This window comes from Pseudarthrobacter sp. KH_020_B (genome assembly GCF_057840185.1).
Map to the genome: position 1 here is coordinate 679734 of NZ_CM174506.1, position 54957 is coordinate 734690.

56 protein-coding genes (2 of these 56 running past the window's edge) are annotated in these 54957 nt (G+C 66.2%); 18 read left to right on the top strand and 38 right to left on the bottom strand.

The window, feature by feature from the left end; genetic code table 11:
* Positions 1-160 carry the start of a malate synthase A gene (aceB, locus tag AC3IT0_RS03295; RefSeq protein WP_489322374.1) on the bottom strand. It extends 1493 nt beyond the left edge of the window, so 160 of the gene's 1653 nt are visible here — the first part of the coding sequence; it begins with the start codon at positions 158-160; its stop codon lies off the left edge, out of view.
* Positions 161-254: 94 nt separating this feature from the next.
* Complete coding sequence (gene aceA, locus AC3IT0_RS03300; RefSeq protein WP_489322375.1) at positions 255-1571, bottom strand: isocitrate lyase; 1317 nt, start codon at positions 1569-1571, stop codon at positions 255-257.
* Positions 1572-1724: 153 nt separating this feature from the next.
* Here aceA and AC3IT0_RS03305 point away from each other — a divergent pair, with 153 nt between their 5' ends.
* Positions 1725-3239, top strand: coding sequence for a helix-turn-helix domain-containing protein (locus AC3IT0_RS03305; RefSeq protein ID WP_489322376.1), 1515 nt, complete (start codon positions 1725-1727; stop codon positions 3237-3239).
* Positions 3240-3383: 144 nt separating this feature from the next.
* The gene (locus AC3IT0_RS03310) at positions 3384-4673 is read left to right on the top strand and encodes a serpin family protein (protein ID WP_489322377.1); all 1290 of its coding nucleotides are present in this window, start codon (positions 3384-3386) and stop codon (positions 4671-4673) included.
* A gap of 3 nt (positions 4674-4676) precedes the next feature.
* Here the strand turns inward: AC3IT0_RS03310 and AC3IT0_RS03315 are convergent, their stop codons facing one another.
* Genes AC3IT0_RS03315 through AC3IT0_RS03335 form a run of 5 tightly spaced genes read right to left on the bottom strand, consistent with a single transcriptional unit; the run spans position 4677 to position 8912 of the window.
* Positions 4677-5234 carry a DUF6036 family nucleotidyltransferase gene (locus AC3IT0_RS03315; protein WP_489322378.1) on the bottom strand — a complete coding sequence of 186 codons (558 nt, stop codon included), beginning with the start codon at positions 5232-5234 and terminating at the stop codon, positions 4677-4679.
* The gene (locus tag AC3IT0_RS03320) at positions 5224-5769 is read right to left on the bottom strand and encodes a hypothetical protein (RefSeq protein ID WP_489322379.1); all 546 of its coding nucleotides are present in this window, start codon (positions 5767-5769) and stop codon (positions 5224-5226) included. The genes AC3IT0_RS03315 and AC3IT0_RS03320 overlap by 11 nt, the downstream gene beginning before the upstream one ends.
* A gap of 56 nt (positions 5770-5825) precedes the next feature.
* On the bottom strand, positions 5826-6824 hold the full coding sequence (locus AC3IT0_RS03325) for a TAXI family TRAP transporter solute-binding subunit (RefSeq protein ID WP_489322380.1): 999 nt from the start codon (positions 6822-6824) through the stop codon (positions 5826-5828).
* Positions 6817-8247, bottom strand: a complete 1431-nt coding sequence (locus AC3IT0_RS03330; protein WP_489322381.1) for a sensor histidine kinase — start codon at positions 8245-8247, stop codon at positions 6817-6819. Before AC3IT0_RS03330 ends, AC3IT0_RS03325 begins: the two co-directional genes overlap by 8 nt.
* A complete protein-coding gene (locus tag AC3IT0_RS03335) occupies positions 8244-8912 on the bottom strand; it encodes a response regulator transcription factor (RefSeq protein ID WP_489322382.1) in 669 nt (222 codons plus the stop codon). Before AC3IT0_RS03335 ends, AC3IT0_RS03330 begins: the two co-directional genes overlap by 4 nt.
* Before the next feature lie 248 nt (positions 8913-9160).
* On the opposite strand from AC3IT0_RS03335, the gene AC3IT0_RS03340 reads away from it, so the two are divergent.
* Both AC3IT0_RS03340 and AC3IT0_RS03345 read left to right on the top strand, forming a co-directional pair.
* Complete coding sequence (locus AC3IT0_RS03340; protein WP_489322383.1) at positions 9161-10555, top strand: MFS transporter; 1395 nt, start codon at positions 9161-9163, stop codon at positions 10553-10555.
* Between the two features lie 303 nt (positions 10556-10858).
* Positions 10859-12157: a serpin family protein gene (locus AC3IT0_RS03345; RefSeq protein ID WP_489322384.1), complete on the top strand. Its 1299-nt coding sequence runs from the start codon at positions 10859-10861 to the stop codon at positions 12155-12157.
* A 132-nt stretch (positions 12158-12289) separates the two neighbouring features.
* On the opposite strand, the gene AC3IT0_RS03350 is transcribed toward AC3IT0_RS03345, so the two are convergent.
* Positions 12290-13177: a hydroxymethylpyrimidine/phosphomethylpyrimidine kinase gene (locus AC3IT0_RS03350; RefSeq protein ID WP_489322385.1), complete on the bottom strand. Its 888-nt coding sequence runs from the start codon at positions 13175-13177 to the stop codon at positions 12290-12292.
* 138 nt (positions 13178-13315) lie between these two features.
* Here AC3IT0_RS03350 and AC3IT0_RS03355 point away from each other — a divergent pair, with 138 nt between their 5' ends.
* Positions 13316-14032, top strand: a complete 717-nt coding sequence (locus AC3IT0_RS03355; protein ID WP_489322386.1) for a queuosine precursor transporter — start codon at positions 13316-13318, stop codon at positions 14030-14032.
* Positions 14033-14127: 95 nt separating this feature from the next.
* On the opposite strand, the gene AC3IT0_RS03360 is transcribed toward AC3IT0_RS03355, so the two are convergent.
* The 6 genes from AC3IT0_RS03360 to AC3IT0_RS03385 all read right to left on the bottom strand — a co-directional run bounded on the left by AC3IT0_RS03360 (position 14128) and on the right by AC3IT0_RS03385 (position 19881).
* A complete protein-coding gene (locus AC3IT0_RS03360; protein WP_489322387.1) occupies positions 14128-15027 on the bottom strand; it encodes a type IV toxin-antitoxin system AbiEi family antitoxin domain-containing protein in 900 nt (299 codons plus the stop codon).
* 147 nt (positions 15028-15174) lie between these two features.
* Entirely contained in the window at positions 15175-16521 is a 1347-nt protein-coding gene (gene tgt, locus AC3IT0_RS03365; RefSeq protein ID WP_489322388.1) for a tRNA guanosine(34) transglycosylase Tgt, read from the bottom strand.
* A gap of 33 nt (positions 16522-16554) precedes the next feature.
* Positions 16555-17280 carry an SRPBCC family protein gene (locus AC3IT0_RS03370; protein WP_489322389.1) on the bottom strand — a complete coding sequence of 242 codons (726 nt, stop codon included), beginning with the start codon at positions 17278-17280 and terminating at the stop codon, positions 16555-16557.
* A gap of 62 nt (positions 17281-17342) precedes the next feature.
* Positions 17343-18380: a DUF6707 family protein gene (locus AC3IT0_RS03375; RefSeq protein WP_489322390.1), complete on the bottom strand. Its 1038-nt coding sequence runs from the start codon at positions 18378-18380 to the stop codon at positions 17343-17345.
* Positions 18381-18466: 86 nt separating this feature from the next.
* Positions 18467-19006, bottom strand: coding sequence for an NUDIX hydrolase family protein (locus AC3IT0_RS03380; protein WP_489322391.1), 540 nt, complete (start codon positions 19004-19006; stop codon positions 18467-18469).
* 134 nt (positions 19007-19140) lie between these two features.
* Positions 19141-19881 (bottom strand): VOC family protein, encoded by a 741-nt coding sequence (locus tag AC3IT0_RS03385; RefSeq protein WP_489322392.1) that lies wholly within the window; start codon positions 19879-19881, stop codon positions 19141-19143.
* A 76-nt stretch (positions 19882-19957) separates the two neighbouring features.
* Between AC3IT0_RS03385 and AC3IT0_RS03390 the strand changes: the two genes are divergently transcribed.
* Positions 19958-20557 carry a YdeI/OmpD-associated family protein gene (locus AC3IT0_RS03390; RefSeq protein WP_489322393.1) on the top strand — a complete coding sequence of 200 codons (600 nt, stop codon included), beginning with the start codon at positions 19958-19960 and terminating at the stop codon, positions 20555-20557.
* 81 nt (positions 20558-20638) lie between these two features.
* Here the strand turns inward: AC3IT0_RS03390 and AC3IT0_RS03395 are convergent, their stop codons facing one another.
* The 3 genes from AC3IT0_RS03395 to AC3IT0_RS03405 are packed head-to-tail and all read right to left on the bottom strand — an operon-like array spanning position 20639 to position 24426.
* Positions 20639-21796: an ABC transporter ATP-binding protein gene (locus tag AC3IT0_RS03395; protein ID WP_489322394.1), complete on the bottom strand. Its 1158-nt coding sequence runs from the start codon at positions 21794-21796 to the stop codon at positions 20639-20641.
* A complete protein-coding gene (locus AC3IT0_RS03400; RefSeq protein ID WP_489323708.1) occupies positions 21793-23331 on the bottom strand; it encodes an ABC transporter permease in 1539 nt (512 codons plus the stop codon). The genes AC3IT0_RS03395 and AC3IT0_RS03400 overlap by 4 nt, the downstream gene beginning before the upstream one ends.
* A gap of 39 nt (positions 23332-23370) precedes the next feature.
* Positions 23371-24426 (bottom strand): iron ABC transporter substrate-binding protein, encoded by a 1056-nt coding sequence (locus AC3IT0_RS03405; RefSeq protein ID WP_489322395.1) that lies wholly within the window; start codon positions 24424-24426, stop codon positions 23371-23373.
* A gap of 231 nt (positions 24427-24657) precedes the next feature.
* Here AC3IT0_RS03405 and AC3IT0_RS03410 point away from each other — a divergent pair, with 231 nt between their 5' ends.
* On the top strand, positions 24658-25407 hold the full coding sequence (locus tag AC3IT0_RS03410) for an ABC transporter permease (protein ID WP_489322396.1): 750 nt from the start codon (positions 24658-24660) through the stop codon (positions 25405-25407).
* Positions 25408-25414: 7 nt separating this feature from the next.
* Here the strand turns inward: AC3IT0_RS03410 and AC3IT0_RS03415 are convergent, their stop codons facing one another.
* A complete protein-coding gene (locus tag AC3IT0_RS03415; RefSeq protein WP_489322397.1) occupies positions 25415-26566 on the bottom strand; it encodes a glycoside hydrolase family 76 protein in 1152 nt (383 codons plus the stop codon).
* Positions 26567-26669: 103 nt separating this feature from the next.
* Between AC3IT0_RS03415 and AC3IT0_RS03420 the strand changes: the two genes are divergently transcribed.
* Positions 26670-27467 carry an SDR family NAD(P)-dependent oxidoreductase gene (locus tag AC3IT0_RS03420; protein WP_489322398.1) on the top strand — a complete coding sequence of 266 codons (798 nt, stop codon included), beginning with the start codon at positions 26670-26672 and terminating at the stop codon, positions 27465-27467.
* 56 nt (positions 27468-27523) lie between these two features.
* Positions 27524-28729 carry an acyl-CoA dehydrogenase family protein gene (locus AC3IT0_RS03425; protein ID WP_489323709.1) on the top strand — a complete coding sequence of 402 codons (1206 nt, stop codon included), beginning with the start codon at positions 27524-27526 and terminating at the stop codon, positions 28727-28729.
* Between the two features lie 69 nt (positions 28730-28798).
* Here AC3IT0_RS03425 and AC3IT0_RS03430 read toward each other — a convergent pair whose 3' ends face one another.
* Positions 28799-29629 carry a DUF1684 domain-containing protein gene (locus AC3IT0_RS03430; RefSeq protein ID WP_489322399.1) on the bottom strand — a complete coding sequence of 277 codons (831 nt, stop codon included), beginning with the start codon at positions 29627-29629 and terminating at the stop codon, positions 28799-28801.
* A gap of 122 nt (positions 29630-29751) precedes the next feature.
* Here AC3IT0_RS03430 and AC3IT0_RS03435 point away from each other — a divergent pair, with 122 nt between their 5' ends.
* The gene (locus AC3IT0_RS03435; RefSeq protein WP_489322400.1) at positions 29752-30432 is read left to right on the top strand and encodes an NADPH-dependent F420 reductase; all 681 of its coding nucleotides are present in this window, start codon (positions 29752-29754) and stop codon (positions 30430-30432) included.
* Positions 30433-30606: 174 nt separating this feature from the next.
* Entirely contained in the window at positions 30607-33429 is a 2823-nt protein-coding gene (gene ppc / locus AC3IT0_RS03440; protein ID WP_489322401.1) for a phosphoenolpyruvate carboxylase, read from the top strand.
* 138 nt (positions 33430-33567) lie between these two features.
* Here ppc and AC3IT0_RS03445 read toward each other — a convergent pair whose 3' ends face one another.
* Genes AC3IT0_RS03445 through AC3IT0_RS03455 form a run of 3 tightly spaced genes read right to left on the bottom strand, consistent with a single transcriptional unit; the run spans position 33568 to position 36647 of the window.
* Positions 33568-34311: an ABC transporter ATP-binding protein gene (locus tag AC3IT0_RS03445; protein ID WP_489322402.1), complete on the bottom strand. Its 744-nt coding sequence runs from the start codon at positions 34309-34311 to the stop codon at positions 33568-33570.
* A complete protein-coding gene (locus AC3IT0_RS03450; RefSeq protein ID WP_489322403.1) occupies positions 34304-35503 on the bottom strand; it encodes a FecCD family ABC transporter permease in 1200 nt (399 codons plus the stop codon). The genes AC3IT0_RS03445 and AC3IT0_RS03450 overlap by 8 nt, the downstream gene beginning before the upstream one ends.
* Complete coding sequence (locus tag AC3IT0_RS03455; RefSeq protein ID WP_489322404.1) at positions 35493-36647, bottom strand: ABC transporter substrate-binding protein; 1155 nt, start codon at positions 36645-36647, stop codon at positions 35493-35495. Before AC3IT0_RS03455 ends, AC3IT0_RS03450 begins: the two co-directional genes overlap by 11 nt.
* A gap of 152 nt (positions 36648-36799) precedes the next feature.
* Between AC3IT0_RS03455 and AC3IT0_RS03460 the strand changes: the two genes are divergently transcribed.
* On the top strand, positions 36800-37573 hold the full coding sequence (locus tag AC3IT0_RS03460) for a DUF6390 family protein (protein ID WP_489322405.1): 774 nt from the start codon (positions 36800-36802) through the stop codon (positions 37571-37573).
* Positions 37574-37604: 31 nt separating this feature from the next.
* Here the strand turns inward: AC3IT0_RS03460 and AC3IT0_RS03465 are convergent, their stop codons facing one another.
* From AC3IT0_RS03465 to AC3IT0_RS03515, 11 genes are read right to left on the bottom strand one after another with little or no spacing between them, the layout of a single operon-like run.
* Positions 37605-37868 (bottom strand): HypC/HybG/HupF family hydrogenase formation chaperone, encoded by a 264-nt coding sequence (locus AC3IT0_RS03465; RefSeq protein WP_489322406.1) that lies wholly within the window; start codon positions 37866-37868, stop codon positions 37605-37607.
* Positions 37869-37881: 13 nt separating this feature from the next.
* Complete coding sequence (locus AC3IT0_RS03470; protein WP_489322407.1) at positions 37882-38373, bottom strand: hydrogenase maturation protease; 492 nt, start codon at positions 38371-38373, stop codon at positions 37882-37884.
* 7 nt (positions 38374-38380) lie between these two features.
* Positions 38381-38500 carry a DUF6893 family small protein gene (locus AC3IT0_RS03475; RefSeq protein ID WP_371875982.1) on the bottom strand — a complete coding sequence of 40 codons (120 nt, stop codon included), beginning with the start codon at positions 38498-38500 and terminating at the stop codon, positions 38381-38383.
* Positions 38497-39939, bottom strand: a complete 1443-nt coding sequence (locus tag AC3IT0_RS03480) for a hypothetical protein (RefSeq protein ID WP_489322408.1) — start codon at positions 39937-39939, stop codon at positions 38497-38499. Before AC3IT0_RS03480 ends, AC3IT0_RS03475 begins: the two co-directional genes overlap by 4 nt.
* Positions 39936-40631, bottom strand: coding sequence for a DUF6084 family protein (locus AC3IT0_RS03485; protein WP_489322409.1), 696 nt, complete (start codon positions 40629-40631; stop codon positions 39936-39938). Before AC3IT0_RS03485 ends, AC3IT0_RS03480 begins: the two co-directional genes overlap by 4 nt.
* Positions 40628-41296: a DUF5947 family protein gene (locus AC3IT0_RS03490; protein ID WP_489322410.1), complete on the bottom strand. Its 669-nt coding sequence runs from the start codon at positions 41294-41296 to the stop codon at positions 40628-40630. The genes AC3IT0_RS03485 and AC3IT0_RS03490 overlap by 4 nt, the downstream gene beginning before the upstream one ends.
* A 1-nt stretch (position 41297) precedes the next feature.
* A complete protein-coding gene (locus tag AC3IT0_RS03495) occupies positions 41298-42248 on the bottom strand; it encodes a NifU family protein (RefSeq protein WP_489322411.1) in 951 nt (316 codons plus the stop codon).
* A gap of 6 nt (positions 42249-42254) precedes the next feature.
* Positions 42255-44048 (bottom strand): nickel-dependent hydrogenase large subunit, encoded by a 1794-nt coding sequence (locus tag AC3IT0_RS03500; protein WP_489322412.1) that lies wholly within the window; start codon positions 44046-44048, stop codon positions 42255-42257.
* A gap of 27 nt (positions 44049-44075) precedes the next feature.
* Complete coding sequence (locus tag AC3IT0_RS03505) at positions 44076-45134, bottom strand: NADH-quinone oxidoreductase subunit B family protein (RefSeq protein WP_489322413.1); 1059 nt, start codon at positions 45132-45134, stop codon at positions 44076-44078.
* 30 nt (positions 45135-45164) lie between these two features.
* Positions 45165-46097 (bottom strand): hydrogenase nickel incorporation protein HypB, encoded by a 933-nt coding sequence (hypB, locus tag AC3IT0_RS03510; protein ID WP_489322414.1) that lies wholly within the window; start codon positions 46095-46097, stop codon positions 45165-45167.
* Positions 46098-46101: 4 nt separating this feature from the next.
* Positions 46102-46431, bottom strand: a complete 330-nt coding sequence (locus tag AC3IT0_RS03515) for a hydrogenase maturation nickel metallochaperone HypA/HybF (RefSeq protein ID WP_489322415.1) — start codon at positions 46429-46431, stop codon at positions 46102-46104.
* A gap of 139 nt (positions 46432-46570) precedes the next feature.
* Here AC3IT0_RS03515 and AC3IT0_RS03520 point away from each other — a divergent pair, with 139 nt between their 5' ends.
* A complete protein-coding gene (locus AC3IT0_RS03520; protein ID WP_489322416.1) occupies positions 46571-47743 on the top strand; it encodes a HoxN/HupN/NixA family nickel/cobalt transporter in 1173 nt (390 codons plus the stop codon).
* 170 nt (positions 47744-47913) lie between these two features.
* Positions 47914-48219, top strand: coding sequence for a hypothetical protein (locus AC3IT0_RS03525; protein ID WP_489322417.1), 306 nt, complete (start codon positions 47914-47916; stop codon positions 48217-48219).
* Between the two features lie 20 nt (positions 48220-48239).
* Here the strand turns inward: AC3IT0_RS03525 and AC3IT0_RS03530 are convergent, their stop codons facing one another.
* The 4 genes from AC3IT0_RS03530 to AC3IT0_RS03545 all read right to left on the bottom strand — a co-directional run bounded on the left by AC3IT0_RS03530 (position 48240) and on the right by AC3IT0_RS03545 (position 50782).
* The gene (locus AC3IT0_RS03530; RefSeq protein WP_489322418.1) at positions 48240-48857 is read right to left on the bottom strand and encodes a DedA family protein; all 618 of its coding nucleotides are present in this window, start codon (positions 48855-48857) and stop codon (positions 48240-48242) included.
* 87 nt (positions 48858-48944) lie between these two features.
* Positions 48945-49622, bottom strand: a complete 678-nt coding sequence (locus tag AC3IT0_RS03535) for a hypothetical protein (RefSeq protein WP_489322419.1) — start codon at positions 49620-49622, stop codon at positions 48945-48947.
* Positions 49623-49652: 30 nt separating this feature from the next.
* Complete coding sequence (locus AC3IT0_RS03540; RefSeq protein ID WP_489322420.1) at positions 49653-50369, bottom strand: AfsR/SARP family transcriptional regulator; 717 nt, start codon at positions 50367-50369, stop codon at positions 49653-49655.
* Between the two features lie 209 nt (positions 50370-50578).
* Positions 50579-50782, bottom strand: a complete 204-nt coding sequence (locus AC3IT0_RS03545) for a hypothetical protein (RefSeq protein ID WP_489322421.1) — start codon at positions 50780-50782, stop codon at positions 50579-50581.
* Positions 50783-50994: 212 nt separating this feature from the next.
* Between AC3IT0_RS03545 and AC3IT0_RS03550 the strand changes: the two genes are divergently transcribed.
* The 4 genes from AC3IT0_RS03550 to AC3IT0_RS03565 all read left to right on the top strand — a co-directional run bounded on the left by AC3IT0_RS03550 (position 50995) and on the right by AC3IT0_RS03565 (position 54574).
* A complete protein-coding gene (locus AC3IT0_RS03550) occupies positions 50995-51189 on the top strand; it encodes a hypothetical protein (RefSeq protein WP_489322422.1) in 195 nt (64 codons plus the stop codon).
* A 60-nt stretch (positions 51190-51249) separates the two neighbouring features.
* Complete coding sequence (locus AC3IT0_RS03555; RefSeq protein WP_489322423.1) at positions 51250-51450, top strand: hypothetical protein; 201 nt, start codon at positions 51250-51252, stop codon at positions 51448-51450.
* An 88-nt stretch (positions 51451-51538) separates the two neighbouring features.
* Complete coding sequence (locus AC3IT0_RS03560; protein WP_489322424.1) at positions 51539-54010, top strand: MinD/ParA family ATP-binding protein; 2472 nt, start codon at positions 51539-51541, stop codon at positions 54008-54010.
* Between the two features lie 30 nt (positions 54011-54040).
* The gene (locus tag AC3IT0_RS03565) at positions 54041-54574 is read left to right on the top strand and encodes an O-acetyl-ADP-ribose deacetylase (protein WP_489322425.1); all 534 of its coding nucleotides are present in this window, start codon (positions 54041-54043) and stop codon (positions 54572-54574) included.
* Here AC3IT0_RS03565 and AC3IT0_RS03570 read toward each other — a convergent pair.
* Positions 54559-54957, bottom strand: partial view of an RluA family pseudouridine synthase gene (locus tag AC3IT0_RS03570; RefSeq protein ID WP_489323710.1) — the 3' portion only. The gene runs 585 nt beyond the window's last position; 399 of the gene's 984 nt are visible here — the last part of the coding sequence; its start codon lies beyond the right edge, outside the window — the gene reads right to left on this strand; it ends in the stop codon at positions 54559-54561. The two genes, AC3IT0_RS03565 and AC3IT0_RS03570, sit on opposite strands and share 16 nt — an antisense overlap.

Below are 54957 nucleotides of genomic sequence, written 5' to 3' on the forward strand. Positions count from 1 at the left end.
GGCGTGCCTGCAGCAGTTCCTGCCTACGCTCGGCAGTGGCCCGGTGCAGCTTGGCGACAAACTCCAGTGCATCCGGAGTAAGAACCTCGTCCTGCCGGCAAATGGGCTGCGCGGTCAAAGTGATCCCGTTGATGGTGAAGCTGTCAGTGAAGGTGTTCATTTCTGTCTCCTGGTGCAGTGCCCAACTGGGTAGCAGTAAGTGTCGTTTTGAGCCTCCAAAACGACACTTAGTGCTACTTACTTGGGGAAAGTTTCTAGTGGAACTGGCCTTCTTCGGTGGATCCCACCAGTGCCAGGGTTGACGCGTTCGGGTTGAGCGCAGTTGCAATGTCGTCGAAGTAGCCGGTGCCGACTTCGCGCTGGTGCTTGGTCGCGGTGTAGCCGCGGGACTCGGAGGCGAATTCCTTCTCCTGCAACTCGACGTAGGCGCTCATGCCTTCACGGGCGTAGCCGTGGGCGAGGTCGAACATCGAGTAGTTCAGGGCGTGGAAGCCGGCCAGGGTGATGAACTGGAACGTGAAGCCCATGGCGCCGAGTTCACGCTGGAACTTCGCGATGGTGGCGTCGTCCAGGTGCTTGCGCCAGTTGAACGACGGCGAGCAGTTGTAGGAGAGCATCTGGTCCGGGAAGTCGGCCTTTACGGCCTCGGCGAACTTGCGTGCCAGCTCCAGGTCCGGGGTGCCCGTTTCCATCCAGATGAGGTCGGAGTACGGAGCGTAGGCCTTGGCGCGGGCGATGCAGGGTTCGATGCCGTTGCGGACCTTGTAGAAGCCTTCCGGAGTGCGCTCGCCGGTGACGAATTCCTGGTCGCGGGGATCGACGTCGGAGGTGATCAGGGTGGCTGCCTCGGCGTCGGTGCGGGCAATGACCACCGAGGGGGTGCCGGCGACGTCGGCCGCGAGGCGGGCGGCGTTCAGGGTGCGGACGTGCTGCTGCGTGGGGATGAGCACCTTGCCGCCGAGGTGGCCGCACTTCTTCTCCGAGGCGAGCTGGTCTTCCCAGTGCACACCCGCCGCGCCGGCCTGGATCATGGATTTCATGAGTTCGTAGGCGTTCAGCGGGCCACCGAAGCCGGCCTCGGCGTCGGCGACGATCGGCACCATCCAGTCCTCAACGGTCTGGACGCCTTCGGAGAATTCAATCTGGTCCGCGCGGAGCAGTGCGTTGTTGATGCGGCGGACCACGGTGGGGACCGAGTTGGCCGGGTAGAGGGACTGGTCCGGGTAGGTGTGGCCGGAGTTGTTGGCGTCCGCGGCAACCTGCCAGCCGGAAAGGTAGATGGCACGCAGGCCGGCCTTGACCTGCTGCACTGCCTGGTTGCCGGTCAGGGCGCCCAGGGCGTTGGTGTACCCGCCGGTCTTGTGCTCTTCCGTGAGCTGCTTCCACAGCTTCTCGGAACCGCGGCGTGCCAGCGTGTGCTCTTCGGAGACCCGGCCGCGGAGCTTGACGACGTCCGAGGCCTTGTAGTCACGGGTCACACCCTCCCAGCGGGGATTGGCAGCCCACTCGAGCTCCAGGGCTGCGGCCTGCTCTTCGGGCGTCTGCTGGGTGGGCTCAAATGCTGCAGTCATCGTTGTCTCCTTGATTGAGCTCCGGGTGGTTATCTGCCGGCCGGAGCTGCTTCCTTGCAGCTCCGGCCGGCTACCCCGGTGCGGTGTTTCTTTCCGTGATCACTACTTTTCAGCACTTCACAACACTTCTCTAGGGGAAAACTATGGAAAGAAATGCACTTCTTCGCGTATTCTCAAGAAATGTCTCCTGCAAGCTGGAATCGCGAAGTCGCACCCCCGCCGTCATCCGCCGCCTCCCCGGAACTGGATGTCATCAGCCTGGGCCGCCGCGTGCGGCATCTGCGCAAGCAGGCCGGGTACACGCTCGATGACCTGAGCGCCGCCGTCGGGACCGCCCCCAGCCAGTTGAGCCTGATCGAAAACGGCAAGCGGGAACCAAAACTTTCCCTGCTGCAGGGGCTGGCCGCCGCGCTCAATGTGAGCATCGACCAGCTGCTGGGCGCCGAGCCGCCGAGCCGCCGCGCGGCCCTGGAAATTGAGCTGGAACGCTACCAGCGCGGGCCCCTGTACGAGTCCCTTAACCTGCCCAAAATCCGCATCAGCTCGCGGCTTCCGCTCGATGTGCTGGAGGCGCAGGTGGGGCTGCTGCACGAGCTCGAACGCAAGCTCAACGAGCAGGTGGCGACGCCGGAGGAGGCCCGCCGCGCGAACGGTGAACTGCGCGCCATGATGCGCGAGCGCGGCAACTACTTCCCGGAGTACGAGGCCGAGGCGCAGAAGGTGCTCGGGCTGGTAGGTTACACGGCCGGGCCGCTGAGCCAGCACGTCATCGCCGACATCGCCGAGAAGCTCGGATTCACCCTCCACCACGTGGGCGACCTGCCGCATTCCACCCGTTCAGTGACGGATTTGAAGAACCACAGAATTTACCTGACGCAGAGCCAGCGGCAGGACCACGACCCCCGCTCCGTGCTGCTGCAGGCGCTGGGGCACTACGTGCTGGGGCACGAGACGCCGAAAAACTACGGCGATTTCCTGGCGCAGCGGGTGGCCACGAACTACTTTGCGGCCGCTTTGCTGCTGCCGGAGCAGGCCACCGTGGATTTCCTGCAGAAGGCCAAGGCTGCCAAGGAAATCGCGGTTGAGGACATCCGTGACGCGTTCGCCGTGTCCTATGAGACCGCCGCGCACCGCTTCACTAACCTGGCCACGAAGCACCTGGGCATCACCACGCACTTCCAGAAGACCCACCAGAGCGGCATCATCTACAAGGCATACGAGAACGACGGCGTGACGTTCCCGATGGACCATACCGGCGCCATTGAGGGCCAGCCGTCGTGCAAGGCGTGGACGTCTCGCGCCGTGTTCGATGTGCCGGACAAGTTCAGCGCGTACAGCCAGTACACCGATACTCCGTCCGGGACATATTGGTGCACGGCCCGGACGGAGCGTTCGGCCAGCGGTGAGTTCTCGTTGTCGATCGGCGTGCCGTATCAGCACGTGAAGTGGTTCCGCGGCCGGGAAACCACCGCCCGCGAAAAGTCCACGTGCCCGGATCCGAACTGCTGCAAGCGTCCACCGGCCGCGCTGGCCTCCGAGTGGGCGGGCAACGCCTGGCCCTCTGCCCGCGCCCACTCGCACCTGCTGGCCGCGATGCCGCCCGGCGCGTTCCCCGGCGTCGACGAGACCGAGGTCTACGCATTCCTGGCCGCGCACTCGGAGCGGTAACGCTCCATCACATTTGGGCCGCTTTCGCCCAACGCTCTCTCACATTTCGGCTACTTTTCGCCATCCCTCTCTCAGGTCGCGTGAATTCTTCGCGCGACCGGAGCACCATGTGAAGACACCAGCGGGCAAAAAAGGGGATGCGCCATGAATCGAATCCGGAAAGCGGCGGCGGTAGTCGCGGCAGCCGCGTTGGTGGGCGGCACGGTGCTGGTCAGCGCCTGCGCACCCCGGCCAGCCGACGTCGGACTTTTGAAGGCCGACGGCGTTGAACGGGTTTCCGTCCGTGTTGCGGACTATCAGGCCCAGCGCGAGGCGTTCAACGCCTCTGCGCTGAAACTCGGCCAGGCGCTGCTGGAGGACGGCGGCGAGGGCGGCAACGGGAACACCGTCTCCTCGCCGGGAAGCCTGCTGATTGCCCTGGCTATGCTCCGCGCTGGGGCATCGGGGGAGACCGCCACGGAAATGGACTCAGTGCTGGGGCTCCCGGTCACTGGCCGGGATGAGGCCATGAATGCCCTGCTCGCCTCCCTGGAGAAATACGACGGCGACCCCGCCTCCGTGGACGAGAAAAACCCGCCGCGCAAGCCGCTGGTCCACGCAGCCAACGGCCTGTTCATCGACAAGAATGAGCCCACGGGCGCCGACTATCTGGCCACGCTCGCCAGGCACTACGGCACCGGCGTGTACCCCGTGGACTTCCGGGACCAGGCCACAACGGAGCCCGCCATCGATGCCTGGGTCGACAAGAACACCGGCGGCAGGATCAAGAAGGCGCCGGCCAAATACGATCCGGACAACACGTTCAGCCTGCTCAACGCCCTGTACTTCGCTGCTGCCTGGCAGGAGCCCTTTGACGCGCTGGGCACCTCGAACTTGCCCTTCACGCTGGGCAACGGCGAGCGGATCGACGTGGACACCATGAACAACATGTCCACGATGGCCTACGCGGAGGCGCCCGGCTGGCAGGCAGTGGATCTGCCCTACGCAGACGGTTTCGCAATGCGGCTGGTGCTGCCGGCGACTGGGGCGCCGACGCCTGACATGTCCGCCTTGGAAGGCATCGCCGAGGCGTTGGAGGCTGCCCCGGACATTCCCGTGATAATCCAACTGCCCAAATGGGACCACAAATCGACACTGGACCTGATGCCGATTCTGCGAGGCCTCGGGTTGACGAAAACACTGGGGCCGGACGCCGGGTTCGGTGACATTCAGCCCGGGCTCCTGATTGCCGATGCAGCGCAGGCCGCCAACATCACCGTCGCGGAAATGGGCACGGTGGCGGCCGCAGTGACGCAATTCAACGGCGCGGTGTCCGGAAGAGTGGTCCCGCAGGATCCGCAGAAGATCTCCTTCGACCGCCCGTTCCACTATCAGATCGTGCACACCGAAACAGGGCTGCCGCTGTTCATGGGGAAGGTCGCGGATCCGCGGTAGGAGCTACGCGGTGGGTGCTTGTTTGGCAGCAACGGATTTGGCCCATGACACGGCGCTGTCGCGGCGGGGCTCGCCGGGGTCGATCAGCTTGATTTGCTCCGCTAACTGTGAGGGATCGATCAGGCCGGAGTCGATGAGCGCCAGGACAAACGCATGGTCTTTGAAACGTGCGGCGATGAGCTTGGCGGCACACAAGTCATAGGGATCCAGGCAGAGACCGGTGCTGTTCCGCGTGTTCTCATTCCTGATGCTGACCAGCCGATACTCCCAGTCGCGGGGGAGCACGGCTGTTTTTCTGCTGGCGCCCTGTACATAGACCCCGTACTCGGTGTGGAAGGGCGACCATTCGCCGAGTGCTGCATCCAGGTTGTCCGCGAGGGTTCCTGATTCGTCGTCGGACATGGGGGCAATGTTGACTCCGTCCGACATCGTTGCGGCAGCAGGCAGCTGATCGTCAGTGAACGAGCCAAGGATTGATTGGCTGCCGAATACGATGACGCGGTCGCTGTGGATGATCTCCGTGGCGGCGCGGATGGCATGCTCAAGTTCTTCACGTCGCAAGAGCCGCCGCCTTCTTGATTGCAATGATCCGTTCGTCCTGTGTCAGGGCACCTGCGAAGGGACTCATCTGTCGCAGTTCTTTTGCGATGGGGCTGTCTTCAAGCATTGCCACCTCGAATTCGTTCACAGGAAGGTCCAACAGTTCGGTCCAGCGGTCCAGCCACTTTTCGGCGATAGGGTTCCGCGGCCGTTGGCGCATCCTTTCGATTCCAGCCCGCCCGATTTCACGAATCGACTGCTCGTTTTCGTGCAGCTTGAGGCCCAGCCGCACATGTAATTCAAACGGAATCCGCTCTTCTCGCCGGGGCATGCGGGGACGGCGATCGCGGGCCGCCTTGATGGCCGACTGAATTACGGCTGGGCTGCATCCGAGGCGTCCAGCCAGGTCCCGGATGGATAGGCCTGCAACATGGAGGGACCAGATAGTTTCCTGGCGATGGCGCGCAGCCCCCAGCTGCTGCTGGCGCAGGCTTTCGCTTTGCTGGCCTAGAGCTCTGGCCTCTTCGACCATGCCTGCCAGATCGATGACGGTCACGTGTGTATGGTACTCCCGTACGGAGTGCTGGCGGAAGGGGTTGCCATTCGCCCCACCTACCCGTGGAGCTCCCGGTACGCGGCCGCAGCACCGGGGTGCAGAGGCAAACCCGCGGTGTTGATCAAGGACTCGGGGCTCAAGAACTGGACGCCCAGGCTGGAACGCGGGATGAGTTCCTCGGCATGGCCCACCAGCAGTTCGACGGTCCGTTTGACGGTTTGGTCATCGAGGTCGCTCCGGCACAGCAGCAGGTTCGCCACGCCCACGGTCCAAACAGCCGGAATGCCCTCGTAGGCGCCCGCCGGGATCAGCACCCGGTCGTAGAAGACGCCGTATTTGGCCCGCAGTGCCGGCAGCAGCGGCGACAGATCGAGGAAACCCAGCCCGACGTCGTCGTTCGCGGCGGCAATGGCCGCGGTAGGCACGCCGCCTGACCAGAACAACGCGTCCACCGTTCCGTCCCGCAGGGCCGCGAGGCCCTGGTTGAGGCCAAGGCTCAGCACCGTGACACCGCCGGCGGTGCCGGCAGTGGTGTTCAGGCCGGCAGCCTCGAGCAGCCGCGGAGTGGTCAGCGACGTCCCTGAGCCGGGCTCCCCGACAGCCACGGTCCGGCCGGCAAGCCCGCCAATGTCCCGGATTTCGCTGTTGCGCCGGATGACGCAGTGGACGTAGTTCTCGTACACCTTTCCGACGGCGGAAAGTCCGGCGGCGGGCGTCCCACCCACCGCTGTGCGTTCGGCCGCGGAGTCCGCAAGCGCGACGGCGAACGTGGCTTTGCCGGTCAGCAGATGTTCGAGGTTGTCCAGGCTGCCCCCGGTAGTCAGCGCCGTGGCTTGGCGGGCAACGCCGTGACGCTGCAGCGATGCCGCCAGCAGTTCGGCGAACTCCAGGTAGAACCCTCCGGGCTCGCCGCCGGCCACGGTGACGGTGCCCGGGCGGTCCTCGGGCGTGCAGGCACTCAGTGCCGGCAGCAGCAGCCCGGACAGCGCGGCCGCCAAACCGGCCTTGAGGACGGTCCGCCGGGGGAGGGCTCCGGGTCCGATGCGGTCAGTCATTGCGGGGTTCCGGCGCATCCCCGGCACGTGGAAACTCGAGGCGCACGATCAGGCCATGCGGCGAGGCGTCCGCAAGCACCAGCCGGCCACCGTTGGCCGCTGCCAGCTTGTCCACAATGGTCATGCCCAGCCCGGTGCCGCGGATCGTCCGGTGCGCCGGCGACCGCCAGAACCGGCTGGTGGCCGCTGTCCGTTCGTCGGCGGAAAGCCCGGGGCCGTCGTCGGACACCTCGATGGCCACCCTGCCTTGGCGCTCGCGGGCAGCAACCGAGATGTGGGCGCCGGGAGCATACTTGGTGGCGTTGTTCAGAAGTTCGCCCACCATCTGGGCCAGTTCCGCGGCGTTGCAGGAGATGCGGATGGCGGGGGCAGGCGGATCTGACAGGAGGATGGCTGCTCCGCTGCGCTGGGCGGCAGGCCCAGCCCGTTCGGCTTCTTCCTGCAAAATCGGGTACGGATCAACGGGAGCCTGAACGTCACGCGACGGGGTTCCCAGCGGGCCCCGGGCGGAGTCCTCAGAGGCCCTGTGCTCGGCGGCCGCCAGCCGAAGGACCCCGTCCAGGATCTCCTCCACACGTTCGAGTTCGGCCAGAACGCCTGCCGCGGCGTCGTGTTCCCGGGAGGTCTTCAATTCCAGCTGCAGCAGATCGATCCTGAGCCGCAACGCGCCCACGGGATTGCGCAGTTCGTGCGATGTGTCCGCTATCAGTTGCCGCTGCGAATCGAGGCTGCGGCTGACGGTCTGCGCCATGGTGGTGAAGGAACGGCTCAGTTCCCGGAGTTCCGGCGGCCCGGCCTCGGGAAGCTGGCCGGTCCGGCCGGTGGCCTCAAGTTCGGTGACGGCTGCATTCAGCCGATGCACGGGCCGGAGGACCCACCCGGTCACGCGGGCCGCGCCCAGCAGGAGCACCGCGGCCAGGGCCGCCGCCGCCAAACAGACGACGAGCCACCGCTCCCGCAGTTTCTGCCGGGCCGCGTCCAGGTTGACCTCAAGGACGGCCTCACCCAGGACCTGGCTCGCGCTGCCGAAGGAGCGGGAGATCACCTCGGAGGCGGCCCCGAACGGCTGCAGCGGGGTCAGCGTGGTGTCGCTGAGGTTCAGGTTTGCCCTGGCCACCGCGTCCCCGACGTCCGGCCTGTCCTCGCTTAGGCCGCCGGAGCGCAGCGTGCCCTGTTGGAGGCGGATCAGGACTCCCTCGCCGTAGAGCTCGGAATACCGGTCCATCTCCGTCTGTAATTGAGCGGTTTCGCCGGCGGAAGCTGCGTCGAACGCCACCTGTGCCAGGCGGTTGAGCGACGCGGCCCGGTTGATCTGGAGCTCCTGGGTTAGTTCCCGGCTGGCCGAGGTCAGGATGGCGTTGGAGGTGATGATCACGATGAGCACCGCCAGCACACTCAGGATGCCCAGGACGCGCAGTTTCACGCCGGGTCCGCCTCGATCCGGTAGCCGACGCCGCGGACGTTGATGATGAAGCCCGGCAACTGGAGCTTCGCCCGCAGCCCCGTCAGGTGCACGTCAAGTGACCGGGACGAGGCCACGAAGGCGTCGCCCCACAGCGCGTCCAGGATCTGTTCGCGGGTGACCACCGAGCCGGCATGGCCGGCCAGCAGGGCCAGCAGGTCAAACTCGGTGGCCGTCAACGGCAGCACCTCGGAACGGAGTGCCGCCACGCGCCGCTCGAGGTCGATCTCAAGATCACCCAGCACCACACGCTGCTGCCGCTTACCGCCATGGCGGCCGGCACGCCGCGTGACGGCTTCGATGCGGGCAAGGAGTTCCACGAGCTTCACTGGCTTGACGAGGTAGTCGTCCGCTCCGGACCGCAGGCCGAGCACCACGCTGCGTTCGTCGTCGCGCGCGGTGAGAATCAGGATGGGCACCAGCGTGACTTGGCGCAACTTGCGCAGCACGTCGAGGCCATCCATGTCGGGAAGGCCCAGGTCCAGGAGGATGACTTCGAATTTTCGGTGGACCAGCAGGGCGTCGGCTCCGCGGGCCACCCGGGTGGGGTTGTGCCCCGCGGTCACCACGGCCGCGGCCAGCGCCGAGGCCATGGCGTCGTCGTCCTCGACGATCAGCAATTCCATGGCACGGTCCCTTTTCGATGACTGGCAGCTGCAATCTGCCCGCTTTGGAGATTACCCCGAGCCTCCGGCGAAACCTAAGGAAGTGTTAGGAAATGCCTTCCCACGTTGGATGTGCCTTGGATCACGCATAACTTGGATGAGGCCCTCGGCGTTTGAGGGGGACGTCAACGTCGAGGAGGAACCATGGGCAACGTAGCCATGGATAGTACGAAAGTAAGAAACGCGCCGCAGCCAAGGAAGGTTCAGCGATGAGCACCCAACAATTTGCGCCCACAACCGAGGCCGCCCAGACCCGCCGGGCCGTGAGTAACATCCTCAAGGGGTCCGCGGGCAACCTCGTGGAGTGGTACGACCTCTACGTCTACACCGTCTTCGCCGCCTACTTCCAGTCCCACTTCTTCAACTCCACGGACGACCTCCAGGCCGGCCTGGAGGCGATGGCAGTCTTCTCGACGTCGTTCCTCATGCGCCCCATCGGCGCCTGGTTCTTCGGCCGCTACGCCGACCGCAAGGGACGCAAGGCCGCGCTGACGCTCAGTGTCACGCTGATGTCCGCAGGCTCCTTCGCCATCGCAATCCTGCCCACCACGCAACAGGTGGGCGTCTGGGCTCTGGTGATGCTGATTCTGATCCGCCTGGTCCAGGGCTTCTCCGTGGGCGGGGAATACGGCACCAGCGCCACGTACATGTCCGAAGCCGCCACGTCCAAGCGCCGCGGATTCTTCTCCAGCTTCCAGTACGTCACCCTGATCGGCGGCCAGATGCTCGCCCTGCTGGTGCTGGTCATACTGCAGAACGTGATGCCCAAGGGCGATCTGACCGAGTGGGGCTGGCGGATCCCGTTCGCCCTCGGCGGCGTTGCCGCGCTCGTGGTCCTGTGGCTGCGTCGATCCATGGAGGAAACCGTCTCCGCGGAGCAGGTTGAGGCCGCCAAGAAGCCCGTTGCGGCCGGCGAAGCCCAGCCGGGCACCATGAAGCTGCTGTTCACCCAGTACTGGAAGCCCCTGCTGATCTGCATCGGCGTCACCCTCGGCGGCACCGTGGCGTTCTACACCTACACCAACTTCATCCTGAAGTTCATGAACGATACGTCCGGCATCGCCAAGACCGATACCTCGGTCATCAACTTTTGGGCGCTGTTCATCTTCATGATCCTCCAGCCCGTCTACGGCATCATCTCGGACAAGGTGGGCCGCAAGCCGCTGCTCCTGTGGTTCGGCATTACGGGCGTCCTCTTCACCTGGCCGCTGCTCTCCACCCTGTCCAACACCAAGGACCCGTTCACCGCGTTCCTGCTCATGATGGGCGGCCTGCTGATCGTTGGCGGCTACACCTCCATCAACGCCCTGGTGAAGGCTGAGCTGTTCCCCGCCTCCATCCGAGCCCTCGGCGTCGGCCTGGGTTACGCGATCGCCAACTCGCTCTTCGGCGGCACGGTCCCGCTGCTTGGTGCGGCCTTCCAGAAGGCCGAGCGCGTGGATCTGTTCTTCACCTACGTCACCGTGGCCATTGCCATCTCGCTGGTGGTCTACATCTTCGCCCTGAAGAACAAGAAGGCCACCCACCTTGACCGCGAACAGGGCGATGCCTGGAACCGCCCGGCCAAGGACGACGACAAGGACAAGGACCTCATCAACGCCTAGTTTTGGGGGGCAGAGACTCCGGAGAGCGTACGACGTCGGGTGGCCGCCCGCCGTCGTACGTTCACCGCCCCATCGCTTACGCACCCCGGACGCTCTCTCAGATAATGTGGCAAATCCCGGGACGCTCTCTCACTCTCTTTAAGAAAGTGAGAGAGCGTCCGGGGTTTTCTTGCGTTAAGTGAGAGAGCGTTTGGGCGAGACCAAAATGAGTGCGAAGCGTGACCGTACAGGCATCGTCTCGCGCCGCCGTCGCTGGTTCACTGGAAGCAGGCGGGTTCCCGCCCTTGTGCCGGGGAGGCGACAGTGGTGTTTCGTTTTCAGCGGGCGGTGGCGTTGGGTGCGGTGCTGGGGCTGGCGGCATGTGCGGCCCCGGCCCCCGCGCCTCCGGAATTGATCACGGCCGACGGCGTGGAGCGGGTTTCGGTGGACCGCGCGGCTTTCCCGGACGAACTGGCCACGTTCCGGCAGTCCGCCATTGTCCTCGGCGATGCCCTGCTGGCCGACGGCGGCGACGGCTCCGGCGGGAACGTGGTGTCCTCGCCCGGGAGCCTCCTGATTGCCCTCGCGATGCTTCGCGCCGGTGCGTCGGGAGAAAGCGCAGCGGAGATGGACAGCGTCCTGGGACTCCCTGCAGAGAACCGGGATGAGGCCATGAACGCGGTCCTCACCTCGCTGGCGACGTTCGACGGCGACCCCGGCGCCGTGGATGAGGACAACCCGCCGCGGAAACCGGTCATGCACGCCGCTAACGGGCTGTTTGTGGACAAAGGCGTGCCTACCGGTGAGGCGTTCCTGGACACGCTGGCCCGGCACTACGGAACCGGGGTGTATCCCGTGGACTTCAGCGATAAGGGTGCAACCAAGCCCGCCATCGATGCCTGGGTCAACAAGAACACGGGAGGCCGGATCAAGGAAGCGCCGGCGGAGTACGATCCCAGGAACACCTTCAGCCTGCTCAATTCCCTGTACTTTGCCTCCGCCTGGAGCGCGCCGTTTGACCCGAATGACACCTCGGACCTGCCGTTCACCACCGCCGCCGGCGAGGAAATCGACGCGCCTGCCATGCACAACGAGCTCGAGATGAAGTACGCGGAAGGCGTGGGTTGGCAGGGCGTGGACCTGCCCTACGCCGACGGTTTTGTTATGCGGTTGGTCCTGCCGGCGGCCGGAGCCGGCGCGGGTTCGGGGCCAGCCTCCGCGGCCTTCGGTGCGGAAAAGCTCAGGGAAGTCGCGGACGCCTTTGATGCTGCAACGCTGGAGACGGTGCAGATCCAGCTGCCCCGCTGGGACCACAAGTCCAGTTTCGACCTGCGGAAGGTGTTTGCGTCATTGGGTCTCCAGAAGATGCTCGACACCACGGAGGACTTCAACAACATCCAGCGGGGGATGATGATCACGCAGGCCGCGCAGGCTGCCAACATCACGGTCGCCGAAAAGGGCACCGTGGCCGCAGCCGTGACCCAGATCAATGCAAGGGAGACCAGCGCTCCGCCGCCGCCCGAGCGGTCCATCAGCTTCGACCGGCCGTTCCACTACCAGATCGTGCATGTGGAAACGGGCCTGCCGCTGTTTATGGGAACGGTGGCCGACCCCCGTTCCTGACCGAACGCTCTCTCAGATCCTGCAGCTTTTCCGGGGACCCCCTCTCTCACTGTCTTGTGGAAGTGAGAGAGCGTCCCGGGTTTTCCTGCGTTAAGTGAGAGAGCGTCTGGGGGTGGGAGTTGGGCTCCCTGGTTAGCGCGCGCCACCCTGCCAGAGCGCGTCGAACGGCGCTCCGGACGCCACCCGGTTGCGGATCCCGGCGGTGACAAAGTCCTTGGCGGCCCGGGCAGCTTCCAGCGGCGTGGCGCCCTTGGCCAGCTCGGCCGTCACCGCCGCGGCGAGCGAACAGCCGGCGCCGGACACCGCCACCTCGCCCACTTTCGGAGCGCTGAGGACTTCGAGGGTCTCGCCGTCGTAGTAAACGTCGACGGCGTCCGGACCTGCCAGCCGCACCCCGCCCTTGGCGAGGACCGCGGCGCCGCTGAGCTCATGGATGCGGACTGCCGCTGCTTTCAGGGATTCGACGTCGGTGATCGCCAGGCCGGACAGTGATTCGGCCTCGAAGTGGTTGGGTGTGACGAACGTGGCCAGCGGCAGGATCTGCGCCTTCAGGGCCTGGTCCGTGTCCAACGCGTGGCCCGGCTCCTGGCCCTTGCAGATCAGCACCGGATCCAGCACCACGTTGCGGAACCGGCCCGCTTCAAGCGCCGCGGCGACCGTGCTGATAGTGGCCGGGCTGCCCAGCATGCCGATCTTCACGGTGTCCAGAACCGGCCGGCCCGCCGCACCCGACGCACCGCCAGCGGTGATGCCCGACGCCGGACCGTAGGCCGCCGTCGTGGCCTCCAGTTGGTCGGCGATCACCTGCTGGTCCACCGGCACAAATCGGTGGTTCCAGTTGTCGCTCGGATCGAAGGACACGATGCAGGTCAGGTTGGCGATGCCAAACACGCCCAGCTCCTGGAACGTCTTCAGGTCGGCCTGCGCTCCGGCGCCGCCCGTCACTTCGGACCCCGCGATGGTCAGGACGACGGCGGGAGCGGATACGGGGGACTGGAGGGCAGCTGAAGCTAAAGTCATGGCACTATCCTGCCACCCGGCGTCGGGCCTTATTGTTCGGTGGGAGAATGTCGTGACAGTGCTAATACAGCCGGCGTCCCCCGCAACTTTCGTTGCGGGAACGGTATGCCGAGCGAACCACTACGAATGGAATCCCCCATGCCTTCCCCCTCAGGCGCTGACGCCCTGCCCATCGCCGACTCCGCCCGGACGGCGCCGAAATTCGCATCCATCGGCTCGCCGTACTTTGGCATCATGCTGGCGTTTATGGCCGTGGTGCTGATCCTGTCCAACATCGGGGCGTCCAAGGGCGTCGCGATCGGCCCGATCATCACCGACGGCGGCTTCTTCCTATTCCCGCTCGCCTACATCCTGGGCGACGTCATCAGCGAGGTCTACGGCTTCAAGGTGGCGCGCAAAGCCATTTTCACCACCTTCGCCCTGTCCGTCTTCGCCTCTGTTTGCTACTGGGTGATCATCGCCCTGCCCGGCTTTGATGACGAGTTCGGCGCGTCCAAGCAGGCCGCCCTTGAGGGGGCCCTTGGTCCGGTGCCGCAGATTGTGCTCGCCTCGCTGCTGGCATTCCTGGCCGGCCAGACCATCAACTCGTGGATCTTGGTCAAGATGAAGGCCCGCTCCGGGGAGAAATCCCTCTGGGCGCGGCTGATGGGTTCCTCCGGCGCAGGTGAATTCGTGGACACCCTGATCTTCTGCAGCATCGCCGCGTCCGTCATCGGCATCACCGACTTCGGCACGTTCCTGAACTACGTCGTGGTGGGCTTTGTCTACAAGACCCTCGTGGAGTTCCTGTTCGTCCCGGTGACGTCCCTGGTAATCGGGTGGATCAAGAAGCGCGAACCGAGCTACGGGGTCTAGGGCAAGCCTGCGGCGGGGCCGTTTCGACGGTTCCCTGCGCACACGATCTTCACAATCATCGAGTGGGCAGGGAACCGTCGAAGTGGCGCCGGGCCCTACGCCGCTGATTGGCTCAGGAGCGCCCGGAGGACTGTCATCTTGAACTCCTGCTCGCGGAAGAGGTGTTTCCACTCGACCCGGATGAATGTCCAGCCAAGGGCCATCAACGCCTTTTCGCGTTGCCGTTCGGCGAAGATGGCCTCATCCGTGGGCTGGAAGTCGAAGTACTTCACCCGTCCGTCGAATTCCAAAGCCACTTTCTTGTCCCGCCAAGCAAAGTCGAGGCGGTGCTGGCCTTCCGCGGACCAGACGACCACCTGCAGCTCAGGTGGCTCGATGCAGAGCCGGTGGAGCAGTTCGCGGGTGAGCGTTTCGCCCGGAGACTCGGAACGGGAATCGCTGTCTTCGATGGCCCTCCGAAGCGCCAGGACTCCGTTTCTTCCAGTCAGTGCAGAGCACATCTTCCGGAGCTTCTCCACGTCCGCACCTTTCCGCAGAGCATGATCCATCAAAACCAGGGACTGCCTGTAGTTGAGCATGAGGCAGCAATCCACCACCGTCCGCTCCAGCGCAGTGCAGGGCAGACCGTCCACGAACGTGACGTCGTCGGCCCCCAAGGTGCGCGTGTGTGCCACGACGTCCTTGCCGTGGGATATGCGCGAGGGACACGTCTGCTGGGTGACATGAACCAGATCGTCCACGTCCCACAGGAACAGCCCATGGAGCCGGGCGCCCGAGGTGTGGCTGTAGACGAAGCCGCCGCCCGACGTCGTCAGCGTTCCATGAGCATGGGCCGCGATCAGCTGCCGACTGCGCACCCACGCCTTCTGCCTCGCCCAGATACTGCCTCGGATGTAGCAGCCGCGTCTGAGCCGGACCAGGTCTCCGGAGCGTACCGACGCGGCTATGGCGCGGGCCTTCAGGCCGGCTTCCAGGAGCTCTTCTGTTCGCCACAAGTCCACTCCAACCGGAAGACCAAGGCGCGATATGTGGACAACCCCGGTTCGACGGTTCCCTGCGCCCTAGACGGTTCCAAACATCGAGTGCGCAGGGAACCGTCGAAACGGCGCGGACGACGACGGGACGAACAGAGCGTGGTGGGCTCAGGAGTAGTACTGCGCCAGGGTCTCGGCCTTGAACTCGAAGAAACGGCCAGACTCGATGGCCAGCCGGGCGTCGTCCACCATCTTCACCACAAAGCGCTCGTTGTGGATGGAGATCAGCGTGGCGGAGAGCATTTCCTTGGCCTTGAACAGGTGGTGGATGTAGGCCCGCGAGTAGTTGGCGCAGGCGTAGCAGTCACAGCCGTCCTGCAGCGGGCCGAAGTCGCGCTTGTATTTGGCTCCGGAGAGGTTGAAGCGGCCGGCAGGTGTGTAGAACGCGGAGTTGCGGGCCACACGCGTGGGGGAGACGCAGTCGAAGGTGTCCGCGCCGTTCTCGATCGCGGTGAAGATATCGTCCGGCTCGGAAATGCCCAGCAGGTGCTTCGGCTTGTCCTCCGGCAGCTCCTCGTTGCACCAGCGCACAATCGTGCCGAGGTTCTCCTTCTCCAACGCCCCGCCGATGCCGTAGCCGTCGAAGTCCATGGCGCCAAGGTCCCGGCAGGCCTTCCGCCGCAGGTCCTCATACTGGGCACCCTGGATCACGCCGAACAGGGCCTGGTAGGGCTTCCCCACCCGATCGGAGGTCAGCCGGAAATGCTCGTCCAGGCAGCGAAGAGCCCACAACCGCGTGCGCTCCAGCGATTCCTCCTGGTAGCCGCGGGAGTTCTGCAGCGTGGTCAGCTCGTCGAAGGCGAATATGATGTCCGCGCCGATCTGGTGCTGGACCTGCATGGAAATTTCCGGGGAGAAGCGGTGGCGGTCCCCGTTGAGATGCGATTTGAACCAGACACCGTCGTCGTCGATGTGGGCCAGTCGTTCCTTGCCCGGAGCCACGGCGTCGTCCGGTCCGGAGGTGTCCACTGACTTCATGTCGATGACCTTCTTGAAGCCGGATCCCAGGCTCATCACCTGGAACCCGCCGGAGTCCGTGAACGTCGGCCCGGACCAGTTCATAAAGGAGCCCAGCCCGCCGGCCTCGTCCAGGATGTCCGCCCCCGGCTGGAGGTACAGGTGGTAGGCGTTGGCCAGGAGCGCCTGTGCCCCCAGTTCCGCCATGGATTCCGGCAGGACGGACTTAACCGTGGCTTTGGTCCCGACGGCGATGAACGCCGGGGTGCGGATCTCGCCGTGCGGGGTGGTGATGGTCCCCGTGCGGCCCAGGAATTCGCCGTCGTTGGCCGATACCTGCGCAGACGACGAGGCACAACTGTCAGCCAGCCGCGTGCCAACGGCGAAGGAGTACTGCGACTGGTCAGCTGCAGCGGCGGAGCTGGCCGCCGGTGCGACGGGATCAGCTGAGACGGCCGAAACGGAGGCGGATGTAGCGGAGGCGGGGTTGGCTGGCACGGTTCCAGTGTGCCAGCAAACGTCGCCGATCCCTCAGCGGGCCGCTTCCGATGTGGGGTATTCCTCAGCCCGCCAGCCGTCCCAGAGCGAATGGATGGACTCCAGTTTGTGGGCGCCCAGATCAAACGTCGAGGCGATCACCATGGCGCCGCCGTGGGGCCTTACCCCTTCAATGACGGGCTGGTCCGCCACGATCAGCAGGCCGTCGCCATGCTCCGCGTAGCTGTGGACGGTGAGACCCACCTGGTGGTTGCTGTGGAACCAGACCTTGCCGGTGAGCTCTTCCCCGGTGGCCAGCGTCAGCCCGTACGTCTCACCCGGCGCGGGCACGTCCGACAAGCCCAGCTTTTCGATGGCGGAAGCGGACTCACTGGGAATTTCGTAGAACAACGTGTGCCGTTTGCCGTGCGGGTGGTGTTCCAGCGCGAAGCGGAGTTGCTGGAGGAACGTCAGCCAGCCCTGGGTGATGTCCTCGTCCCAGGCCGCCCATTCCGAGTTGTGGTCCAAGGCTGCCCGCGTGACACTGACCAGCGTCCCTGCGGACACGGGTTTGAGGTCGAAGACGTCGCCGCCGTTGGTGGTCAGGCTGGTGTGGTCCGGGGCTTCAGCCACGTTGCTGCTGAAGTAGATCTCGTCAATCTCACCTGCCAGTTCATCGGCCTCCCAGCCATGCCACTGGGCCACTTTGGCCGGTTCACGCAGCATGGTCCAGACCTGCGGCGCGTCAGCATTTATCACCACGCTCAGATTGTTCGTCATAGCCCGAATCTACAACCCCGGCGCAGCCCCGGGTAGGGGCAATTCCCCCCGGCCCGGACAGACTAGGCCCGGACGGCCTCGAGTTCGTTGTTGATCCGGCGCTGGAGTTCGCCCGCGCCGATCGTCTCAGACCCGCCGTGCGCCCGGAGGAACATCAGGGACTCGAGGCGCAGCAGCCGCCATTCCCGCTCGGCCTCATGGTTGGAGTTGTCGATCGAGCGGAAGATCTCTTTGTCGTACAGGTTTGGTTCGTTCAGCGAACGCTGGCGCACCTTGGCGTTCATCCGCGCCTTGAACGGGTCCGTTTCCTGGTTTTCCGGCAAACGCAGCAGCTTTTCATAGACTTCGGCGCGCTCCTCCTGCCGGTCCTGGCGGCAGATGAAGCTGGACAACGCCAATGACGCCTCCACGGACGCCCACCGGCCCGGGTTGCCGTCGAACGGCAGGACGTTGAGCAGGTCCGCCACGGTGAGCGCACCGTCCGGATCCTTGAGCGTGATGAACAGTTCGTGGGCGAGGTCGCTGAGGTCCTTGAGGCAGCTGCCGGACTTGAAGTTGATGCCCTTGGCCAGCTTGTCCGCCAGCAGCAGCACACCCACGGCGTCCGGGTGGGCTTCCGCGGCGGCCTCCACCACCGCTTCGGGCGTGCCCTGCGGCGCCGGAATCCGGGCCAGTTCTTCCGCGGAGGGCCCGCTCGCCGCGGGCGGGATGGCCGGCAGGGGAGGTACGACGACGGCGGGAGCCGCCGGGGCTGCCTCCGCTTCGCCGGTGTGCTGGGGCTGTTCGGCAGGGGGTTGCGCCGCGTCCGGAAGCTGCGTAACGGCGTCGGGCGTTGTGTCCTGAAGGGTGTTGTCCGGAACCGTGATGACCCGGACTGTTGTGTCCAGGATCTTTACGGTGGAGCCGGCCGCGATGCGAAGCGTGCCGCCGCCGGTGAGGTTTGCCAGGACCACCGCAGGGGTCCCGAAATCATCCGGTTCAAACTCCACGTGCTGGATTTCGGCGGTGCGTTCACCGTCGGGGAGGAGGAGCTGATCGCCGGTGGTCAGAGATCCAGCCTGCTGTTCGCTGTAGTGCCTGGCGGCTGGGTTGTCGGTCATGGGAGTCCTTAAGTTCTCTTGCGGTCCGCCCTACAGTCTACAAAGCGGGGCCCCGGAAGTCGGGGACGCCGGGGAACCAGCGGGCGTCAGTTACCCACTCCCGCAAACGCCAGCGCCTGGCGGACCAGGGAGCCTCGGCCGCCGCTGAATTCGAGCTGGACGCCGGGGCTAAGCACTTCCGCAGGAGTCATCCAGGTCAGTTCCAGGGCGTCCTGGCGGGGTTCGCATTCGCCCGTAACGGGGATGACATACGCCAGGGAGACGGCGTGTTGGCGGTCGTCGGTGAAGCCGGTCTGGGACGGGGCCGGGAAGTATTCGGCCACCATGAACGGGACCGGGCTGATGGGGAGCTGCGGAAAGGCGAGCGGCCCCAGGTCCTTTTCCATGTGGCGCAGGAGTGCGGCGCGGATGGTCTCGCGGTAGATCACGCGGCCCGATACCAGCGACCGGATCATGTTCCCGTCTTCATCGGCCTGGAGCAGCGTGCCGACCTCGTTCACAAAACCCAGCGGATCCAGCCTTACCGGCACGGCCTCCACGTAGATCATGGGGAGCCTCCCGCGGGCCTCAAAGAGGTCTTCTTCGGAGAGCCAGCCGGGATTAGGGTCAGGAGTGCGAACGTTCATGGTTAAGTTCTACCCCATCGGGCGGCCTCGGACCGCTGAGGGGTGAGCTATCAGCGTAAAGCGGCGCCCAAAGCGCCGGAATCTCACCCCTCGGCCGGTTCAGGGCGCGTTCGTGCCCGGTTCGTGCCCGCGGATCACTGTACGGCGAGGCGCTGCGAGATCCAGAGCGTGGGCGGGACATGCGGGGCGGTTGTGTCCACGGCAGCGTCGGGGTTGGCCACGTGCAGGGTCCGGCCGAAGGCTTCCTCGGTTTCGCTGACGTCCAGCCCGGCGGCGGCGAGCCGGTCCCGCAAGGCGCCCAGATCGCCGTCGTACTCAAATCCCAGGCCGGACCGCGGCGGCCCGGACGCCGGCCGCACCATCAGCACCCCGCCATTCTTGGCAGTAAAGTCGGCCGTTTCGTCGGCGTCCGGGACGGGGCGGAACCTGGCGCCGATGTCCTGCAGCGTCACGGCGGCGGCGCCGGGATCCTCCGTAAACCAGACCCCGACGACGGTCAGCGCCGGGTCAGCGTCCGCCGCGTTGGGCTCCCGGGCACCCTTGTCAGCCAGGAACGTGAAGCCATCCCGGCCGGTGATGCGGCACGACTCGCCGTGGTCGGCGGCGATGAGTTCGGCGACGGTATTCCCGGATTCCTCAGCGGCCAGGGTGGTGCGCCGGGCGAATTCCGCAAGATCGCCCACCTCGACGCCCAGGGCAGTGGTGCCGTCATCCGGGGCACCGGCGTCGGCCAAATGCAGGGCCAGACGGCCGGAACCGGCGTCGAACTCCCGCCACGGGCCGTCATCAACGGTCTTGGCCACGCCCAGGGCAGCCAGGAGCTGTTCCCAACTGTCCGGCCGGGAGGTGAAATGGACGGGTCTGACACGCAGCATGGGTTCCTCCTCGAATCCGGACAAGTCGGCTACCGCCATCATGCCACTTCCTGCAGAAGGCGGGCAGAATAGGGCCATGGCCATCGAACTCGAGGAACTGCTGGTAGCGGACGCGGCGGAGTGGCGGCTGTGGCTGGAACAGCACCACGCCACCAGCCCGGGCGTGTGGCTGGTGCTGCATAAGAAGGGCGGCAACACCACTGAACTGGACTACGAGGCAGCCTTGCAGGAGGCGCTGTGCTTTGGCTGGATCGACGGGCAGGGCAAAAGGCGCGACGACGGCAGCTCCTTCCAGCGGATGACCCGCCGCGGTCCCAAGAGCATCTGGTCGGCGCGGAATGTGGACCGCATCGGGAAGCTCGAGGCTGCCGGCAGGATGACTGCGGCGGGCCGCGCGGCCGTTGACGCCGCCAAGGCGGACGGGCGCTGGGAGGCCGCGTACTCAGGCCAGGCGTCCGCGGAAATACCCGCGGACCTCGCGGCTGCCATCGCGGCCGTCCCCGAGGCGCAGGCCATGTTCGAGGTCCTCACGTCGGTGAACCGGTATGCCCTGATTTACCGCACGAATTCCGTGAAGCAAGCGTCCACGCGGGAACGGAAAATCGCCGGCTTTGTCGAGATGCTGGCCCGGGGCGAGGCGCCGTATCCGCAGAAGAAGAAGCCCGCCGGAGGCTAATGGGGCCGGATTTCCCCAACTGAGTAGCCGTAACTGTCGTTATGAGGGCTCATAACGACAGTTACCGCTACTCAGTTGGGGTCAGTCGTCCAGGGGGAACGCGACCGCTTCGCCCACCACCCGCAGGCAGAGTTCCATTCCGGGCCGCGCGATGGAGGCGTTCCAGTGCCGGATGGTGATGACCTCGCCGCCGCCGGGGTAGCGGTGGTCGGAACGGCCGGCGAGTTCAGGAGGCACAGCGAGTTTGAGCCGCACGGTGGTTTCCGGGCCGAAGTAGTCGGTGTCAACCACCACGCCGCGGATGGGGCCATCCTCGGCGATGCGGATCTGTTCCGGACGCAGCATCAGCTGCACGCGGCCCTGGGCAGGCGGGCGGCGCACGGGAATACCGCCCAGTGAGCACGTGGCCAGCGAGCCTTCCATCCAGGCGTCCAGGATGACGGCGTCGCCCAGGAATTCCGCGGTGGCGCGGTCGGCGGGGCGGGTGTAAACCACAAACGGGTTTCCGATCTGGGCCAGCTTGCCGCCGCGCATCACGGCCACCTGGTCCGCGAAGGACAGGGCTTCGGCCTGGTCGTGGGTGACCAGAATGGTGGTGACGCCGGCTTTGTTGAGGACCTTGGCCACGGCCCGCCGGGTTGCCACGCGCAGGCCGGCATCGAGGGCGGAAAAGGGCTCGTCCAGCAGCATCAGTTCGGGTTCGCGGGCCAGCGCGCGGGCCAATGCCACACGCTGCTGCTGCCCGCCGGAGAGCTGGTGCGGCCGCCGCTTGGCCATCGAGGCGTCCAGGGAGACCATGTCCAGCAGCTCGCTGATCCGGGCCGCCGCCGCCCGGCGGCCGCCCGCCAGCCTGGCCGCGTCCAGGCCGAACGCGATGTTCTGGCCCACCGTCAGGTGCGGGAAAAGCGCCCCGTCCTGGGCCACGTACCCGACGTGCCGTCTGTGTGCGGGCAGCCAGACGCCGTCGCCAGCCACCTTGGAGCCGTTCAGCGAGATGCTGCCCGTGGCAGGGTGTTCAAAGCCGGCGATCAGCCGCAGGAGGGTGGTTTTGCCCGAGCCGGAGGGCCCCACGATGGCGGTGGTCCCGCCCTTGGCCACCGACAGGTTGATGCCCTTGAGGACGGCCTGGGAACCGAAGTTCCTGGTGACATCGGTGATCTGCAGGTGGCTGTTGGTGCTGGGTGCCACTGACGGCGCGATCCGCGGTTCCAGAAGCCTGGAGGGGGATTGTTCGGTCATTGTCCGGCCACTTTCTTGGACTGCTGGAAGAGAAGGTAAGTCATGGGCGCCGAGAGCAGGATCATCAGCAGGGCATACGGGGCTGCCCCGGCGTAGTCGATTTCGCTGCTCTTGCTCCAGAACGCGCTGGCCAGGGTTGTTGTCCCGTTCGGGGATAGCAGCAGCGTGGCGGTCAGTTCGGTCACGACGGCCAGGAACACCAGCGCTGCGCCGCCGGCGGCCGCGGGAGCCGTGAGGCGCAACGTGATCTTCAGGAAGGCATTGAACGGGGACCTGCCCAGGGCGCGGGCCGCTTCGTCGAGTTCCTTGGGGGCCTGTGCCAGCCCGGCGCGGATGTTCACCAAGGCACGCGGAATGAACAGCAGCACGTACGCGGCCACCAGCAGGCCGGTGGTCTGGTAGATGCCCGGGGCCACGTTGATGGCCACGGTGACGAAGGCCAGACCCACCACAATGCCGGGCATGGAACTGGTGATGTAGTTGGAGAGCTCCAGGGACTTGCTGAACCAGCCCGGATACCGGACGGCCAGATACGCCATGGGGAACGCGACGACGGTGGCGGCCACTGCGCCGGCAAGGCCCAGTCCCAGCGTCTGCAGCAGCGCGGGGACAAACTCCTCCACATCCCAGATCTCGGCGCCGCCGGCCACGATCCAGCGGATCACAAGCCACAGCGGCAGGCCGAACGCCAGGACAGTGAGCGCCAGGAGTCCGAGCTGGGCCGGAATCTGGTAGCGGTGCAGGGGGAGCCGCAGGGGCTTGGACTGCGCGCCGGAGCCGATCCGTGCGTAGCGGGCCGTGCCGCGGCTGCGGACCTCCACTACCAGGAGGATCAGGCAGAAGAACACCAGGACGCTGGCCAGCATATTTCCCGCCGTGCCGTTGAACGTGGAAGCGTACTGCTGCATGATCGCCGTCGTAAACGTCTCAAAGCGGATCATCGCGAAGGCGCCGTACTCGGCCAGCAGGTGCAGGCCCACCAGCAGGCCACCGCCGGTGACGGCGATACGCAGCTGGGGCAGCACCACGCGGAAGAAGACCTGCCACGGGCCCAGACCCAGGGACGCCGCCGACTGCTCGATGGCCGGATCCAGCCGGCTCAGCGTGGCCGCGGCCGGAATGTAGACCAGGGGGAAGTAAGACAGCGTGGCGATCAGCGCGCCGGACCAGACGCCTTCCAGGGAGGGGATGGCGGACACCCAGGCGTAGCTGTTCACGAACGCGGGAATGGCCAGCGGCGCCGCCAGGAACACGGCCCACCACTTGTGGCCCCGCAACTTGGTGCGTTCCACCAGCCACGCGCCGCCCACGCCGACCACCAGGGTTGCGGGCACCACGATGAGCATCAGCAGGAGGGTGTTGACCAGCAGCTCGCCCACCCGGGAGCGGAAGATCAGCTCGATGCTGGTATCCCAGCCGGTGACCGCTGTCATGTAGATGACATAGCCCAACGGGATGAGGGCGAACAGGGCCAGCAATGTGGCCAGGAGCGCAACCACCAATGGCGGGCGAGGGCTGTTGCCCTTGCCCGCCATCGCCGCCTTGACGGTTAGTTCTGGGGTTGAAACCAAATGCTAGAGCAGACCGGCCTTGGTCATCAGCTCCGTGACCTTCTTGGAGTTCAGCTTGGCGGAGTCAACCGTCGGTGCCTGCAGTTCGGCCAGCGGAACCAACTTGTCGTTGGATGCCACGCCGGCGCCCACGGTGTACTCGAAGTCCTTGCCCGTCTGCAGCTGCTCCTGGCCCTTCTTGCCCGTGATGAAGGCAAGGAACGCGTCGGCAGCGGCCTTGTTCTTGGAGGACTTCAGCACGCCACCGCCGGATACGGAGACAAACGCGCCCGGATCCTGGTTCTTGAAGTAGTGGCTGGCCACGTTCTTGGAGTTCTCGCCGGTCTTGGCCTGGTCACCGAAGTAGTAGTAGTGGTAAATAACGCCACCTTCGATTTCACCGGCGTTGACAGCCTTCATGACCGCTCCGTTGCCCTGGTAGCCCTTGAAGTTTTCCTTCATGGCCGTGAGCCACTTCTCGGTTTCGGCCTCGCCCTTGAGTTCAAGGAAGGCGGAAACGATCGCCTGGAAGTCGGCGCCGGACGGCGACGCGCCCCAGCGGCCCTTCCACTCGGGACCGGCCAGGTCGGAGAGGGACTTGGGCAGCTTATCTTCGGTGAGCTTTTCCTTGTTGTACACGAACACGGTGGAGCGGGCTGCGACGCCGGTCCACTTGTTGGTGGACGGGCGGTACTCGGCCGGAACCTGGTTCTTGACCTCGTCGGTGAGGTCGGCGAACAGGCCTGCGTTTTCCACCTGGGTCATGGCGGGGGAGTTTTCGGTGATGAAGATGTCAGCCGGGGACTTATCGCCCTCCTGGATGATCTGGTTGGACATCTCGGTGTCCTTGCCCTGGCGCAGGGTGACCTTGATGCCGGTCTCCTTGGTGAACTCTTCCACCCAGGCCTTGGTCATGGATTCGTGCTGTGCGTTGTAGACCGTGATCTCGCCGGAAGCCTTGGCTTCTCCGGACGGTGCGACGGTGGCTGCCGGGGACGTGCTGCCGCCACAGGCGGTCAGTCCGAGGGCTGCAGTGGCGGCGAGTGCGATGCCGGCCAGAGCGCTGTTGCGGATCTTCATTGAGGGCTACTTTCTGCGAACAGTCAACGGGACCGGAGTCCTGGTGTGGGCCGGGGATTTCGGGGAGGCTCACCTGAGAAAGCGTAGGTTAGCCATACCTAAGCCACCAAGCCATGCGGGTCTTAAGTGACTAGGATCACAAGGATTACGGAAGTGTTGCGTGACCTAATTCCAGCAGGGCGCGACTTAGTTACTCCGTGACACGGGCGGCCCGCTGGCTATGCTGGCCTCATGCCTGAGCTCGCCGATTTCGTGCCGACAGTGGCCGGCGTCGGTCTGCTGGTGATGCTCACGGTGGCGGTGCTGCTGGCATTCCAGGTGCCGTCCGCGTTTTCTCCCGCGCTCGCGATCCTCAGGGGAGCCGTGCAGCTGGCGGCCGTCAGTTTCGTTCTCAGCGGCGTGATCACCAGTCCGGTCTGGGTTGCCGTTGCATTGGCGGTGATGTTCGCCGTTGCGGCCGTGAGCGCCACGCGGCGGATCGGCTGGAGCTGGGCGCACCTCGCGCTCGTAGGTGGTTCGATGGCTGCGGGCATCACCGCCACGCTGCTCATCATTTTCGGCACCGGCGCCATCGAATTCGCGCCCCGCTACGCCCTGGCCATTGGCGGGATAGTGATCGGCAATGCCATGACCGTCGCGGTCCTGGCAGGCAGGCGCTTCGCGGAGTCCGTCCATGATCATTGGGACGAGGTGGAGGGCTGGCTCGCCCTGGGTGCTTCGCCGCGCCGGGCAACCCTTGACCTCGCCCGGCGTTCAGTTCACGCCGCCCTGATTCCTGCCACGGACCAGACCAAGACCACGGGCCTGGTCACCCTGCCGGGAGCGTTCGTGGGAGCAATTTTCGGCGGGATTTCGCCCCTGGAGGCAGGGCGTTTCCAGATCGTGGTGCTCGCAGCCATCATCGCCGCAGGAGCAGTCACCGCCGTCCTGGTGGTCGCCCAGCTTGCGCCGGTCCGCGTACGCCCGGCGCAGCCGCGGTGAGCGGCGGTCATTCCAGGGCCGCGGCGGCTTCCAGCACCATCCAGGCCTGCAGCTGGGTGGAAAGTTCGACGGCGGCACCTGGCGGGTAGGTGGAGTCCGCCGGCTGTGCAGCGTGGATGGAAAAGACGACGCTGCCGCTACTGGCTGATGCTGTCCCGGGGGCGGCCGGCCGGCGGCCCGCCCAGAAAGCTTCGGCAGTAGCTGTCACCAACTCCGTAGCGGTGTTCCGGGCGGACTCCGGGAGCCGCGCGTCGACGGCGGCGAGTGCCAGGTACCGGCAGAGAATCCCGGTGAAGAGTCCGCCGTCGCCCGTTCCATCGCAGCGGAGGATCCGCTGCCCCGGTTCCGTGAGCTGGTTGGCGACCGCGTCCACCAGTGCGGCGGCCCGGGCGAGGTTGGCGTCGCCGCCGAGCTCCAGCAGGGCTCCCAGCACGGGGCCCTGGTTGTAGGTGTAGACGGTCTCCTCGACTACAACTTCGCCGGATGCGTTGAGCCGTGCCCCGTCGAGGTAGAGGCCCTGAGATTCATCAAAGAGCACGGCATTGAGCCAGTCGACCAGCCGCTGCGCCTTGGCTTGCTGGCCTGTCCGGGCGTAGTAAAGCGCCACGGGGGCGGTGGCCGGGGTGTTCTTGAAGTCGCGCTTTGTGCTCCAGAAGCTGCCGCCGCCCAGGTCGTCGGTGGAGGCGGAATCAAACTGCAGGGTGAGGGTCTTGTGGACCATGGCGTTGCGGCGGCGTCCGGGTTTGCGCGTCTCCTCGGCCAGGCTTTGCAGGCGGTGCGTCGCCAGCGCCAGCCAGGCCATGTCGTCGTAGTAGTTGTTGACAAGGGTGAAGGCGTTGCGCAGCCGGATGCCGGTGACCAGCCTCGACGCGAGCCTGCCGGCGCTGGCGTGGCGTGGACCGTTGAACCTTGCCGCGGGGGTGGCGCCGTTGCCCAGTTCGCGGCGCCCGGCGTCCACCAAGCAGTCCACGTAGTGCGCCTGCCACCAGTAATGCCAGGGGTGGAGGAGGTTCTTCAGGTGATTCGACGGCCACTGCACGGCGGCCAGGTGGGTTCCCGGCAGGAACAGCAGCCGCCGGCCGAAGAGTGCGGTGACGGAGCGGGCCGCCACGTTGGCCCGGTCCTGCCAGTCGGCGGGTTGGGCGTCCGGCGTGGTCATGCATTTAGCCTAGTGGGTGCGGCCAGCCGGAATTTCAGTTAACATTCACTAACTAACGTTCCGCGCCTGTCCCTTGGTGTTGGAGCCGCATCAAGGAGGATGTATGGACGTCTTGGGTACTGTCGCGCTGATTACGGGCGGGGCCTCCGGGCTGGGGGCTGCCACCGCGAAGCGCCTGTTCGACGCCGGTGCCTCTGTGGTGCTGATCGACCTGCCGTCCTCTGCCGGTGCGGCCTACGCCGCGAAGCTGAACGCTGCCGGCGACGGCTCCGGACCACGCGCAGTCTTTGCCCCTGCCGACGTCACCAACGAAGCAGAGGTTCAGGCCGCCGTCGACACCGCTGCCGCGATGGGGCCGCTGCGGATTGTGGTGAACTGTGCCGGGATCGCCACCCCGGGCAAGGTCCTGGGCCGCGACGGCGTCCTCCCGCTGGACACGTTCAACCGCGTCATCCAGGTCAACCTCATCGGGACGTTCAACGTGCTGCGCCTGGCGGCCGCGGCCATGGTCTCCACGGAACCGGTCAGCACGGAACTGGGCGGACCCGAGCGCGGCGTCATCATCAACACCGCCTCCGTGGCGGCCTTCGATGGGCAGATCGGGCAGCCCGCGTACGCCGCCTCCAAGGGTGCCGTCGCCGCCATGACGCTGCCGCTGGCCCGGGAACTGGCGCGCTCGCTGGTCCGGGTGGTGACCATCGCCCCGGGCATTTTCGAAACACCCATGATGGCAACCCTCCCGCAAGAGTCCCAGGATTCGCTGGGCCAGCAGGTCCCGCACCCGTCCCGCCTCGGCAGGCCAGCCGAATACGCCAATCTGGTGGCCCACCTTGTGGACAATGCGATGATCAACGGCGAAACCATCCGGCTCGACGGCGCCATCCGGATGGGCCCGAAGTGAACCTGCCTTCCACTTCTGGTTCGGCCACTTCGGGGCCGGCCACCTCCGAACCGGCGATCGACGGCCTGCCCACCGCCGATTTTTTCGCGTTCGAGTCCTTCCTCAACCCGAAGGAGCGGGCCAAGCTGGCCGAGCTGCGGGAGTTCCTGGCCGCGGAGATCGCCCCTTATGCGTCGGACTGGTGGAACAAGGCGGAGTTCCCGGCGCACATCCTGCCCAAGCTCGCCGCGCTGGAGCTGAGCACGCCTGCGCAGCGCGGCTACAGCAACCTCTTCGCTGGACTCGTCATCGCCGAGATGACGCGGGTGGACACCTCGATCGCCACTTTCTTCCTGGTCCACCACGACCTGTTCGTGGAGTCGCTTTACGGTTTTGGTTCGGCCGACCAGAAGGCGCGGCTGCTCGAGGACGCCTCAAGCCTGCGCATCACCGGCGCCTTCGCCCTCACGGAGCCCGGCCACGGTTCCGATGTGGCCGGCGGGATGGAAACGAGTGCCCGGCGCATCTCCAGCGCAACGGGAGAGCCCGACGACGACGGCGACTCCTGGGTGCTCAACGGCGCTAAACGATGGATCGGGAACGGGACGTTCTGCGACTACATGCTGGTGTGGGCCAAGGACGAGGCCGTGGCTGCCGACGGGCATGGCGCGGTGCGCGGGTTCATCGTTGATGCGTCCTTGCCGGGCGTGAGCCGGAGCCGGATCGAGAACAAGATTGCGCTGCGGACCGTCCAGAACGCGGACATTGTGCTCAAGGATGTCCAGGTTGCGGAGGCTGACCGTTTTGCCGGGATCAGCAGTTTTGAGGACACCAACCAGCTCCTCCGGGGCTCCCGGATCATGGTGGCGTGGCAGGCGGTGGGACAGCAGCTGGCGGCGTTCGACGTGGCCAGGCAGTACGCCGTCGAACGCCACCAGTTCGGCCGGCCGCTGGCGAAATTCCAGCTCATCCAGCAGCAGCTGGTCACCATGCTGGGCAACGCCGTAGCGAGCATGGCCATGATGGCGCGTATTGCCCAGTTGCAGGACGACGGCGTGGCGGACATGCCGCAGGTGGCCCTCGCCAAGTCCTACACGAGTGCCCGGATGCGGGAGACCGTGGCGATGGGCCGGTCCATCCTGGGCGGCAACGGCATCGTAACCGACTACCGGATGGCCAAGATTTTCGCCGACGCCGAAGCCATCTACACCTACGAGGGCTCGTTCGAAATCAACACGCTCATTGTGGGCCGGGCGGTCACCGGCGTCTCCGCGATCGTCTGACCCACCATTTAGCGCGAAAGGACACTTGAGGCCCCGTTCCGCCGGGGCCTCAAGTGTCCATTCGCGCTTCTAGAACGCAGGTTGCTTTTCGCCGGCTTCGATCTTCGCGTCGAGGCTGTTGCCTTTCACGGGCATGGGGCAGGTGCCGTACGGGGTGAAGGCGCTGGGGTAGTTGATGGCGCGGTTGAAGTCCAGCACCACCGTGGCCTTCCCGGAGGCATCAGCGCGCGGCCTGGGGGTGGAGACTTTCCGCCACTCGTCTGTTGATTCGCCGTTGGTTTCATCGTGGAACGTGATGGTCAGGGCTCCCAGTTTTTCCTCCTCGGCGTGCAGCCGGTACTCATGGTTGATCCCCGGCAGCCGGAAAACCACTTCGCCCACCGAATAGTGCACGCCGTCCACCAGGGGATTGGCCGTTCCGATCGGGATGGCCACCGGTTCCGGATACGCCTGGTAGGCTGCCGCGACCACCAGGTCCGGGTTGTAGTCGAAGGTGGGCACGCCGTCGAACTCCGTCAGCACCGGCGAACCGGAATCACGGGTCCGGATGGCGTACCGGTCCGCGCGCATGGCGAGTTCCACCACTACCTGCTGCCCGTCCGCGCCGCCGAACTGCACCCACATCAGGGATTCCTCGTTGGCGATGGAGGCAGTAATGGTCCCGTCCACGGGCTCGCCGGTTTCCACCAGCGTCAGGCCGTCCTGCGCCGCAGCGGTGAGCGTCGCCGTCGTACCGTCCGTTGACCAGAGGCCGGGGGCGAGGTCGACGGCGGCGGGCCGGGATTCCAGCCACTGGAAGGAAGTGAGTGTCAGCCAGCCGTGGCGGGTGGCGAGGGCTTTGTTCCGGTTGGTGCGGAAACGCTGCCAGCGTTCCAGCTGGGCTGCTGCGGTGGTGCTCATGGTTCCTCCAAAGCGGTTCTGATTCCCCGGGCTACAACCCCGGGCAGGCACCGCTCATTCCACCACGGACAGCCACGGCTGCAGCCTATGCCTTGCAGCCGGTGGATAGTAACGTCTGAAGCATGAAAATCGCAGTCTTGGGTACAGGTACCGTAGGCCGGACCCTCGCGGGCGCGCTGTCCACGCTGGGACACGACGTGGTGGTGGGCACCCGCGACCCGGGAGAAACTCTCGCCCGCAGCGGCCCGGACTCCATGGGCACGCCGCCCTTCAGCGAATGGCACGCAGCGAACCAGCACATCGCCCTGGAAACGTTCGCGGAAGCCGCGGCCGCGGCGGAACTGATAGTGAATGCAACGGACGGGGCCGGCACACTCAGTGCCCTCAGCGCCGCGCATTCGGCCAACCTGTCGGGGAAAGTTGTTATCGACGTGTCCAACCCGCTCGATTTTTCCCAAGGAATGCCGCCGGTGCTGAACCCCGTCAACACCGACAGCAATGCCGAACGGATCCAGCATTCCTTCCCGCAGGCTCGGGTGGTCAAGACCCTCAACACCATGAACGCCGGGCTGATGGTGGACCCCGGCAGGCTGGGCGGCGGGGATCACTCCGTATTTGTCTCAGGCGACGACGCCGACGCTAAGAACACCGTGACCGGACTCCTCCGGGAGCTGGGCCACCGTGACATTATTGACCTCGGAGACATCACCACCGCCCGCGGGGCGGAGATGATGCTCCCGGTGTGGCTGCGCCTGTACGGAGCCCTGGGGACCCTTGATTTCAACTTCAAGATTGTCCGCTGAGATCCTGCGCCGCCCACACCGCCTGGCGAGAACCTTCGTTGAGAGACCGGCGCAATATCTGAGACGGATTCCGCCTTCGCCATCCCGTGCGGGTAGCATCGATAGCTAGTAACGTGGCTCACAGTATCCAGCGCAGTGTACGAGCCAAGTCCGAACCCTCGAAAGACAGTTTCCATGGCTAACACTGCAATGAATTCCGCAACCGACCTCGCCTCTGAACTGAGGGCCGACGTCCGGCGCGTCTCCACCCTGCTGGGTGAATCCCTGGTCCGCCAGCACGGCCCCGAACTCCTTAACCTGGTGGAGCAGGTCCGCCTCCTCACCAAGGAGTCCAAGGAAGCCGCCCGCGGCGGTGCCGATGCCACCGGCCCCTGGAGCGCGCACGACGTCGTCGAACAGGTCCGCGAACTCCTCGGCTCCCTGCCGATCGAGCAGGCCACCGACCTGGTGCGGGCCTTCGCGTTCTACTTCCACCTGGCCAACGCCGCGGAGCAGGTCCACCGGGTCCGCGGCCTGCGGACCCGGCAGGAGAAGGACGGCTGGCTGGCCAAGGCCGTCACCGAAATCGCCGCCCAGGCTGGGCCGGGCGTGCTTCAGGAAGTGGTCAACGGGCTGGACGTCCGCCCCATCTTCACCGCCCACCCCACCGAGGCTTCGCGCCGTTCCGTGCTGGACAAGATCCGCAAGCTCTCCGATGTCCTGGCCGAACCCACGAAGGAAGGCACGTCCGCGCGCCGCCGCCAAGACCGCCAGCTTTCGGAGGTCATCGACCAGATGTGGCAGACCGACGAACTGCGCCAGGTGCGCCCCACACCGGTGGACGAGGCCCGCAACGCGATCTACTACCTCGGCGGCATCCTGACCGACGCCATGCCCGAGATGCTCTCGGATTTCTCGGAACTGCTTGGTGAGCACGGCGTCAGCCTCTCCTCCAAGGACGCACCCATCCGGTTTGGTTCCTGGATCGGCGGCGACCGGGACGGCAACCCCAACGTCACCGCCGCCGTCACCCGCGAAATCCTCCAGATCCAGAACCAGCACGCCGTCCGCATCAGCATCGCGATGATGGACGAGCTGATCTCCATCCTGTCCAACTCCACCGCATTGTCCGGCGCGGACCAGACCCTGCTGGACTCCATCGACGCGGACCTGAAGAAGCTCCCGGGCCTGGACCGGCGCGTCCTGGAACTCAACGCCCAGGAGCCCTACCGCCTGAAGCTCACGTGCATCAAGGCCAAACTCATCAACACGGGCAAGCGGGTGGCCGCGGACTCCACCCATGAGCACGGCCGTGACTACCGCTCCACCGAGGAACTCCTGGCCGACCTCGAACTGCTGGAGCTATCCCTCCGCAACCACTCGGCGTCGCTCGCCGCTGATGGCGCACTGGCCCGCGTCCGCCGCGCCGTCGCGTCCTTCGGCCTGCACCTGGCCACGCTGGACATCCGCGAGCACGCCGACCACCACCATGACGCCGTTGGCCAGCTGATGGACCGGCTGGGCGGCCCCGGCATCCGCTATGCGGAACTGAGCCGCGAGGAACGCTTCGAGGTGCTCGGTTCGGAGCTCGCCTCACGCCGGCCGCTGTCCGGCCACCCGATTAAGCTCGACGGCGTCGCTGACGGCACGTACGACGTCTTCCGTGAGATCCGCCGCGCCCTGCGCACGTACGGTCCGGACGTCATCGAGACCTACATTATTTCCATGACCCGCGGCGCGGACGACGTCCTGGCCGCGGCCGTCCTGGCCCGCGAGGCAGGCCTGATCAACCTGTTCGGCGAAGCCCCCTACGCCAAGATCGGGTTCGCGCCGCTGCTGGAGACCGTGGAGGAGCTGCGTGCCTCGGCGGAGATCGTGGACCGGCTGCTGTCCGTTCCGTCCTACCGCGACCTGGTCCGGCTGCGCGGCGACGTCCAGGAAATCATGCTGGGCTACTCGGACTCCAACAAGGAATCCGGCGTGATGACCAGCCAGTGGGAGATCCACAAGACCCAGCGCAACCTGCGCGACGTTGCGGCCAAGCACGGCGTCCGGGTCCGGCTGTTCCACGGCCGCGGCGGTTCCGTGGGCCGCGGCGGCGGACCCACCTACGATGCCATCATGGCCCAGCCCAACGGCGTGCTGGAAGGCGAAATCAAGTTCACCGAACAGGGCGAGGTCATCTCGGACAAGTACTCGCTGCCGGAGCTGGCCCGCGAAAACCTGGAGCTGTCGCTCGCGGCAGTGCTCCAGGGCTCGGCCCTGCACCGGGATCCGCGCACGTCGGATGACCAGCGCGAACGGTACGGGCACGTTATGGAGATCATCTCCGACGGTGCCTTCGACCGGTACCGGCAGCTGATCGACCACCCTGACCTGCCCGCGTACTTCCTGGCCTCCACCCCCGTGGAGCAGCTGGGCTCGCTGAACATCGGCTCCCGCCCGTCCAAACGCCCGGATTCCGGGGCAGGGCTTGGCGGCCTGCGTGCCATCCCCTGGGTGTTCGGCTGGACGCAGTCCCGGCAGATCGTACCGGGCTGGTTCGGTGTGGGCTCTGGCCTGAAGGCAGCCCGCGAGGCCGGGAACTCCGCGCAGCTGGTGGAGATGATGGAGAGCTGGCACTTCTTCCGGTCTGTTGTCTCCAACGTGGAGATGACGCTGGCCAAGACGGACCTGGACATTGCCGGGTACTACGTGGCTACCCTGGTTCCCGAGGACCTGCACCACATTTTCCGGGCCATCCGCGAAGAGTTCGAACTCACGGTCACCGAGATCCAGAACCTCACCGGTGAGAACGTGCTCCTGGACGCCCAGCCGACGCTCAAGCGTTCGCTGGAGATCCGGGACCAGTACCTGGACCCCATCAGCTACCTGCAGGTGGAGCTGCTCCGCCGCGTGCGGGCTGCCCAGGGCGCCGAAGGCGAGAGCATCAGCGGCGCCGAGATCGACGAACGGCTCCAGCGGGCCATGCTGATCACGGTCAACGGGGTGGCGGCCGGCCTGCGCAACACGGGCTAACTCCACCCCCCTCGGACGCTCTCTCACTTAATGCGGGTTTTTCCCAAACGCTCTCTCACTTTCTTAGGGAAAGTGAGAGAGCGTTTGCGGTTTTCTTACGTTAAGTGAGAGAGCGTTGGCCGTGAACCGGACGCTCTCTCACCGGCCGCCGTAGTGCACCGCTACGGTCCGGCGGGTGTTGCGGCCGTCGACGTACGCCATGGTGCTGACGCCCACTCCGTAAAGGGCCGTGAGTTCCTTTTCGCTCAGCAGCTCCAGGGCATCGCCGGTCCGGGGTCCGCCGGCAGTGAGCAGGACGGCCCGGTCAGCGAGGTACAGGGCGTGGTCCGGGTGGTGCGTGCTGAGGAGCACCGCCATGCCGTCGGTCATCAGTTCACGCAGGAGCCGCAGGACGCGGACCTGGTTCTTCAGGTCCAGGCCGGTGGCGGGCTCGTCCAGCACCAGGACCGGGCAGCCGGCGGCGATGGCCCGGGCGATCAGGACCAGCTGCTGCTCGCCTCCGCTGAGCGTGGGGAAGAACCTGCTGCGGAGGCCGGCGATGCCAACCCTGTCCATGGCCTCCAGGGAAGCAGCCCGGTCCGCGGCACCCGGCGACCGGAAGAGGCCGATCTGCCGGGCACGTCCCATCAGCACCATATCCAGGGCCCGGTAGGCGAAGGTACTGCCATGGGCCTGCGGGACGTAGCCCGCCCTGGCCGCCCGGGTGACGCTACCCTCTACCGGGTTCAGCAGCCCGGCGGCGCAGCGCACCAGCGTGGTCTTGCCGCTGCCGTTGGGTCCCAGGACGGCGGTGGCTGTTCCCGGCAGGACCTGGAAGCTGACGTCCCGGAAGACCCAGTCCATCCGGCCGTATCCGAAGCCTACGCCCTTGAGCTCAAGCACTTTCCCAGATCCTGTCCCGGTTCCGGCGCAGCAGGACAAAAAACACGGGTGCGCCGATCAGCGCCGTCAGTACACCGAGCGGGATCTCGCCCGCCGTCGCCGTGCGCGCCACGGTGTCCACGAGCATGATGTAGGCGCCGCCCAGGAGGAAGGACACCGGCAGCAGGACCCGATGGTCCGGTCCCACCCACATCCTTGCCAGGTGCGGGACCACCAGGCCCACCCAGCTGACTGCGCCGCTTACGGCGACCGCCCCGGCCACGATCAGTGCCACCGAAACGAGGACCACCCAGCGCAGCGGGCGGGGCCGGATCCCCAGTGCGGTGGCGTCGTCGTCGCCCAGCGAGAGCACGTTGATGCGCCACCGCAATGCCAGGAGCACCAACGCGCCCCCGACGACGGGAATCAGCGCCACCAACACCTTGCCGAAGGTGGCGGTGGCAACGCTCCCCAGAAGCCAGAACACGATGGCCGGCAACGTGATGTTGGGATCCGCGATGTAGGTGACTAGGGCGACCAGCGCGGAGAAGAACGATCCCGTGACCACGCCGCCCAGCACGATCATGAGCAGGGGCGTCCCGCCGCGCCCCGAGGTGATGAGGAACAGCATGGCCAGGGCAATCAGGCCGAAAACGAACGAACTGGTGATCAGCGCGAACGTCCCCAGCCCGAGGAGTATCGCCAGCGCGCCGCCGAAGGATGCGCCCGCGGAAACCCCGATGATGTCCGGGCTGACCAGCGGATTGTGGAAGATGGCCTGCAGCGCGGCGCCGCCGATCGCCAGGCCGCCGCCCACCAGCAGCGCCAGCAGCACGCGGGGGAGCCTGACCAGGAGCACCACATTTCCTTCCGTGGCGGTGGCCTCGGAGGGGATCGGGACGACTTGCCCCACCAGGATCTGCACCACGTGCCAGAGCGGAACGTTGTAGCGGCCCACGGCCAGGGCTACCAGGGTCACGGCAACCAGGAAGATGGTGCTGACGGCGATGGGCTTCAGTGCCGATGGTCCAGGCCGCCGGTCCCGGTCCCCGGGCCCGTCCCGGTCCGCAAGCCCCGATCCGCCGTCGATTTCCCCATGCTCCCGGACGCCGTCGTCGTGAGCATCCCCGGCAGGGCTGTGGTCCCGCTCCGGGCCATCGGGCGTACGGGCGCGGCCGGCCTTAAGCCGTTCGTCGCTGGCGTCATGCAGCATTGAACTGTTTGTAGAAGTCGGAGTCGGCGTTGGCCGCGGTCCACAGGACCTTGTCCAGCTCCGCCGCCGTCGGCTTGTGGCTGTACAGGAAATCGAAGTACTCGGTGACCTTGTTCCGGAGGAGGGAGCGCTGCTGGGGGAACGCGATGTCGCTGAGCCAGTGCCACATCAGCGGGGATTCTTGCCCGGGGGGATCCCACCGGTACCCACCCAGCGGCACCTTGTAGACGCGCCGGTTCTTTACCGCGGACACGGTCTGCCAGACGGGATCCGCGTACAGGTCTTGGGGCATGGCGGCGTCGAAATTTCCCAGCAGGATGATCTCCGGATCCCACCGCAGGACCTGCTCCACGTCCAGGCCCACCATCCCCGAGCCCTGCAGCGGATCATTCCCGGTGGCGGGATTCGTGCCGCCCACCAGCTTGATGTAGAAATCGTTGTAGCTGTTGGCCGCGGCCACCTTCAGGCCGCCGGTGAACCGGTTGAAGTACAGGATGCTTGGCCCGGCGGAGTTCCGGCCGGCCGCCAGCTTCTTGACGGCGGCGAGTTCCAAATCGCTCCGGGTCTTGATATCCACGGCGCGTTCGGGTTTCCCCAGCATCGCGGCGAACATGGCCACCCACGCGTCCATATCCTCCTGCTTGCCGTTGTTGGTCAGCCCGATGACGTTCAGGCCGGCCTTTTCCAGCGGGTCGATGAGCTGCGCGTCAGACCACTGGATCACCACGTCCGGGTCCAGGGCCCGCACGCTCTCCACATTGGCCGTGAAGTCCTGCGTGGCGATGTCGTGCGGCAGTTCCAGGGCCTTCGGAAAGATGGTGCCCATGATGCCGTCGCGCATGGCCACCCAGGAGGCATTGTGCATGGCGGCGAGATGATCCGCCGTGCGGTCCACCGCCACCAGCAGCGACGCCGCGGGCATGGGGATGGTCACCACCCGGGTCACCGGCCGGGCGAAGGTGAGGGTTTTGCCGCGCTGGTCGGTGATGCTGATCGCGCCGCTGCCGCCGTTCCCGCCGGTCGTTGCAGGGCCCGACGACGGCGGGGAGCCGGGGGAGCCGGCGCATCCGGCCAGCAGGGCTGCAGAGCCTCCCGCCACCAGGAGTTGGAGGGCGGCGCGGCGGTTCAGATCAGTGGTTGCCATGGTGCGTGACCCCTGCTTTCGGTCTGGGCAGCGTCCGCACGTGGGCGGAGGCTGCCAACGGATTCTTGAGGTGCCCCAGTGGCCAACGCACCCTTGTCCGGCGCAGGCTGCGGTGCTACGTTCAAAAGACCCTCGGAGAAGGTGGCCACGCCATGGTTGTCGATGGTGCCCAGTTGTTTATCCGGTACGCGTACCCGCCCAATTCGCGAGGCAGCTGCGGCCCTCCCGACAGTGACGCCCTCCTGCACTACGGCCAGTCCGGAGTCACCGACCAGGGCCTGCGGGAACTCGCGAAGGGCTTCGCCGGAGCCTGGCCCTACCTGGAACTCATCGCCGGTTCGCACGGCATCCACGATCCGCTCGACGCCCGCGTGGTGGAGGCTTACTGGGTAGGCAACAGCCTTCTGGACACTGTGGGCATCAGCACCATGGGCAACTCGATGGAAGACCGGTTCAGGGCACGCACCGGCCTGCAGTTTCCGCACCTCGTGGAAGGTGTCCTGGCCGGCGGCGTCCCGCACCACAGCTTCCACGTCTTCGAAATCTATCCCTGGCTGGGCCTGCTCCGTGATGACCGCCGGTATGCCACCGCGCTGAACGTCCTGGACCGCTGCCGGATCCGGTGGGGCGAAGTCCTCGCCATCACCGGCGACGAAGCCGTGGTGAAGTCGCGTCCACTGACCTGGGACGGCACGTCCTTGGCGGTGGGGGAGCCCGAGGTGGAAACCGCCAAGTATGCCGTGAACGGAACCGGCTTCATCGCCGGGCTCGCGGCGGGCGATGTGGTCTCGCTGCATTGGGATTGGGTCTGCGACCGGCTGACGCCCCACCAGTTGCAGCAACTGAAGCTCTTCACCGGCAGGCACCTCAAGATCGCCAACAGCGGCGTGGAGCATCGCGGCGCCGCCATCGCCCTCGAACGGTAAAAAGTGGCGCGCTGAACGCCGGCGCATCCGCCTAACCGCCTTGGCCGGCATCGCCGGGTTGCCGTGGCTGGCCCATAAGTTCCAGGCCGCTCATCGCCCGTTCGGCGCCCGCAGGGTCCACCCGCTCTAGCGCGAAGCCCATGTGGATCAGGACCCAACTGCCCGGGGGCAGCGGTCCGTCGTCCAGGAGCCCGATGTTGATCCTGCGCTGCACTCCCGCCACGTCCACCAGGGCGAGCTGGTCGCCGTAGCCATCGATCGGGCCGATGACCTGGCCGGGGATTCCGAGGCACATGGTTTGGTCCGCCTTAGGTCTGCTGGGAGGTGTGCTGGCTGAGGAGATCGACGACGGCGGCCATCGCCCCCGGGAGGGCGGCGGACACCGGCGCTGTCAGGCCGATGCCCTCCGTGACGTCGGCCGGAACGCAGCCCACCACGTAGGTCACGGGAACCTCGCCGCCCAGGGACCGGAGCTTGCCCAGGACGGCCGCAGGGTCCATGCCGTGCGGGTCCAGGGATGCGCCGGCGTCGAGATCCTCGCTGCGGATCCGGAGCACGCGGAGGCTGCCAGGGGCCCCGTCATCGTCTGTCCCGCGTTCCGGCGGCACGGCATCAACAAGGACCAGCAGGTCCACTCCGGCCAGGAGATCGTACGCCAGGTGCATGCCGCGGATGCCGTAGTCAGCCACCTCGACGCCGGGCGGCAGTCCCCCTTCCGAGGCCAGCCGGCGGGCGACCTCCGGGCCGAAGCCGTCGTCGCGCATGAACATGTTGCCCACGCCTGCCACCAGCACAGTCATGCCGGGCTCACATCCGCCGTGCCTTCAGATAGCGCTGGACGTCGGGGACCGACCGGATCCCCACGTAGACGGCGCCGAGTGCCAGCGCCGCCAGCAACGCTACGGTGGCCATTCCTATGATTCTCATGGCGGGCTTTCCTTTCCATCCTGCCCCAGGGGTTCGAGCTCTTCCGGTGAATAGTAGAAGGACCGGCCGTAGCCCTCGTGGAGGTCCGCAGCGGGGTCCTTGTCGAGGACCAGGCCCACGTGGGTGCTGCCGTCAACATCGAAGTGGACGTTGGTGACGCGTCCCGTCTGCCCGGCGAAGAACAGGTCCTGGGCATCGGCCCGCCGGCTCGGATTCACCCGGACCCTGCTGCCCCGGGCCACGGGAACCCCGTTGATCACGACGGCATCCAGGTGCGGCTGGACCAGGGCTTCGGCCTCGGGCGTCCACCACGCGGCGTCCTCGCCGGGGCGTCCGGCTTGGGGCTCCCCAACGCCGGGGACCCCGTCCAACGCGGCATCCAGTTCAGCACCGTCCAGGGCATGCGGATTGCGCAGGATGCCGTGCAGCTGCTGCAGCTCCGCCGGGGACATGGCCTCGCACCGGTCGATGATGGCCGCCGCCCGTGGATCCGTGGCCCGGGCTTCGGCCTTCTCCTCCTCGGTGAGGGTCAGCACGCGCAGGGTGAGGATCTCGTCGATTTCCGTGGAATCGTACAGCGCCACCGAGCTTTCCGGCGCCACCGCGGGGTGGTCGTAGAGGATGATCGGGGACACCAGCAGCACGTCCGACTGCCCGTCCGGACCGGCCAGGACGGGCCAGCAGCGGTGCTGCTCGCAGGTGGCAGCCGCGGCCTGGGCGCTCGGTGGCGGCTCAAGCAGGGAAACAAAGTCGGCGTCCTGGAGGCTCAGGAGCAGGTGCGTGCCAATGAAGGACTCCGCGATGGCCTCCTGCCTCCTCCAGCCATCCGCCCCGCCTGGCACAGGGGAAGCCGCCGTGTTCACAGCGCGATTGGCGACGCCGACGCGCAGCCTGGCCAGCGGCCCGCCGGCACGCGAAGCTTCCAGCCCCACCTCACCATGAAGCGGACGACGACGGCGGACCAGCCGCCCAGCCAGCCGCCCCGAGGCGTCACGGAGTTCCTCGATGTCCTCGCCGCCGGGTATCTCCACAGGCAGAACCGTCGCAGGTTCGCTGAGGCCGGCCACGGCGAACGGTCCCAGTGTGACCTCCCGTTCGACTGCCTCATCCCAGCTCAGCCAGCGGGAGGCGCCGACCGAAAGCTCATCCACCGCCGTAAACCCGCCGTCGTCGTCCGCTTTCTCAGCGGTCCGGCTCTGGAGCTGCAGGAAGCGCAGATGGATTTCGATCGCAGCCTGCGGGCCGGGGGTGAGCAGGGAGTCCGCGAACATGTCCGCTTCCTCGCCGGTGCCGGCTGCGGCGGCGCCGGGCGGCCCGAGGATGCCGAACTGCCAGCGGGCCTGGTTCTTCTGCGAGGACGCGCGGTAGGGGTAAAGCAGGTAGCCCTCGTAGAGGACGGCATCGGCGACGGCGCGGGCCAGGCTCAGGCTCATGTTCATGGCAGCGGGTCTCCTGACACTGCTGCCGGGGACAGTCCTGCCGGGGATGCCGCTGCCGGGGACACCACCGCGTTCGCCAGCAGGCTCTCCACGGTGGCGTCCCACGACGTCAGGCCGCGGGCCGCCTTGTAATGCGACAGGGCGGCGAGCACGTCCCGGTCCAGGCGGAGCCAGCCGGTGTTGGGGAAATACTGGTCCATCAGCCGGCGCCAGGCGTCCACGGGAAGCCGGTACGAGGCTTCAAGGTCCCAGGGCACCTGCTCCACGCCGAAGCCGGCCTCGCCCCGGGTGAACACCGTGCCGGAGAACAGCAGTTCCAGCGGGACCAGCCCGTCCCGCAATGACTGCAGGTATTTGGCGGCGGACACGTCGAAGTCAAAGGTGCAGGGCAGCGGCAGCCGCACCTCGGTTTCCCCGGTGAAGCCCTGCACCATGGTGCTGCACTGCAGCCAGAGGAACGACTTCAGGGTGGTGGGCCAGCGGCCGCGCTCGCCGAAAAGGTCCAGCAGGCCGGCCTCTTCCCCGGGGGAGTAGCCGCGGCGCTGGGGCAGGATCCGGACCTGGCAGCGCAGGGCGATGGCGTGCACAGCGGCGCCGGTGGACTCGGTCACCCGCAGCGTCGCCGTGAGCTGGGGTGCCGCCGCGTACGGTTCGGGCTGGATGTCCAGGACCTCGAATGCCAGCGCAATCACTGAGGGCCTCCGGACGCTGACTCCCGCGTGGTTTCGTGGACCGGGGTGCTGCGGCTGCTGACCTTTTCGAAGAAAGCGGTGAGCTGGTTGCGGGCCTCCTGGCCGCCGTCGAACCCCCGCCACAGCCGCCGCAGGTGCCCTACCAGTTCGTAGCAGGCGTCCACGGGGACCAGATGGCAGTCGGCCTGCGGGCGTTCGCCGGGGCCCCGGATCAGGAGCGCCTCGGTGTCCGGGGCCGCAATGGACAGGGCAGGATTGCGCGCCATCACGGCATCCCAGGCGTCCAGCGGCAGCTCGGATTCGGTGGCGCCGGCAGGGCCCGGATAGAACGCCACCGTCCGCTCCATCCTGGAACTGCGGAAGAAGAATGCCAGTCCCACGGGTATCTCCAGCTCGTCCCACTGGCTGGGGCCAAGCTCAAAATCGGGGAAGGACAGGTACCGGTCCGGCACCGACCGGTACCGCAGGTGGGCATTGCTGTCCGTGAAGAGCAGATAGCACGGCCGGCACGTGCACATCATGGCGTGGCTGTCCAGGTCCACCACGTGCTGGTGTTCGGCCGCGATGGGCTCCCCGCACATTTCGCAGCGCTCGCCCGCGGGCGCTGCCGGCGGCGCGGCGGCGATCCGGCGCAGCAGCGCAATGGGCAGGCCGGGCGCCTCCACGTCAGCCAGCCTTCCCCGCCGCAACCGGTACGGCCACGGACATCACGCCGCTCCGCACCAGGAGCGGGAGCGGGTCCAGGTGCAGGCTCCGGTCCTCAAGGCAGGAGCCGGCCTGGCGGACATCGAAGTGTGCGCGGCACGTGGGGCAGCGGAGCAGGCCGCCGCCGGTTGGGGCGGCGAGGGCGCGTTGCAGGGCGGCGCCCGCCATGGACCCGTCGCAGCGCGGGCAGTGGTCCCGGTAGGCGTAGACGTCCTGCCCGGTCCGGCAGGCCAGGAGCGAATAGCCGCCCACCTGGAACCCGGCCACGTCGCCGGGTTCCAGGTCGGCGACGGCGGGGACGGGCTCCCAGGACCCTTCCGGCTGGTCGTGCCAGCTGTTGCCTGTGCTGGTGGTGGGGTCCGTGTGGTTCATCCGGACCAGCAGGGAGTCCACGGGGATGAAGGCAGGCGTGGCGGCGTGCTTTTCCGCTTCCACCACTTCGATGGCCGTCACCTCCGGGGCTGCCGTTTCAATCGCCTCTTCGACGGCGAACTTCAAGGTAACGGACGACGACGGGCAGCCCTGGCAGGTGCCGAGCAGCTTCAACCGCACGACGCCCTCCGGGCTGATGGCCAGCAGCTCCACGTCCCCGCCATGGGAGCCCAGGTACGGCCGGACGCTGTCCAGCGCGCCGGCCACCCTCGTCTCCATCGACTCGGGATGCAGACCGTGGATGATCAGCAGGCCGGACACCAGCTCGTCGGACGCGAGCGCTGCCAGCGTCCCGTCGTCGAGCTTTCCCTGCTCATCGAGGATTTCCAGGATGCGTTCCAGCCCGGAACCGTACATGTCCGTGACTTGGCGGACGAGGTCTTCGGCGCGGCCGCGGGCCACCGCCCCGCCGGCGCCGAGGGCGTCGAGGAGCGTACCGATCCGTTCACCGGTCTGCAGCGGCCGGTCCGCGCCGGACATGGCAGGTTACTCGCCCGTAAGGGCCTGGGTGGGCGAGTGCAGCATTTCCAGGGTCTGGCCGTTGCCCAGGTACATGTGGACACCGCAGGGCAGGCACGGGTCAAAGCTGCGGACCGTCCGCATGATGTCGATCCCCTTAAAGTGCTCGCGGTCGTTCTCCTCGAAGATCGGCTGGCCCTGCACCGCATCCTCATAGGGGCCCGCGGTCCCGGACGAGTCCGTGGGGCTGGCGTTCCAGGGGGTGGGCGGGTACGGGTGGTAGTTGGCGATCTTGCCGTCCCGGATCACCATGTGGTGTGACAGGACACCGCGCACCGCCTCGGTGAAGCCGCAGCCGATGGCCTCGTCCGGAACCGTGAACGATTCCCAGGTCTTGGTCCGGCCGGCCCGGATTTCCTCGAGCGCCTTCTCGGCGAAGTGCAGCGCGGCTGCGGCCGCGTAGGCCTGGAAGTACGTACGGGCGCGGTTGCGTTCCAGGGTGTTGCTCCACTGCGGGATGTTCCATTCAAAGGAAACAGGACCTTTGAGGGCGGTCTTGGGGAGGTTGATCTGCACGCTTGTGCCGGTTGCCTTGATGTAGCCGATGTCCACCAGCCCGGCCAGTGACGTGGCCCAGAGCCGCGCCAGCGGGCCGCCGCCGGTGTCCAGCGCCAGGTTGTTCTCGCCGTCGAACCAGCGCGGGGACATCACCCAGCTGTACTTCTCCTTCAGGTCCCTCTTCTGCGGCCGCGGATTGGTGTGCTGGTTCCAGGGATGGCGGCGGTCCACCGGGTTGCCCAGCGGATCGCGGGTCACAAACATCTCCTGGTCTTCCCAGTCCTCGTAGTAGGAGGAACCCAGCATGATCCGGATGCCCAGGTTGATGCGGACCAGGTCCGTGGTGACGAGCTTGCCGTCCACCACCACGCCCGGGGTGACGAACATCTTCCGGCCCCACTGGGTCATGTCCATGTACTCGAAGTTGCAGTAGTCAGGGTCCTGGAGGGAACCCCAGCAGCCAAGCAGGGTCCGGCGCAGGCCTACCTGTTCGTAGCCAGGGAGAGCCTCGTAGAAGAAATCGAAGAGGTCGTCATGCATCGGCACGACCTTCTTCATGAACTCCACGTACCGCATGAGCCGGGTAATGTAGTCCGTCATGAGCTGGATGGTAGCCACGGTCCCCACGCCGCCGGGGTAGAGCGTGGACGGGTGCACGTGGCGGCCTTCCATCAGGCAGAACATCTCGCGGGTTGCCCGGCTGACCTGCAGGGCCTCGCGGTAGAACTCGCCGGTGAACGGATTCAGCGAGCGCATGATGTCCGCGATGGTCCGGTAGCCGTGGTCGCCCTCATGCGGGGCCCGGGTATTTTCCGCCTTGGCCAGGACGCCGGGGTTGGTCTCGGAGACCATCCTTTCGCAGTAGTCCACGCCCACCAGGTTTTCCTGGAAGATGTTGTGGTCGAACATGTACTCCGCAGCCTCGCCCAGGTTGACGATCCATTCGCCCAGGTTGGGCGGCTTCACGCCGTAGGCCATGTTCTGCGTGTAGCAGGAGCACGTGGCGTGGTTGTCGCCGCAGATCCCGCAGATGCGGCTGGTGATGAAGTGGGCGTCCCGCGGGTCCTTGCCCTTCATAAAGATGGAGTATCCGCGGAAGATCGAGGACGTGCTCTTGCACTCCACCACCTGGTTGTTCGCGAAATCGATCTTGGTGTAGATGCCGAGGCTGCCGACAATCCTGGTGATGGGATCCCAGGCCATCTCCACCAGGTTGCTGTTGTCCGTCCCGCTCCCGGACGGCATTGGAATCGTTGAGGTCATGTTCTTCACCTGTCTGGAATGGGATGGTTACCAGGTGCGCTGCGCGCCGGTAAGGAGTTCGCGTCCGGGCCTGCGCCACTTGGGCTCCTGGTCCAGCGTGTGGGTGGTGATGCCGCGCAGCGCCCTGATGGCGGCGCCGTAAGGGCGGATGGTGCTGGTTGAGAGCTTGCCGCCGGGTGGCTCGTCCATAAACGGCATGAACTTGTCCGGGAAGCCCGGCATGGTGCAGCCGATGCAGATGCCGCCCACGTTGGGGCAGCCGCCGATTCCGTTCATCCACCCGCGCTTGGGTACGTTGCACTTGACCACCGGGCCCCAGCAGCCGAGCTTGACGATGCACTTGGGGGAGCCGTACTCGGTGGCGAAGTCGCCCTGCTCGTAGTAGCCCGCCCGGTCACAGCCTTCATGGACCGTCTTGCCGAACAGCCAGGTGGGCCGCAGCGCATCATCCAGCGGGATCATCGGGGCCTGTCCGGTGGCCTGGTACAGCATGTAGGTCATGGTTTCGGAGAGGTTGTCCGGCTGGATGGGGCACCCGGGCACGCAGACGATCGGGATTCCGGCCTTGGACTTCCAGTCATAGCCGAGGTAGTCGGGAACGCCCATGGCGCCGGTGGGGTTTCCCGCCATGGCATGGATGCCGCCGTACGTCGCACATGTGCCGGCGGCGATGATGGCCGTGGCTTTGGGCGCCAGCCGGTCCAGCCATTCACTGGTGGTGATGGGCTGGCCGGTGGCCAGGTCGTTGCCGAACCCGCACCAGTAGCCCCCGGCGTCGTGCAGTTTTTCGTTCGGGATGGACCCCTCAACCACCAGGACGAAAGGCTCCAGCTCGCCGCGGTCCGCCTTGCGGAACCACTCGAGGAAGTCGTCCGCACCTTCCTGCGGGCCGCACTCGAAATCGATCAGGGGCCAATGCATGGCAATGCGGGGCAGACCGGGCAGGGCGCCGAGCGCGATCTCCTCCACACTGGGCTGGGTAGCCGCTGTCAGGGCGACGGAATCGCCGTCGCAGCTCAGCCCTGCGTTGATCCAGAGCACGTGAATCAGGGTTTCTTCGGCCCTGAGGGAAGTTTCGGTAGGCATCGTTGCCTCTTTCCGCGGCCCGTGAAGGCCTCAGTGTGCGTCTGTCAGGGACTCTTCCAGAGACCCTGTCAGAGACCCTGGGCGGGTCTCTGCCCGGGAGGGGCGGCCGTCCAGCCAGTCATACCAGGCGGTAATGCCGTCGCCGGTAGTGGCCGAGAGGACCAGGAATTGTGCGTGGGCATTCAGGCGACGGATGCGGCGAACGCATTCGTCGACGTCGAACTCGACGTAAGGGAGCAGGTCCGACTTGTTGATGATCACCAGGTCAGCTGCCATGAACATGTGCGGGTACTTCTGCGGTTTGTCATCACCTTCCGTCACTGAGACGACTACTACTTTCGCTGCTTCGCCCAGATCGAACAGGGCGGGGCATACGAGGTTTCCCACGTTCTCGATAAACACGGTGGAACCCATCGGGGGATCGAGCGCGTCGAGTCCGCGGCGGAGCATGTCGGCGTCCAGGTGGCAGCCCGCCCCCGTGTTGATCTGCACCACGGGCCGGCCGGCTTTGCGGATACGGTCGGCGTCGAGGGAGGTTTCCTGGTCCCCTTCGATGACACCGGCCTGCAGCCGGTCGCCCAGCTCTGTGAGCGTGCGGACCAGGAGCGTGGTTTTGCCGGAGCCGGGGGAGCTCATCATGTTCAGGGCCCGCACCTTCCGTCCGGCGAGCCAGCCGCGGTTCCGTTCCGCGAGGAGGTCGTTCTTGGCAAGCAGGTTCTGCTCCAGGGGGATGAGTTCCGGCGTGTGCTTGTGACCGTCCGTGTGGGGCTGGGGGTGGGGGTGGGGGTGGGGGTGGGGGTGGTCATGGTCATGCGGGTGGTCGTGGTCATGGCTGTGCGTGTGGCCATCATGCGTGTGCGCATGTCCAGGTTCGTGGGTATGCTCATGCGCCTGCGCGCCCGGTACTTCCAGGGAGTACACCCGGGGGATGGCGTCCTCGCCGCAGCCGCAGGTTGCGCACATTTCGCTACGCCACCTCCACCGAAACGAGGTTGAGTTCCCGCCCGCTGAGCACTGCGACGTCGGCGCTGCCGCAAGGACACAGCAGGAAAATATCGGTCATCGCAAAGTCGGCACCGCACTCGCGGCAGTGCCCGCGGGCCTGCGGCTCGTCAATCCGCAGCCGCGCCCCTGCCAGCGTGGTTCCCGCTGAAGCAACGTCAAAACAGAAACGGAGAGCGTCCGGAAGCACACCTGATAACGGCCCGATTCGGAGGTTGACGCCCGTGACTGCCTGGCCGCCGGTCCTGTCCAAAACCGTGTCAATGAGGCTTTGTGCGATCGAGAGTTCGTGCATGCGTAGTGCCCCCTCTCTGCCAAGATAGGCTCGCCGAGGCCATAAATCAACCTCAATATTTGACAGCTGCGCATTCATCAAGTATGGGCGTATAGTCATCCCAGTATTCTGCAAAGACGCGGAAGCCGGAGGCTCAACAATGCAGCAACCGGAAGCTGGAGGCATCACGCCGCAGGCCAGGACCGGAAGGGCCGGGAACGCGCTGACCGGCCGGGAACGGGCATCGATCGGTGGAATGGCTGCCGTTGTGTTGCTCCTGCATGCTGTGGGCTGGGGCGTGCTGCTGGCTGTTGTATCAGCGGAAAACCTTCCGGCGGGCTCCTCCGGCGTTTTCGGCGTTGGCCTCGGCGTTGCCGCCTATACTCTGGGGCTCCGCCACGCGTTCGACGCGGACCACATCGCCGCCATCGACAACACCACCCGGAAACTCGCGGGCGACGCGCACTCTGGCGGCGACTACTCTGGCAATTTGCAGCCACGCAGCCGGCACCGGCCCATGACCGTGGGCTTCTGGTTCTCGCTGGGCCACTCGAGCATCGTTTTTGGCCTGTGCGCTGTGCTGGCGGCCGGAATCCGGAGTCTGTCAGACCAGGGTGGCGTGGTTTCGGGCGAAACCGAGGCTGGCCTGCAGATCTTCGGAACCGCAGTCTCGGGCGTCTTCCTGTACCTCATCGGCGTCCTGAACCTGGTGATCCTCCTCGAGGTGCTCCGGTCGGCACGGCGGCTGCGGTCCAGCCAGGACAACGGCGCCGGACTGGAAAACCAGCCGGCCGCCGGTGGCCTGATGACGCGGCTCTTCGGCCGGTTGACCGGACTGATCACCAAGCCCTGGCAGATGTACGGCGTGGGACTGCTGTTCGGGTTGGGGTTCGACACCGCGACGGAGGTGAGCCTCCTGATTCTGGCTGCCGGCGCCGCCGCCTCGGCATTGCCGTGGTACGCGATCCTCACGCTGCCGGTCCTTTTCGCGGCAGGCATGAGCCTGCTGGACTCGCTCGACGGCTGCTTTATGACGTTCGCCTACCGCTGGGCGCTTTCCAGGCCGGTCCGCAGGATCTACTACAACGTGGTGGTGACCGGACTGTCCGTGGCCGTGGCGCTGGGCATCGGCTCCGTGCAGCTGATTTCCCTCCTGGTGGACAGCGCCGGGATCCGGTCCGGGCCGCTGGCCGTGATCGGCGGACTCGACCTGGCCGCCGTCGGATACACCACGGTGGCGCTGTTCATCTTCACCTGGCTCCTTGCCTTGGGCGTGTGGCGGTTCGGCCACATCGAAGAGCGCTGGTCCGTGCCCGTCCCGGAGGGCGACTAGGAGTAGCAGGACCGGCAGCGGGAGTAGCCGGGACGCTCTCTCATTTCCTGCGGCTTTTTCCCAAACGCTCTCTCACCCGGTGAGAGAGCGTTTGTGTATTTTCTGCAGGAAGTGAGAGAGCGTTTTGGCCGGCGTGAGGGAGCGGGCCGCTCTGTCGGTAGGGTTGAGGCATGCCTTCGTTCCAGACCCGCCTGAAAATCACCGGACTGAAACCTGGCAACCCGCCGGAAGCCGTGATGGCCGCCGCGCTTGAGGCGTTGGAGACTTGTCACCATGTGGAATCCAACCAGATCGAACTTGCCGCCGGCGTTCCGCAGCTGAACCTTCGCTTCCTCGTGGAGGCGACCGAATACAGCGGTGAGAACCAGCAGGCACGCGAATCGGCAGCGATGATGCGCGACGCCGTCGAACGCGTTGCACTCACCGGCTCACTGACGGTGCTCCGCCGCAACCGCGGCCGCTGGGCGCCCGTCTAGCTCAATCACCGGCCGAATGCTCACTCGCCGGGGGCGGGCTCGTCCACGGGTGAGCGGGTGCCGCGCCGGCGGGTGACAATGATGCCGACGACGGCGCCGATCACCAGGCCCAGCACCACGCCGATCAGCGAACTCGCCCAGAACGGCAGCTTGGTTGCCGATCCCGTGAAGTAGCCCAGGCCCACCAGCCAGCTGGCCCAGAGGACCGCGCCGAGGGCGGCGCACAGGCTGAAACCCGGTGCCGAAACGTCGGCGATGCCCGAAGCTGCCGACGTCGCCAGCCGCCCGCCCGGGATGAAGCGGGCGCCGATGATGGTTCCGTACGTGGAGGAGCGGCCGGCCTTGGCGATGGCCGCATGGATGCCGTGGTGGACTTTCCGTCCCCAGCGCCAGCGGTCCAGGACATGGCTGAGCCGGCGCTTGAAGAGCTGGTATACCACCATGTCGCCGACCCAGGAGGCCACCGCGGACAGTGCCCCCACCAGGAAGACGTTGGCCCGGCCGTCGGCCGAGAGGGCGCCGCCGGTGATCACCACCATCTCTGAGGGGATGGGCGGGAAGATGGCATCGCCGAGGACCACGGGGATGATCCAGAAGTAGATCGCCGCCCCCCAGCTGTCCGCGTTGCCAAAGTCCATGGCCACAAAGTACCGCACTTTGCGCGGCAGCCCGGCCTAAGGCGGCCGGCGGCACGGACTTGGCCGGCACGGGGTTCAGCGAGTGCCTCAGTAGCCGGCGCCGATGTCCCGACGGCGTGGACGCGGGGCTCCGCCGGGAACGTCCCTGGGAACGTGGCTGAGGTGGCGGGCCGCGAGGAAATACCAGTACGGCCAGGCGACCCACGCGGTGGCGCCCAGGGCTATTCCCGCTCCGCCGATGCCCCAGCGGATCCAGGCCGGCGCCTGTTCCACCGCGGCCAGCGCCGCCAGGGGCAACGCCACTACCAGGGCGCCGCCAATGAACTGTCCCAGCTTCGCGAGATCCCGGGGATAGCCGTCCGTCTTGAGCAGTGCCCGGTGGGCCAGCAGGAACCAGCCGGCCTGCACCATCATTGCCCCCACCGAGATGCCGGTGGACACATTGAAATCGAGCTTCTTCGCGACCAGCAGGAACGAGCTTGCCGATCCTGCGCCGCTGGCCGCGATCACCAGCCATTTGGCGGCCTCGGAGCCGGGTGTGCGGCGCAGGCGCCGGTGGACCTGGTCGATCACCGGGATGATCGCCAGCTGGAAGACGCCGCCGGTGGCATCGTTGATGGTGCCAAAGACGAAGGGTCCGTTCTTTGGCACCTCGACGGCGTACATGGCGCCCAGTGTTGCCACGCCAACGACGCCCAGGCCCGCGGCCGCGTAGGCGAACTTGGCCGCCGTGCGGTCCCCTGGGATTGGGATGAGGGTATCCATGATGATTCCTCGCTCAGTGCGGATGCTCCCTCAGTGCGGTTGGAACGCCGACACAAGCTCGCTCAGGTGGCTTGAGGGCAGGACGCCGAGTTCGCCCTCCAGCCGGCTGGCAAACATCGTGTAGGCGCGGACTGCGGCGGCTCGGTTCCCGGCGGCCAGATGGGCCTGGACCAGCAGCAGATGGGCGGATTCCCGCAGCGGTTCGATGCTTGCCGCGGACAACGCCGCGATAACAGCTTTGCCGGGTTCGCTGGCCGCCAGATGTTGCCGGGCCATGAGCTCCAGCGCGCTGAGGCGCAACTGACGCAGCCGCTCCTGTTCAAATATCACCCAGTCGTCGTACCAGCCGGGCAGCAGGTCAGCCCGGCTCAGGTCGTCCAGGTAGCTGTCAGGAATCCGGGCTTCAGGCTGGGACTGCAGGGTGGCGACGTGGTGCTGCAGGGCCGTGACATCGACCCTGACGCCTTCGTGAAGCTCCAGCGTGTCCGCGTCCGTCAAAAGAAGGTGCGGGAAGGCGTGGGAAATGCACCACACGGTGGTGCGCAGGTTCCCGGCAGCCTGCGTTTCGCTGCTTTTTGGCCACAACAGGCCAGCCAGGAAACTCCGGTGCCTGCAGCCCAGGAGCCCCACACACGCGATGAGTCGCTGTTCGCGGCTGGCCACAGCCACGGTATTGCTACCGCGGCGCAACCGCCAGGCCCCCAGCAGGCTCAATTGCCAATCCTGTGCGAGAGCCACCGTGGTCATGCCTATCCCCTTCAAGCGACCGGACAACACGCGATACCCCAGATAACCATCGTGGCACCGGGGCGAATCATGTCAAGGCAATTCAGAAAGAGGGGGGTTTAGGGGTTATATACCGGGAATACGTCCACATGCCGGTCAATCGACATGCGCCGGTTGTCATTTCAATAAAGCTTGCCCGGCGTCAGCTCAGCCCATAAGGAATGTTCGGGCTATGCGCTGGTAGTGGGTTCTGATGCTTTCAACACATCGAGCCAACGCTGCACAGCCAAAATGATTTCTTTGGCATCGCCGGCCGTCTCCACAATTTCCTTGTCCTTGTTCGGATGGCTGGAGATCAGGCGTGCCCGTACGCGGTAGTTCTGGGCAGGCTCCGCCCACGCGCGGATGACCATGGTGCCTTCAATGTCCGCCATGAATCGGCGCCTGCTTTCCTTGTCTGCAATTTACGTCGTCCAGGAACATTACCGTCCAGTAAGACCATCCTAGGCAAAGATTATTCGGCGCCCAAGTCAAGACTGCCACCACATTAGTTTCATGAAACAACAGAAAAATAACACCCCAGTAACGAAGCCGCTACGGGGCGACGCGTTGACTGATGGCGGGATGTCGAAAGGGGGTGATTGACATGATGAAGGAACTCACCGTTCACGAACTGGAAAACCAGAAGGTGGAGCTGTTGCCTTCGCGGGAGACCCTGTTTCTGGACACGAACTGGGCGGGTGTTTACGCAAGCAACTCGTCTATGGCCCTGAACGCTGCCTCGTTCTTTGCGGAAGCAGACAGCACTGCGCTCCAGAACATCGAAGTAGTCCAGGGTTAAGTCCGTCTTTCATCCGATATCTGGACCCCGGGATTGCCCGGGGTAGAGAGGTGAGGTGCTATGACGGCATCAACCCCGCTGTTACCGGTGGATCTCGACGCCGAGGTTGCAGAACTGCTTCCGATGAGGGAAACGCTGTTCTTCAACATCAACGTCGCTCCCGTGATCGCTGTGAACCTTTCGTTCGCCATCAATGCGGCCTCGATCGGTTCAATCGCGAACTCGACCGCCTGGCAGGAAGTGCTGGTCCTGCAACAGTAGGTCCGCAGGATCAACAGGAAACCCGGAGGGCATGCTTCAGCGTCGGAGCATGCCCACCGTTCGTACTGGCTCAACCTAGGTGGGGACCGTGACCACAGCAGCCGAAACCGCCCTTGTCCGGCACTGGTCGCCGTCGCCCGGAATTGTTTTCCTGGGACCGGTTGAAGGGTCCGGCCTCAAGGACCGCAGCTACCTGCTGCAGCGCGGCGACGGGCAGATAGTCCAGCTGTCGGAGCTTCTGAATCTGGTCATGGCCACCGTCTCGCCGGAGAAGTCCGCTGATGAGCTGGCGCGCGAGGTCAGCGACGCCTACGGCCGCGAACTCGGTGTGAGCGGACTCCTGCACCTCATCGACACCAGGCTGGCGCCGATGGGCCTCGTACACGACGCCGATGCGGACCTAGCCGAGGCCGGGCCGCCGCCGCGGGCAAACCCGCTGCTTGCCCTGCGGCTGCGGGGAACGCTGCTGCCGGAAAAGGCAGTCAACACGTTGGCCCTGATCCTGGCCCCGCTGTATTGGAGTCCCGTGGTGGCCACCGTCCTGGTGGCGCTGGCCGCCGTCGACATCCTGGTCCTCGCCAAGGGCGACTTCCTGGCTTCCCTGGAGCAGGTACTCCTCACGCCGGCGCTGCTCCTGGGCATCTTCGCGCTGCTGACGGCGGGCGCCGTGATCCACGAACTGGGGCATGCCACGGCGTGCCGGTACGGCGGCGCCAGGCCGGGAGTGATCGGCGTCGGCGTCTATCTGGTCTTTCCGGCCTTCTTCACAAACGTCACCGACTCCTACCGGTTGGGCCGGGCGGGCAGGATCCGCACGGACCTTGGCGGGCTGTACTTCAACTGCCTGTGCCTGATCGGCCTGGGCGGCGCCTACCTGCTGACAGGGCAGGGCTTTTTCCTGCTGGCGGCGGCCCTGATGCATTTCGAGATGGTCCAGCAGCTGGTGCCGACGCTGCGTTTCGACGGCTACTTCGTCCTGGCCGACATCGCCGGTGTCCCGGACTTGTTCAACCGCATCCGTCCGGTGCTGCTCAGCCTCATTCCCGGACGCGCGGTGGATCCGCGGGTTGCTGAGCTCCGGACGTTCGCCCGCCGCATCGTCACAGTTTGGGTAGTCACGGTGGTGCCGCTCCTTTGCCTGGCACTTGGCTGGATGTTGCTGAACCTGCCCATGATCATCGAGCAGACCGCCAACGCCATCCGGCAGCACGCGGGGCTCGCCAGTGGTGCCATCGCCGCCGGCGACCCGGCCGCCGCTGCGCTCTCCATCCTGTCCATCCTGATGCTGTCCCTGCCGGTGATCGGCCTGGCCATTCTGCTGTACCGGTTGCTGTCCGTCCTCTTCGACGTGCTGGGCCGCCTCGGCAGGCGCCTGTGGCGCATGACGGCGGAGCCGCAAGCCGTGGTGCCACGGCACCTCCGGGCAGGGAGGCCGCAGATGGGAAAGCCGCCACAGATGGGGAAGCCCCTACAGAAAGGAAGGCCCGCCATGGTTATCGCAGTCCCTCCCGCGGCCATGCCCGACGACGACGTCCCCCCGGCACCGTTGCGTGCTCCGGCGCATTTTCAAGCTCGCGAGCGCTTTCAGGCTCCCGCGGTCCTTCCGGCCGCAGCCATGCCCGACGACGTTCCCACCCTCCAGGATTTCCTCGCCGACAGGCCCACCCAGCCCGCCCCGCTCGCCGAATTGGGCTGGCAGGGTGCCGTCCGGCGGCTCAGCCGCAATTCCCTGAGCCTCGGTCCCGGCCGGCGGGAACTCGCCCATCTTGACGCCGTCGAAGAGGTTCAGCGGCGCCTGGACGGCCCCCGGACCGTCGTCGTGGTTAACCCCAAGGGCGGCGCCCACAAGACCACGGCAACTCTGCTCCTGGCGGCGACGCTGGGCATCCAGCGCGGCGGATACACGCTCGCCTGGGACAACAATGAAACGCGCGGAACCATGGGGTGGCGGGCGCCGCTGGCCGGGCACGCCGGCACTGCCGTTGACCTGATGCGGGAAGTTGACCGCTTCGAAGACCCCGTCCTTGGGCGGATCGGGGATCTGGACCGCTATGTGCGCTACCAGGGGTCCGCACAGTTTGATGTGCTGGCCTCGGACGAGGACGCGGCGGGCGCTGCCACGATCGGCAGCCGTGAATTCGATCGGCTGCATACGGCTCTGCGCCGGTTCTACCGGATCATCATGGTTGACACCGGAAACAACATGCGGTCCTCCAACTGGGAAGCAGCCGTGGCGGCGGCGGACGAACTGGTCATTGTCTCCACCGTCCGCGAAGACACGGTGGCCAGTGCCGTCTGGCTGGTGGACGGGCTGCGTGAACGCGGCTACCAGGACAAAGTCCGCAACGCCGTGACCCTGCTTGCCGCGCCGTCACTGAAGACCGATCCGCAGCTTCATGACAGGACTCGGGCCCACTTCGAATCCCTGACCCGGGAAGTCCTCGACGTTCCCTACGACAAGTCCCTCGTCTCCGGCGGACCGCTCAACTACCAGGCGTTGATGCCGGCCACACGCGAGGCCTGGTTGCGTTCCTCGGCTGCGGTGATGCGGGGCCTTTGAGCCGCACCCCGTAAGTGGGAAACTGGCGGCATGCGGATCACCATCCTCCAAGGCGACATCACCACCCGCACTGTGGACGCGATCGTGAATGCGGCCAACTCCTCGCTCCTGGGCGGCGGCGGTGTGGACGGTGCCATCCAGCGGGCCGCCGGGCCTGAGCTGCTGGCGGCTTGCCGCGAACTGCGCGAAACGGACCTGCCCCACGGGCTGGCACCGGGAGCCGCCGTCGCCACTCCCGGTTTCCGGCTCCCGGCGCGATGGGTCATCCACACCGTAGGGCCCAACCGGCATGCCGGGCAGACCAACCCTGCGCTGCTGGTCTCCTGCTTCAGCGAAAGCCTCCGGCTGGCGGATTCGCTGGGCGCGGCTTCCATCGCCTTCCCGGCGGTGGGCGGGGGAGTCTACGGCTGGCACGGGCACCAGGTCGCGGAGGCCGCGTACGACGCCGTCACGGGGTTTGGTGCCTCGCATCCGGCCAGCGCGCTCAAGTTGGTGGAGTTTGTGCTGTTCGGCCCCGAGATGGAACAAGCCTTCAAGACTGTGTTCGATCAGCGCAAGGTTTGAGCAGCCTCGCTGAGGTTCAGCCTGCTGCGGTATTCCACAGGCCTTTTGCTGATGGGGTCCACAAAACGGATGCCGCGGGCGAGAAGCTGCAGCGGCTTGGAGTAGTCGTCCGGGGCCTTGTCCAGCAGGTCAGGGTAGAACGCGTCGTTGACGATGCCCAGGCCCAGCGAAGCCATGTGGACCCGGAGCTGGTGGGTTTTTCCGGAGTGGGGTTCCAGCCGGTAGCGCGCCAGGCGCGGCGTGCAACCCGTGTCCGCGTCGCCGGTGCCAGCGGCACCCACCGTAGTACCGCCGTCGAACGTTTCCAGCCGTTCGATCCGTGTCTCCGCGTTCGGCTCGCCGTCGATCACTTCGGCCAGCAGGTAGCTGCGCGACTTGGTCAT

What these genes read in the sequence shown, in the direction of transcription:
- AC3IT0_RS03540 (WP_489322420.1), bottom strand. Translation starts at nt 50,369, where the DNA reads ATGACCACGGTGGCTCTCGCACAGGATTGGCAATTGAGCCTGCTGGGG.
- AC3IT0_RS03430 (WP_489322399.1), bottom strand. Translation starts at nt 29,629, where the DNA reads ATGAGCACCACCGCAGCAGCCCAGCTGGAACGCTGGCAGCGTTTCCGC.
- AC3IT0_RS03340 (WP_489322383.1), top strand. Translation starts at nt 9,161, where the DNA reads ATGAGCACCCAACAATTTGCGCCCACAACCGAGGCCGCCCAGACCCGC.
- AC3IT0_RS03400 (WP_489323708.1), bottom strand. Translation starts at nt 23,331, where the DNA reads ATGGCGGGCAAGGGCAACAGCCCTCGCCCGCCATTGGTGGTTGCGCTC.
- AC3IT0_RS03380 (WP_489322391.1), bottom strand. Translation starts at nt 19,006, where the DNA reads ATGAACGTTCGCACTCCTGACCCTAATCCCGGCTGGCTCTCCGAAGAA.
- AC3IT0_RS03555 (WP_489322423.1), top strand. Translation starts at nt 51,250, where the DNA reads ATGACGGCATCAACCCCGCTGTTACCGGTGGATCTCGACGCCGAGGTT.
- AC3IT0_RS03505 (WP_489322413.1), bottom strand. Translation starts at nt 45,134, where the DNA reads ATGCCTACCGAAACTTCCCTCAGGGCCGAAGAAACCCTGATTCACGTG.
- AC3IT0_RS03475 (WP_371875982.1), bottom strand. Translation starts at nt 38,500, where the DNA reads ATGAGAATCATAGGAATGGCCACCGTAGCGTTGCTGGCGGCGCTGGCA.
- AC3IT0_RS03410 (WP_489322396.1), top strand. Translation starts at nt 24,658, where the DNA reads ATGCCTGAGCTCGCCGATTTCGTGCCGACAGTGGCCGGCGTCGGTCTG.
- AC3IT0_RS03565 (WP_489322425.1), top strand. Translation starts at nt 54,041, where the DNA reads ATGCGGATCACCATCCTCCAAGGCGACATCACCACCCGCACTGTGGAC.
- AC3IT0_RS03355 (WP_489322386.1), top strand. Translation starts at nt 13,316, where the DNA reads ATGCCTTCCCCCTCAGGCGCTGACGCCCTGCCCATCGCCGACTCCGCC.
- AC3IT0_RS03350 (WP_489322385.1), bottom strand. Translation starts at nt 13,177, where the DNA reads ATGACTTTAGCTTCAGCTGCCCTCCAGTCCCCCGTATCCGCTCCCGCC.
- AC3IT0_RS03370 (WP_489322389.1), bottom strand. Translation starts at nt 17,280, where the DNA reads ATGACGAACAATCTGAGCGTGGTGATAAATGCTGACGCGCCGCAGGTC.
- AC3IT0_RS03385 (WP_489322392.1), bottom strand. Translation starts at nt 19,881, where the DNA reads ATGCTGCGTGTCAGACCCGTCCATTTCACCTCCCGGCCGGACAGTTGG.
- AC3IT0_RS03530 (WP_489322418.1), bottom strand. Translation starts at nt 48,857, where the DNA reads ATGGACTTTGGCAACGCGGACAGCTGGGGGGCGGCGATCTACTTCTGG.
- AC3IT0_RS03335 (WP_489322382.1), bottom strand. Translation starts at nt 8,912, where the DNA reads ATGGAATTGCTGATCGTCGAGGACGACGACGCCATGGCCTCGGCGCTG.
- AC3IT0_RS03495 (WP_489322411.1), bottom strand. Translation starts at nt 42,248, where the DNA reads ATGTCCGGCGCGGACCGGCCGCTGCAGACCGGTGAACGGATCGGTACG.
- AC3IT0_RS03470 (WP_489322407.1), bottom strand. Translation starts at nt 38,373, where the DNA reads ATGACTGTGCTGGTGGCAGGCGTGGGCAACATGTTCATGCGCGACGAC.
- AC3IT0_RS03450 (WP_489322403.1), bottom strand. Translation starts at nt 35,503, where the DNA reads ATGCTGCATGACGCCAGCGACGAACGGCTTAAGGCCGGCCGCGCCCGT.
- AC3IT0_RS03435 (WP_489322400.1), top strand. Translation starts at nt 29,752, where the DNA reads ATGAAAATCGCAGTCTTGGGTACAGGTACCGTAGGCCGGACCCTCGCG.
- aceA (WP_489322375.1), bottom strand. Translation starts at nt 1,571, where the DNA reads ATGACTGCAGCATTTGAGCCCACCCAGCAGACGCCCGAAGAGCAGGCC.
- AC3IT0_RS03375 (WP_489322390.1), bottom strand. Translation starts at nt 18,380, where the DNA reads ATGACCGACAACCCAGCCGCCAGGCACTACAGCGAACAGCAGGCTGGA.
- AC3IT0_RS03305 (WP_489322376.1), top strand. Translation starts at nt 1,725, where the DNA reads ATGCACTTCTTCGCGTATTCTCAAGAAATGTCTCCTGCAAGCTGGAAT.
- AC3IT0_RS03535 (WP_489322419.1), bottom strand. Translation starts at nt 49,622, where the DNA reads ATGGATACCCTCATCCCAATCCCAGGGGACCGCACGGCGGCCAAGTTC.
- AC3IT0_RS03545 (WP_489322421.1), bottom strand. Translation starts at nt 50,782, where the DNA reads ATGGCGGACATTGAAGGCACCATGGTCATCCGCGCGTGGGCGGAGCCT.
- ppc (WP_489322401.1), top strand. Translation starts at nt 30,607, where the DNA reads ATGGCTAACACTGCAATGAATTCCGCAACCGACCTCGCCTCTGAACTG.
- AC3IT0_RS03520 (WP_489322416.1), top strand. Translation starts at nt 46,571, where the DNA reads ATGCAGCAACCGGAAGCTGGAGGCATCACGCCGCAGGCCAGGACCGGA.
- AC3IT0_RS03415 (WP_489322397.1), bottom strand. Translation starts at nt 26,566, where the DNA reads ATGACCACGCCGGACGCCCAACCCGCCGACTGGCAGGACCGGGCCAAC.
- AC3IT0_RS03460 (WP_489322405.1), top strand. Translation starts at nt 36,800, where the DNA reads ATGGTTGTCGATGGTGCCCAGTTGTTTATCCGGTACGCGTACCCGCCC.
- AC3IT0_RS03420 (WP_489322398.1), top strand. Translation starts at nt 26,670, where the DNA reads ATGGACGTCTTGGGTACTGTCGCGCTGATTACGGGCGGGGCCTCCGGG.
- AC3IT0_RS03325 (WP_489322380.1), bottom strand. Translation starts at nt 6,824, where the DNA reads ATGACTGACCGCATCGGACCCGGAGCCCTCCCCCGGCGGACCGTCCTC.
- AC3IT0_RS03310 (WP_489322377.1), top strand. Translation starts at nt 3,384, where the DNA reads ATGAATCGAATCCGGAAAGCGGCGGCGGTAGTCGCGGCAGCCGCGTTG.
- AC3IT0_RS03390 (WP_489322393.1), top strand. Translation starts at nt 19,958, where the DNA reads ATGGCCATCGAACTCGAGGAACTGCTGGTAGCGGACGCGGCGGAGTGG.
- AC3IT0_RS03405 (WP_489322395.1), bottom strand. Translation starts at nt 24,426, where the DNA reads ATGAAGATCCGCAACAGCGCTCTGGCCGGCATCGCACTCGCCGCCACT.
- AC3IT0_RS03480 (WP_489322408.1), bottom strand. Translation starts at nt 39,939, where the DNA reads ATGAACATGAGCCTGAGCCTGGCCCGCGCCGTCGCCGATGCCGTCCTC.
- AC3IT0_RS03515 (WP_489322415.1), bottom strand. Translation starts at nt 46,431, where the DNA reads ATGCACGAACTCTCGATCGCACAAAGCCTCATTGACACGGTTTTGGAC.
- AC3IT0_RS03525 (WP_489322417.1), top strand. Translation starts at nt 47,914, where the DNA reads ATGCCTTCGTTCCAGACCCGCCTGAAAATCACCGGACTGAAACCTGGC.
- hypB (WP_489322414.1), bottom strand. Translation starts at nt 46,097, where the DNA reads ATGTGCGCAACCTGCGGCTGCGGCGAGGACGCCATCCCCCGGGTGTAC.
- AC3IT0_RS03465 (WP_489322406.1), bottom strand. Translation starts at nt 37,868, where the DNA reads ATGTGCCTCGGAATCCCCGGCCAGGTCATCGGCCCGATCGATGGCTAC.
- AC3IT0_RS03395 (WP_489322394.1), bottom strand. Translation starts at nt 21,796, where the DNA reads ATGACCGAACAATCCCCCTCCAGGCTTCTGGAACCGCGGATCGCGCCG.
- AC3IT0_RS03455 (WP_489322404.1), bottom strand. Translation starts at nt 36,647, where the DNA reads ATGGCAACCACTGATCTGAACCGCCGCGCCGCCCTCCAACTCCTGGTG.
- AC3IT0_RS03550 (WP_489322422.1), top strand. Translation starts at nt 50,995, where the DNA reads ATGATGAAGGAACTCACCGTTCACGAACTGGAAAACCAGAAGGTGGAG.
- AC3IT0_RS03500 (WP_489322412.1), bottom strand. Translation starts at nt 44,048, where the DNA reads ATGACCTCAACGATTCCAATGCCGTCCGGGAGCGGGACGGACAACAGC.